The organism is Shewanella sp. DW31 (genome assembly GCF_015767295.1).
Classification (GTDB): Bacteria; Pseudomonadota; Gammaproteobacteria; order Enterobacterales; family Shewanellaceae; genus Shewanella; species Shewanella oncorhynchi.
Genome location: NZ_JADWMP020000018.1, coordinates 57,672 through 115,342, shown reverse-complemented (window position 1 = coordinate 115,342; position 57,671 = coordinate 57,672). Strand labels below are relative to the sequence as shown.

Annotated in this window: 48 protein-coding genes, 1 tRNA gene, 1 pseudogene and 1 riboswitch (1 of these 51 only partly in view); of the genes and pseudogenes, 32 read left to right on the top strand and 18 right to left on the bottom strand. The window is 47.0% G+C overall.

Annotated features, from left to right (window positions below; genetic code table 11):
- On the top strand, positions 1 to 785 hold part of the coding region annotated (locus GWI56_RS15420; protein WP_198573389.1) for an InlB B-repeat-containing protein (this coding region is incomplete at its 5' end). Its footprint begins 2,032 nt before the window's first position; 785 of 2,817 annotated nt are visible.
- A gap of 816 nt (positions 786 to 1,601) precedes the next feature.
- Here GWI56_RS15420 and GWI56_RS15415 read toward each other — a convergent pair.
- On the bottom strand, positions 1,602 to 3,425 hold the full coding sequence (locus GWI56_RS15415; protein WP_198573388.1) for a glycerophosphodiester phosphodiesterase: 1,824 nt from the start codon (positions 3,423 to 3,425) through the stop codon (positions 1,602 to 1,604).
- A 390-nt stretch (positions 3,426 to 3,815) separates the two neighbouring features.
- On the opposite strand from GWI56_RS15415, the gene GWI56_RS15410 reads away from it, so the two are divergent.
- From GWI56_RS15410 to GWI56_RS15395, 4 genes are all read left to right on the top strand, one after another.
- The gene (locus tag GWI56_RS15410; protein WP_198573387.1) at positions 3,816 to 4,322 is read left to right on the top strand and encodes an NYN domain-containing protein; all 507 of its coding nucleotides are present in this window, start codon (positions 3,816 to 3,818) and stop codon (positions 4,320 to 4,322) included.
- Between the two features lie 162 nt (positions 4,323 to 4,484).
- Complete coding sequence (locus tag GWI56_RS15405; protein ID WP_198573386.1) at positions 4,485 to 4,727, top strand: hypothetical protein; 243 nt, start codon at positions 4,485 to 4,487, stop codon at positions 4,725 to 4,727.
- Between the two features lie 453 nt (positions 4,728 to 5,180).
- Positions 5,181 to 5,741, top strand: a complete 561-nt coding sequence (locus GWI56_RS15400; RefSeq protein ID WP_113941237.1) for a MarR family winged helix-turn-helix transcriptional regulator — start codon at positions 5,181 to 5,183, stop codon at positions 5,739 to 5,741.
- Positions 5,734 to 6,486 (top strand): siderophore-interacting protein, encoded by a 753-nt coding sequence (locus GWI56_RS15395; protein ID WP_198573385.1) that lies wholly within the window; start codon positions 5,734 to 5,736, stop codon positions 6,484 to 6,486. The genes GWI56_RS15400 and GWI56_RS15395 overlap by 8 nt, the downstream gene beginning before the upstream one ends.
- Before the next feature lie 97 nt (positions 6,487 to 6,583).
- Here GWI56_RS15395 and hutI read toward each other — a convergent pair whose 3' ends face one another.
- Positions 6,584 to 7,810, bottom strand: coding sequence for an imidazolonepropionase (gene hutI, locus GWI56_RS15390; RefSeq protein ID WP_198573384.1), 1,227 nt, complete (start codon positions 7,808 to 7,810; stop codon positions 6,584 to 6,586).
- A 173-nt stretch (positions 7,811 to 7,983) separates the two neighbouring features.
- On the opposite strand from hutI, the gene hutC reads away from it, so the two are divergent.
- From hutC to selA, 8 genes are all read left to right on the top strand, one after another.
- Positions 7,984 to 8,691, top strand: coding sequence for a histidine utilization repressor (gene hutC / locus GWI56_RS15385; RefSeq protein WP_011791225.1), 708 nt, complete (start codon positions 7,984 to 7,986; stop codon positions 8,689 to 8,691).
- 155 nt (positions 8,692 to 8,846) lie between these two features.
- Positions 8,847 to 10,514 (top strand): urocanate hydratase, encoded by a 1,668-nt coding sequence (gene hutU / locus GWI56_RS15380; protein WP_198573383.1) that lies wholly within the window; start codon positions 8,847 to 8,849, stop codon positions 10,512 to 10,514.
- 52 nt (positions 10,515 to 10,566) lie between these two features.
- A complete protein-coding gene (gene hutH, locus GWI56_RS15375; RefSeq protein WP_198573382.1) occupies positions 10,567 to 12,108 on the top strand; it encodes a histidine ammonia-lyase in 1,542 nt (513 codons plus the stop codon).
- Positions 12,109 to 12,783: 675 nt separating this feature from the next.
- On the top strand, positions 12,784 to 15,798 hold the full coding sequence (gene fdnG, locus GWI56_RS15370) for a formate dehydrogenase-N subunit alpha (protein WP_173496974.1): 3,015 nt from the start codon (positions 12,784 to 12,786) through the stop codon (positions 15,796 to 15,798).
- Positions 15,799 to 15,800: 2 nt separating this feature from the next.
- Positions 15,801 to 16,712, top strand: a complete 912-nt coding sequence (gene fdxH, locus GWI56_RS15365; protein WP_277925191.1) for a formate dehydrogenase subunit beta — start codon at positions 15,801 to 15,803, stop codon at positions 16,710 to 16,712.
- The gene (locus tag GWI56_RS15360) at positions 16,709 to 17,350 is read left to right on the top strand and encodes a formate dehydrogenase subunit gamma (protein ID WP_105250947.1); all 642 of its coding nucleotides are present in this window, start codon (positions 16,709 to 16,711) and stop codon (positions 17,348 to 17,350) included. Before fdxH ends, GWI56_RS15360 begins: the two co-directional genes overlap by 4 nt.
- Positions 17,350 to 18,255: a formate dehydrogenase accessory protein FdhE gene (gene fdhE / locus GWI56_RS15355; protein ID WP_198573381.1), complete on the top strand. Its 906-nt coding sequence runs from the start codon at positions 17,350 to 17,352 to the stop codon at positions 18,253 to 18,255. The genes GWI56_RS15360 and fdhE overlap by 1 nt, the downstream gene beginning before the upstream one ends.
- A gap of 96 nt (positions 18,256 to 18,351) precedes the next feature.
- Entirely contained in the window at positions 18,352 to 19,773 is a 1,422-nt protein-coding gene (gene selA / locus GWI56_RS15350) for an L-seryl-tRNA(Sec) selenium transferase (protein ID WP_198573391.1), read from the top strand.
- Between the two features lie 1,913 nt (positions 19,774 to 21,686).
- Here the strand turns inward: selA and GWI56_RS15340 are convergent.
- Positions 21,687 to 21,781 (bottom strand) — tRNA-Sec (locus tag GWI56_RS15340).
- Positions 21,782 to 21,922: 141 nt separating this feature from the next.
- Between GWI56_RS15340 and fdhD the strand changes: the two genes are divergently transcribed.
- From fdhD to GWI56_RS15315, 5 genes are all read left to right on the top strand, one after another.
- Entirely contained in the window at positions 21,923 to 22,759 is an 837-nt protein-coding gene (gene fdhD / locus GWI56_RS15335; RefSeq protein WP_198573380.1) for a formate dehydrogenase accessory sulfurtransferase FdhD, read from the top strand.
- 110 nt (positions 22,760 to 22,869) lie between these two features.
- Positions 22,870 to 24,084, top strand: a complete 1,215-nt coding sequence (gene yedE, locus GWI56_RS15330) for a selenium metabolism membrane protein YedE/FdhT (RefSeq protein ID WP_198573379.1) — start codon at positions 22,870 to 22,872, stop codon at positions 24,082 to 24,084.
- Entirely contained in the window at positions 24,084 to 24,317 is a 234-nt protein-coding gene (yedF, locus tag GWI56_RS15325) for a sulfurtransferase-like selenium metabolism protein YedF (RefSeq protein ID WP_198573378.1), read from the top strand. The genes yedE and yedF overlap by 1 nt, the downstream gene beginning before the upstream one ends.
- Positions 24,318 to 24,327: 10 nt before the next feature.
- The gene (locus GWI56_RS15320; RefSeq protein ID WP_198573377.1) at positions 24,328 to 25,365 is read left to right on the top strand and encodes a YeeE/YedE family protein; all 1,038 of its coding nucleotides are present in this window, start codon (positions 24,328 to 24,330) and stop codon (positions 25,363 to 25,365) included.
- 20 nt (positions 25,366 to 25,385) lie between these two features.
- Positions 25,386 to 25,610, top strand: coding sequence for a sulfurtransferase TusA family protein (locus tag GWI56_RS15315; RefSeq protein ID WP_107946198.1), 225 nt, complete (start codon positions 25,386 to 25,388; stop codon positions 25,608 to 25,610).
- Between the two features lie 45 nt (positions 25,611 to 25,655).
- On the opposite strand, the gene GWI56_RS15310 is transcribed toward GWI56_RS15315, so the two are convergent.
- Positions 25,656 to 26,984 (bottom strand): M48 family metallopeptidase, encoded by a 1,329-nt coding sequence (locus GWI56_RS15310; RefSeq protein WP_198573376.1) that lies wholly within the window; start codon positions 26,982 to 26,984, stop codon positions 25,656 to 25,658.
- 452 nt (positions 26,985 to 27,436) lie between these two features.
- Between GWI56_RS15310 and GWI56_RS15305 the strand changes: the two genes are divergently transcribed.
- From GWI56_RS15305 to GWI56_RS15290, 4 genes and pseudogenes are all read left to right on the top strand, one after another.
- The gene (locus GWI56_RS15305) at positions 27,437 to 28,075 is read left to right on the top strand and encodes an MliC family protein (RefSeq protein ID WP_198573375.1); all 639 of its coding nucleotides are present in this window, start codon (positions 27,437 to 27,439) and stop codon (positions 28,073 to 28,075) included.
- 18 nt (positions 28,076 to 28,093) lie between these two features.
- Positions 28,094 to 28,516 (top strand): VOC family protein, encoded by a 423-nt coding sequence (locus GWI56_RS15300; protein ID WP_006083714.1) that lies wholly within the window; start codon positions 28,094 to 28,096, stop codon positions 28,514 to 28,516.
- Positions 28,517 to 29,000: 484 nt separating this feature from the next.
- A complete protein-coding gene (locus tag GWI56_RS15295) occupies positions 29,001 to 30,299 on the top strand; it encodes a M23 family metallopeptidase (RefSeq protein WP_198573374.1) in 1,299 nt (432 codons plus the stop codon).
- Positions 30,300 to 30,397: 98 nt separating this feature from the next.
- Positions 30,398 to 30,619: pseudogene (locus GWI56_RS15290) on the top strand (VOC family protein); the annotation flags it as partial.
- Here the strand turns inward: GWI56_RS15290 and GWI56_RS15285 are convergent.
- Both GWI56_RS15285 and GWI56_RS15280 read right to left on the bottom strand, forming a co-directional pair.
- A complete protein-coding gene (locus tag GWI56_RS15285; RefSeq protein WP_198573373.1) occupies positions 30,602 to 31,597 on the bottom strand; it encodes a DUF481 domain-containing protein in 996 nt (331 codons plus the stop codon). The pseudogene GWI56_RS15290 and the gene GWI56_RS15285 overlap by 18 nt on opposite strands.
- 138 nt (positions 31,598 to 31,735) lie before the next feature.
- Positions 31,736 to 32,365, bottom strand: coding sequence for a DUF3157 family protein (locus tag GWI56_RS15280; RefSeq protein WP_198573372.1), 630 nt, complete (start codon positions 32,363 to 32,365; stop codon positions 31,736 to 31,738).
- A gap of 215 nt (positions 32,366 to 32,580) precedes the next feature.
- Here GWI56_RS15280 and GWI56_RS15275 point away from each other — a divergent pair, with 215 nt between their 5' ends.
- Positions 32,581 to 32,973: a DUF1090 domain-containing protein gene (locus tag GWI56_RS15275; protein WP_198573371.1), complete on the top strand. Its 393-nt coding sequence runs from the start codon at positions 32,581 to 32,583 to the stop codon at positions 32,971 to 32,973.
- A 26-nt stretch (positions 32,974 to 32,999) separates the two neighbouring features.
- Here GWI56_RS15275 and GWI56_RS15270 read toward each other — a convergent pair whose 3' ends face one another.
- Complete coding sequence (locus tag GWI56_RS15270) at positions 33,000 to 33,578, bottom strand: TonB-dependent receptor (RefSeq protein ID WP_198573370.1); 579 nt, start codon at positions 33,576 to 33,578, stop codon at positions 33,000 to 33,002.
- A gap of 209 nt (positions 33,579 to 33,787) precedes the next feature.
- Here GWI56_RS15270 and GWI56_RS15265 point away from each other — a divergent pair, with 209 nt between their 5' ends.
- Positions 33,788 to 35,056 (top strand): mechanosensitive ion channel domain-containing protein, encoded by a 1,269-nt coding sequence (locus GWI56_RS15265; protein ID WP_198573369.1) that lies wholly within the window; start codon positions 33,788 to 33,790, stop codon positions 35,054 to 35,056.
- On the opposite strand, the gene GWI56_RS15260 is transcribed toward GWI56_RS15265, so the two are convergent.
- On the bottom strand, positions 35,053 to 35,676 hold the full coding sequence (locus GWI56_RS15260; protein WP_198573368.1) for a LysE family translocator: 624 nt from the start codon (positions 35,674 to 35,676) through the stop codon (positions 35,053 to 35,055). The genes GWI56_RS15265 and GWI56_RS15260 overlap by 4 nt on opposite strands.
- Before the next feature lie 26 nt (positions 35,677 to 35,702).
- Positions 35,703 to 36,266: a lysophospholipid acyltransferase family protein gene (locus tag GWI56_RS15255; RefSeq protein WP_113941259.1), complete on the bottom strand. Its 564-nt coding sequence runs from the start codon at positions 36,264 to 36,266 to the stop codon at positions 35,703 to 35,705.
- Positions 36,267 to 36,399: 133 nt separating this feature from the next.
- On the opposite strand from GWI56_RS15255, the gene GWI56_RS15250 reads away from it, so the two are divergent.
- Positions 36,400 to 36,852, top strand: coding sequence for a DUF4440 domain-containing protein (locus GWI56_RS15250; RefSeq protein WP_105250965.1), 453 nt, complete (start codon positions 36,400 to 36,402; stop codon positions 36,850 to 36,852).
- Positions 36,853 to 36,891: 39 nt separating this feature from the next.
- On the opposite strand, the gene GWI56_RS15245 is transcribed toward GWI56_RS15250, so the two are convergent.
- Both GWI56_RS15245 and GWI56_RS15240 read right to left on the bottom strand, forming a co-directional pair.
- Positions 36,892 to 37,695, bottom strand: a complete 804-nt coding sequence (locus GWI56_RS15245; protein ID WP_131525674.1) for an NRDE family protein — start codon at positions 37,693 to 37,695, stop codon at positions 36,892 to 36,894.
- Between the two features lie 61 nt (positions 37,696 to 37,756).
- A complete protein-coding gene (locus GWI56_RS15240; protein WP_198573390.1) occupies positions 37,757 to 39,403 on the bottom strand; it encodes a metal transporter in 1,647 nt (548 codons plus the stop codon).
- Between the two features lie 532 nt (positions 39,404 to 39,935).
- Between GWI56_RS15240 and GWI56_RS15235 the strand changes: the two genes are divergently transcribed.
- Together GWI56_RS15235 and GWI56_RS15230 are read left to right on the top strand one after the other, a co-directional pair.
- Positions 39,936 to 40,529 carry a YhgN family NAAT transporter gene (locus GWI56_RS15235; protein ID WP_011848195.1) on the top strand — a complete coding sequence of 198 codons (594 nt, stop codon included), beginning with the start codon at positions 39,936 to 39,938 and terminating at the stop codon, positions 40,527 to 40,529.
- Positions 40,530 to 40,855: 326 nt separating this feature from the next.
- Entirely contained in the window at positions 40,856 to 43,447 is a 2,592-nt protein-coding gene (locus GWI56_RS15230; protein ID WP_198573367.1) for an immune inhibitor A domain-containing protein, read from the top strand.
- A gap of 117 nt (positions 43,448 to 43,564) precedes the next feature.
- On the opposite strand, the gene GWI56_RS15225 is transcribed toward GWI56_RS15230, so the two are convergent.
- Positions 43,565 to 44,128 carry a chorismate lyase gene (locus GWI56_RS15225; protein WP_131525672.1) on the bottom strand — a complete coding sequence of 188 codons (564 nt, stop codon included), beginning with the start codon at positions 44,126 to 44,128 and terminating at the stop codon, positions 43,565 to 43,567.
- Positions 44,129 to 44,351: 223 nt separating this feature from the next.
- Here GWI56_RS15225 and GWI56_RS15220 point away from each other — a divergent pair, with 223 nt between their 5' ends.
- Positions 44,352 to 44,780, top strand: a complete 429-nt coding sequence (locus GWI56_RS15220) for a flagellar basal body-associated protein FliL (protein WP_105250969.1) — start codon at positions 44,352 to 44,354, stop codon at positions 44,778 to 44,780.
- Between the two features lie 58 nt (positions 44,781 to 44,838).
- Positions 44,839 to 45,939 (top strand): 23S rRNA (adenine(1618)-N(6))-methyltransferase RlmF, encoded by a 1,101-nt coding sequence (gene rlmF, locus GWI56_RS15215; RefSeq protein ID WP_198573366.1) that lies wholly within the window; start codon positions 44,839 to 44,841, stop codon positions 45,937 to 45,939.
- A gap of 86 nt (positions 45,940 to 46,025) precedes the next feature.
- Here rlmF and GWI56_RS15210 read toward each other — a convergent pair whose 3' ends face one another.
- The 4 genes from GWI56_RS15210 to glp all read right to left on the bottom strand — a co-directional run bounded on the left by GWI56_RS15210 (position 46,026) and on the right by glp (position 49,078).
- Positions 46,026 to 46,271, bottom strand: a complete 246-nt coding sequence (locus GWI56_RS15210; protein ID WP_131525670.1) for a DUF333 domain-containing protein — start codon at positions 46,269 to 46,271, stop codon at positions 46,026 to 46,028.
- Positions 46,272 to 46,288: 17 nt separating this feature from the next.
- Positions 46,289 to 46,951: a Bax inhibitor-1 family protein gene (locus GWI56_RS15205; RefSeq protein ID WP_113941267.1), complete on the bottom strand. Its 663-nt coding sequence runs from the start codon at positions 46,949 to 46,951 to the stop codon at positions 46,289 to 46,291.
- 92 nt (positions 46,952 to 47,043) lie between these two features.
- On the bottom strand, positions 47,044 to 47,814 hold the full coding sequence (gene moeB / locus GWI56_RS15200; RefSeq protein ID WP_198573365.1) for a molybdopterin-synthase adenylyltransferase MoeB: 771 nt from the start codon (positions 47,812 to 47,814) through the stop codon (positions 47,044 to 47,046).
- Between the two features lie 10 nt (positions 47,815 to 47,824).
- Positions 47,825 to 49,078, bottom strand: a complete 1,254-nt coding sequence (gene glp / locus GWI56_RS15195) for a gephyrin-like molybdotransferase Glp (protein ID WP_168826933.1) — start codon at positions 49,076 to 49,078, stop codon at positions 47,825 to 47,827.
- A 349-nt stretch (positions 49,079 to 49,427) separates the two neighbouring features.
- On the opposite strand from glp, the gene ftnA reads away from it, so the two are divergent.
- Positions 49,428 to 49,964, top strand: a complete 537-nt coding sequence (gene ftnA, locus GWI56_RS15190; protein ID WP_105250975.1) for a non-heme ferritin — start codon at positions 49,428 to 49,430, stop codon at positions 49,962 to 49,964.
- A 71-nt stretch (positions 49,965 to 50,035) separates the two neighbouring features.
- On the opposite strand, the gene GWI56_RS15185 is transcribed toward ftnA, so the two are convergent.
- On the bottom strand, positions 50,036 to 53,260 hold the full coding sequence (locus GWI56_RS15185) for an EAL domain-containing protein (protein WP_198573364.1): 3,225 nt from the start codon (positions 53,258 to 53,260) through the stop codon (positions 50,036 to 50,038).
- Between the two features lie 437 nt (positions 53,261 to 53,697).
- Positions 53,698 to 54,351, bottom strand: coding sequence for a 3,4-dihydroxy-2-butanone-4-phosphate synthase (gene ribB, locus GWI56_RS15180; protein ID WP_105250977.1), 654 nt, complete (start codon positions 54,349 to 54,351; stop codon positions 53,698 to 53,700).
- Positions 54,352 to 54,539: 188 nt separating this feature from the next.
- A riboswitch (FMN riboswitch) is annotated at positions 54,540 to 54,771 on the bottom strand.
- Positions 54,772 to 54,951: 180 nt separating this feature from the next.
- Here ribB and GWI56_RS15175 point away from each other — a divergent pair.
- Positions 54,952 to 57,087: a S9 family peptidase gene (locus GWI56_RS15175; RefSeq protein ID WP_198573363.1), complete on the top strand. Its 2,136-nt coding sequence runs from the start codon at positions 54,952 to 54,954 to the stop codon at positions 57,085 to 57,087.
- An 11-nt stretch (positions 57,088 to 57,098) separates the two neighbouring features.
- Positions 57,099 to 57,557 carry a GIY-YIG nuclease family protein gene (locus GWI56_RS15170; RefSeq protein ID WP_198573362.1) on the top strand — a complete coding sequence of 153 codons (459 nt, stop codon included), beginning with the start codon at positions 57,099 to 57,101 and terminating at the stop codon, positions 57,555 to 57,557.
- Positions 57,558 to 57,671 lie beyond the last annotated feature (114 nt).

Here is a 57,671-nt window from a genome sequence, read left to right as displayed (position 1 = left end):
GTTTAACTGCGAAGGATGAATGTGTGCGGTTAATTATTGAAGATGGCGGTCCAAATGATGCTGATGGTAAAGCCAATGGTGTCATTGTTGATCCCGGAGTACTGGCGCAGGTAGTACGGACCGATAAAGTCTATAACACTGCGGGTGGCAGCACCGGCTGGTGGTCTTTGGTCGGTTTGTTGGCATTGGTGCTGCGGCGTCGGGTAGGACTGCTGTTGCTAGTGGCGGGTTCTGCACCTGTGGTCGCAGAGCCCATGGCGCTGGATAAGATGTATCTGCGTGCGACTGTTGGTCAGATGGATACCGACAGCCGTTTTCAGTTACAAGGTCAGCAATTCAGCGCGGAGCAGGAGCAGCGGCTGGCCTGGCAACTGCATGGGGGCTATCAGTTAAATACATACCTGGCGCTGGAAGGCGGTTGGTTGGATGCTGGTGAGTTAACGGTGCGCCTGCCTGGTGTGTTGCAACAGACTGAGTTGCCTGATGTTGCACGACTGGTCAGCGGTTCAGGTTATGGTCCAACATTGGCGGTGCGCTTGTCTTATCCTCTGGCTGGCCCGGTGTCCGTGTTTGGCACTGCTGGTGGCTGGTATTTAATGCAGCGGCAGCAGTTATTTGATACTGCTGCTGAATCACGCTCGCAGCAAAATTGGCAAGCTGCCTACACCGCGGGTCTAAGCTGGACCTTGTCAGAACAATGGTCCGTTCAGCTTAGTTATGGTAGCTATCAGACATCACCACAAGTCAGTAATCTGACCGCTGTCGGTATTCAGTGGCATTTTTGATCTTGTTAACTGCTGGCAAATTACAGTTTTAGTCGCTGGCAGCTTTCTATTGTTGACCCCGCCTTTGTTGCGGGGTTTTTTATGTGTGCGCAGTTATCTGACTGTGTCCGCGCCGAAAATCGAGCTACTCAGCTTAAATCGCATTATTTAGGATCCTCGACTCAACAAAAGTCTTGATGTGGAGGACTTGCTATGCCGCGCCCAAGAAGAACTCAGATGAGTGTCGAACTGCTTATTTAATATCCCCCATTTCTATCATTACTGCAGTCGTGTCATTTGGCGTGCACTCTTTTGTAGATAAGGGGTATGGGGTAATGATGCTTTTTCGGCTAAAAACTATGACCATCGCTGAGCTTGGCAAGTTGTTTCATGGCCATGTTGAAACCTTGCAAGAATTTACCCCAGAATTCAGATAATCATTGCGAACACTTAGAAAAGTGACGACGACACTTTGCGCTTTGTTGCCAGTACCTCAAAGTGGCTGACTTCAAACTTAGTCATTGGCTTTACCTTTTTACACAGTCAACCAAACAATGGGCTAGGTGACTATGGCTAAAAATCACTATTTTTCAGTTAAATAGCACTATTTAGCCATCATCCACTTGAACTATACCTTGTCGGTTTATTCGCGACTTAATGACTGGTCGTTGCTTGAATCTAAACTCCGAGTGAATGATGTTGTTTTAACTTGGGTGGCCGGATTTCTTGCTCTAACGCTGACCACTTTAGCCGCTTCATCTGGGGTGTTAAGCCTCTTTTGGTTGCTCCAACGCAGAGCTAAGCGCTTCGAGGCGAGGCCTAGTAAATAAGCAGAATTTACAGAACATAGCGTAAGCGCAGTGCCGTTTGTTCAACAGGGGATAATGCGAGCCACTGTTCTCGGATTTCCACGGCTTCCTGCGGATAGTCGGTAATGAGCACATCGGCTCCCAGCGCCAACATGCGCAGCATTTGCCGTGGATTATTTACTGTCCATACATGCACTTGCTTACCTCCTTTGTGTGCACGGGCGATAAATTTTTCGTTAGTAATCGATTGATTGACCGCTAAGAATTGTGTATTCGCCTTAATGGGATCGCCAATGGATTGAGTGACGATAAGGCCAGTGTGAATGGAAGGGTCGAGTCGTTGCACTTCTTCAATGGCTCTTGCTTCGAGTGATGTAATGACCACTTGTTGTGTCATTTTCTCTTGTTGCAATAAGGCGACGACGGCCTGCGCTAAGCTGGGATCGGCTTGATTATATTTAAGCTCAATGTTCAAACCGATTTTGTTGCGTGCCTCATTAAGCATCTCTAGTAGTGTTGGTACGGATTCCCCTACAAAGGCGGCGCTGTGCCAACTCCCCGCATCAAGTTGTTGCATTTCACTCGCACTGAGGTTGGCAACTCGTCTGGGATCGCCCGCTATGCGCATCAAATCAGCATCGTGCAATACCATTAAGGTGCCATCGGATGCCGTTTGCACATCGATTTCGGCATAATCCGCCTTTTCTGCAATCGCTAAACGCAAAGCCGCAAGGGTATTTTCTGGTGCCCTAGCAGCGCCAGCACGGTGGGCAGTAATCAGGATTTCATCCCTTTGTGGTTCACTAATGAGGGCATATACCCCTAATCCCAACATGATTAAAAAAGTGCCGACCAACACCCCACTTATTGTATAAAGCGACAGTTCAGACGTTCTTTTTACCGTTTGTCGCCCAAGGCGTTCTAGCCCTGCGGGTTTTTCTCCCAGTTGGCGGTATAACAGCAATATGATAAAGGCTTCCCCAAACATTCCGAGTAAGGACCATGCCGCGCTGAGCATAAAAATCAGTGCAGAGACGAGGGCCAATATGGCTAATTCTGCCGAAAGTGTCAGCGTAACCCTATCGAGTAAAGTATCGGCTCCCCAGGAGATCAGCAGTATTAAGGGATACACCAAAGCACCTATCCTCAACCACCAACCCGCAGCGTGCCACATAATCGGGCGTTCATTGCCTGCGCTTAATTGCCAGCTGCGTTTGAGTGCCGTCAAAGCATCGGTCGTTTCACTGACAATAATCGTCAGTGAAAAGGCCGCTTTGGCCCACAGATATAAGGCAACAAGGACATATATTATCGCTAAGAACGCCATACTCGTTAAGGCGAGGTACCAGTCTATAGGCTTGAAATACAAGTAGTAATTGATGTCGTGTCCCTGTAGAAACACGCTGAAAATCAGATATCCTAACCCGATAAAAGGTACGCTGAGCAGCAGTAAGCAAGCTGCATAAATGCTACCAAGGCGAATAAATACGGGTAAGCGCGCTGTCGCGAAAATCAGCGCCCGCACTGGGCCAATGGGAATATCGTATAAGCCAGATGCTGCGAGAATAGTGACTCCAGCACGTTGGGTAAAAAACACGGTAAAGCTGCTGAATAGAGTAATGACCATAAACAGCAAGCCATAGGGAGACATGGCAAAGGCGATTAAGTCGTAATTGGTAATGGTGACATTGCCCGTTTTGGCAATCAGATGGCGCAGTAGCCAGCCAAAAGACGGGACGACAATACCCGCCGACACTAAGGTGAATAACAGTTCAAATTCAATGAGTTTTCTACCGCAGCGACGAATGGCTTTAAGCGTGTCATGCCAGTAACTGTGTTCAGGATTGAGCATGCAGCTTCCTTAATCGTGCGAGTTTAGGACTGTAATTTAGCAGCGTTTCTGGTTGACGGTTAGTCATTCGTGCAATGTTTTAGGTGTGGGTAGTTCGTTAAAGTCTTCTTCTCAATGATTTTACAGAAGACCTATGGGTACCGGATTACATTCGACAATGATTAACAGTTCTGCTGAGTGGCTACTCAAAGCGTTGAATATCTCTTGGCCAACCAGATTCTAAGGTGGCAACTCTTCAGTGGGGCGTTGCATAGTTGACATGCATGTCAATAGTGTCGATAATGTAGGCAACAACTAACCCTTCTGTCACGCGTGGCATTGCGACCCCTGATGGTTGGGAGATAAAGCCGGCGAAAGCCGGTTTTTTCATATCTAAAGGAATATACTAGTTTGAAAACAAGGGTTTATGTCGATGGATATAACTTGTATTACGGTTGTTTAAGAAATACTAGCTATAAATGGTTAGATTTAAAAAAATTATTCCTTACCTATATTCTCCCCAGTTCCGTTCCGTTTCCATACACAGTAGATCCTATTTCGATTAAGTTTTATACTGCGAAAATTTTAGAGAAAGCTGGGCGAGCCCATGATTCTGTCGCTGATCAAGATGCTTATCATAGAGCATTGCGCATGGCCTATTCTGATAAGAGTGTTGAGATTATCGAAGGATATTATTCGATAGATCAAGTTTCTGCTTATTTGATTGATTCTAATAATCCTAATGTCTGGCCGAGAAATTGCCAGCGTGCGAATATTTGGAAGTTAGAAGAAAAACAGAGTGATGTTAATTTAGCATTGGATTCAGTTGTAGATGCAATACTCGATCCTGAACTTGAACACATTGTTTTTGTAACGAATGATACCGATATCGTCCCCGCATTACGTAAACTAAAGTAAGTAACAACAGCTAAAATTGGTCTGATTATCCCAACTCGAAAATTAGAAAGAAGTCCAAATGCAGATTTAGCCGAGCTTGCTGATTGGACGAGGACTCATATTACTACTGATGAATTGAGTCTTTCACTGTTACCTCGTTCAATTACTGGGTTAAAAAAATCTGTGAATAGGCCTATTTCATGGTTTGGTCAACCAGCCATTGTTAATGATATTTTACATGTTTTAGAAGAAGTCATTCCTAGTCCTGCAAAAAGATGGAAATGGTTAGACGAGGTAAAACCTAGTCCAGAGGGATTACCTGTTTTAAGCGATATCCCAAGTAATTTATTAGACTTTGAAGAAACTGCTTTGGATGTTTTAATACATGCAAGAGCTTATGTTGAATACCGAAAAAAAAGTAACTGATTCACTCTGTACCAGACTGACTCATCACACCGCTAAAACCCGCCATTGGGCTCTACATTTGCTATTAGAACGCATTTTTTTACCCTAAAATGAATCAAATTCCTTAAGAACGGATTCAAGTAACTTTGATGACGCCACATTATCAACATAACGAGTTTGTGATGGCGGCGCAGTTTCCTGTAACTCAAATTGCATAAGGCTAATGGCTAAACTAGATCGTCAATATGCGCGGGAGTTGATGAGATTAAGCACTGGCATCTAAGTCACCGTTTGTGACAGGGATGTCACGGTCGAGCCCTCAAGGATGAGTTTATGGCGCGTCACTGGAAAGCTAGTGCTTAATCATTTTCTGATTATTTGCACATTGCCGCACACTCAGTACAGGGCTACTTAGTTGACACAATCAATCAATCTCGATATTGTTGATACAGTCAGCTATATCGAGAGCCTTCTATGTCGTCATTGTCACTCAGTGAAACTTTGCACAGATTAGTGCATGCCTACAAAAAGCAATTGCGTAGTGATATTGCTGCACAAGAGATTGATTTACCTGTCACTCATATCCGTGCCTTGAAGGGGGTTTGTCGTAATCCTGAATCAACGGCCCAGTCTATCGCCCTGCGTATGCAGCGGGATAAAGCACAAATTACCCGTGTTCTTAATGAGCTACAGCAGAGTGGGTTGATCACTAAAATCGATAACCCTAAGGATGGCCGCAGCCAGTTGCTGCGACCCACGGCTGAGGGGGAAAAGATCATGACTCAGATCAATGCCTCAGAACGTAAAACCGTGGCGCGCATGACGCAGGCGCTCAGTTCAGACGAAGTTGATACTTTTATTAAACTTGCCAATAGGATCAGTAAAAGTGTGGATGATGCTGCTGCCGCCAAAAGTGAAACTGATTGCCTTACTCAAAAAAGACCATCTAGTAAGCCAAAAGATACGGCTGGAAAAGGAGCCATTGAGTTGCGCTTAACGGCAGAAAACGCAATAGGAGAAAATCATAATGAATAAACCTGCACCACGTGAGCTAGAAGTGATCCGCTCGACTTATATCACTCCGCATATGTTACGCATCACCTTAGGCGGTGCGGGATTGGCTGGATTTCCTGTCGATCAAGAGAGTGCCTATATCAAGTTGTTATTCCCACAAGCGGGTGAGCGTCCATTAATGCGAACTTACACTATCCGCCAGCAACGCGATGATGAAATCGATGTGGATTTTGTGCTGCACGATACTGACGGCCCCGCATCGAGTTGGGCGAAAACGGTGCAGGTGGGCGAACTCATTCAAATTGGCGGACCCGGACTTAAAAAACTGATCAACTTTGAGGCGGATTGGTTTTTACTCGCAGGTGATATGACAGCCTTACCCGCAATTAGCGTGAATCTGGAAAAATTGCCAAACAATGCAGTAGGTTACGCTGTGGTAGAAGTGCTAAGTGAAGCAGATATTCAACCTTTAGTGCATCCTGAACGCGTCGAGCTGTATTGGGTGATCAATCCTGAAGCCGATCCCGAAGGTCGCCCTTTGGTCGAGCGAATTGCCCAATTACCTTGGCTTGCTGGCGAGCCAGCCGTGTGGATTGCCTGTGAATTTAACAGCATGCGCGCGCTAAGAAGACACTTTAAGCAAGCGCATTCACTGCCCAAGAGCCATTTTTACACATCGAGCTATTGGAAAATTGGTTGTAATGAGGGCGAGCATAAGCTGGTAAAACAAGAAGATGAACAGTTAGAAAATGGGGCCAGTGTTTAAATCAAGATAAGGTCGCCAAGTTTGATTTAGCGACCTTATCTAACCTTTCGCTTATGCCGTTTTTGCTGCTGATGCACCTATTATTGATGCATTTAGGCTACTGGTGAACTAGCTTGCCATTCTTCACCACATCTTTGCAGGGATTGACGCCATAGCTGTAGGCCAACTGCGCAGGCGTGGCGATATCCCACAGACAAAAATCGGCTTGTTTGCCAACGACTAAACTGCCAACAGTGTCTTCAATTCCTAGTGCTTTGGCGGCATTTAAGGTGAGTCCTGTTAGGGCTTCTTCTGGCGTTAAGCGGAACAAGGTGCAGCCCATATTCAGCATCAACAGGGTTGAGCAAATGGGGGATGAGCCTGGGTTGAAATCGCTGGCGAGCACCATAGGTACGCCGTATTGGCGCAATAAATCGATAGGTGGTTTTTGGGTTTCCCGCAAAAAGTAAAACGCGCCGGGCAGCAGTACGGCGCAGGTGCCGCTTTCACTTAAGGCTTTTACGCCTGCCTCATCTAAATATTCGATATGATCCACAGACTTAGCACCAAGATGTGCGGCCAGTGCGCTGCCGCCCATATTGGTTAACTGCTCGGCATGGAGCTTAATCTCTAAGCCCGCCGCTTTGGCTGCGTTGAGCACCCGTTCGGTTTGCTCAAGGTTAAAGGCGATATTCTCGCAGAACACATCCACTGCATCGGCAAGATTTTCGGCGATCACTGCGGGTAGCATCTTATTGATAATTAAGTCGACATAGCCGTCGCTATTGTCTTTATATTCTGGCGGAATCGCATGGGCGCCAAGGAATGTGGTCTTCACATCTACGTGGTGATGTTTGCCGAGCTCGCGGGCGACACGCAGGATTTTCAATTCAGTTTCAGTATCTAAGCCGTAACCCGATTTGATCTCAACCGTAGTCACTCCTTCTTTGGCTAGCGCGTTTAAGCGCTGGCGGCCGAGTTCAAATAATTCTGCTTCATCCGCTTCGCGGCAGGCCTTAACGGTCGAAATAATGCCGCCACCTGCACGAGCAATTTCTTCGTAACTGGCGCCCTGTAGGCGTAACTCAAATTCATTGGCGCGATTACCGGCAAAGATTAAGTGGGTGTGGGCGTCAATTAATCCTGGGGTGATCCAACCGCCTTTGCCCCTGTAAACGGGAATTGACAAAACATCGAAGGCGGGCAGTTCGCTGCGGGGGCCAAGCCAAGCAATTTTGCCATCTTTTACTGCGATGGCCGCGTTGGTGATCGCACCATAAGGTGCTGATACGGAAGGGTCCATTGTGGCTAAGTTAACGTCTATCCAAACCTGATCCCAAGACATGTATTCCCCTCGCTGTGCTGGCAGATGTTAACCAAGTGATTAACGGTTTATTAAATTTATGTGAGCTGGCTTGTATTTACTTGTATATACAAGCTAGGATTGTAGCCGCAATTTTGAACGTTTGAAAGAGTGAATAGCATCTAGATTCTAGCGCTTTATATTGAGGAAATGTTTTGGCTACACCTAAGTTTGCAGAAATTAAGCAATACATTATCTCCTCTATCGAGTCGGGTGAGTGGGAAGAGCATGCTCGCGTGCCTTCTGAGAATCAGCTTGCCGATTTGTTTACCTGCAGCCGAATGACGGCGCGACGTGCGCTAACCGAGCTGACGGATAGCGGTGTGCTTGAGCGTTCTCAAGGGCTAGGCACCTTCGTCGCTGGGTGTAAATCCCAGTCGTCTATGTTGGCGATCCGCAATATTGCCGATGAGATAAAAGACCGCGGCCACGGCTATAGCGTGCAGCAATGGGTGTTAGAACAAGTCGTGGCGAGTACGAGTATCGCAATTTCCCTTGGGCTTGAGCACGGTGCGACAGTCTTCCATTCGATCTTAGTGCATTGCGAGCAGGGCTTACCGTTGCAAGTTGAAGAGCGTTATGTGAATCCTGAGCTGGTACCCGATTATTTATTGCAGGATTTTACCCAGCAGACACCCCACGAATATTTGTCCCAAGTGGCACCGCTGACCGAGGCGCATCACACGATTGAAGCGATTATCGCCAGTGAAGAATTACAGCAAAGGCTCGAAATCCCCGCCACTGAGCCCTGTCTACAGATTTTACGCCGCACTTGGTCACGCCAAGGCGTCGTGAGTTTCGCAAAATTAGTTCACCCAGGTAGCCGCTTTAAACTCGGCGGCCACTTAACCTTTAGCAAGTAACGCCAGTGGCGTGATTAACAGATGTAAATCAGTGACTTAAATAGCTGCACCCTTATAAGTTAAAAGATAAAAACACAATAAAAACAATAGTGCTAACCCGTATTAGCGACTTAGCGAATACGAGTTAGCACCACAGGTTGAAAGAGGAAAATTCAATGGATAAGCGCCACGACCCAAGCCGCCGTATTATTGCACCGCATGGCACACAATTAAGCTGTAAGAGTTGGCTCACAGAAGCGCCAATGCGTATGTTAATGAACAACTTACATCCCGATGTCGCCGAGCGCCCAGAAGACTTAGTCGTCTATGGTGGTATCGGCCGCGCCGCCCGCGATTGGGACTGTTACGACAAAATTATCGAAGTTTTACAACGCCTCGAAGACGACGAAACCTTATTAGTGCAATCGGGCAAACCTGTGGGCGTATTTCGCACCCATGCGGATGCACCGCGCGTGCTGATTGCTAACTCAAACCTAGTGCCACACTGGGCGAACTGGGAGCATTTCAACGAGTTAGACAAGCTAGGTTTGGCCATGTACGGCCAGATGACGGCGGGTTCTTGGATCTATATCGGCACTCAAGGCATAGTCCAAGGCACTTACGAGACCTTTGTGTCGGTCGCAAAACAGCACTTTGAGGGTATCTCTAAAGGTAAATGGATCCTCACTGGCGGGTTAGGCGGCATGGGCGGCGCACAAACGCTGGCAGGCACTATGGCTGGCTTCTCAGTGTTAGCCTGTGAAGTCGACGAAACCCGCATCGATTTCCGTCTGCGCACTCGCTATGTTGACAAAAAAGCCACTTCGCTCGATGAAGCATTAGCCATGATTGAAGCAGCGAACCAAGCTGGCAAGCCAGTATCAGTGGGCTTATTAGCGAACGCCGCCGATGTGTTTGCTGAATTAGTTAAACGCGGCGTTACCCCAGATGTCGTGACCGACCAAACCTCTGCCCATGATCCATTAAACGGTTATCTGCCGCAGGGGTGGACTATGGCTGAGGCTGCGGCCATGCGTAAAACCGACGAAGCGGGCGTAGTGAAAGCGGCGAAAGCTTCGATGGCAGTGCAAGTACAAGCCATGCTCGACCTGCAAACCGCGGGTGCAGCCACGCTCGATTACGGTAACAACATTCGCCAAATGGCGTTTGAAATGGGCGTTGAAAATGCCTTTGATTTCCCAGGTTTTGTACCTGCTTATATTCGCCCACTGTTCTGTGAAGGCATAGGTCCGTTCCGCTGGGTGGCGTTATCTGGCGATCCCGAAGATATCTACAAAACCGACGCTAAAGTCAAAGAACTGATCCCAGATAATCCACACCTGCACAATTGGTTAGACATGGCGCGCGAGCGTATCGCCTTCCAAGGTCTGCCAGCGCGTATTTGCTGGGTTGGCTTAAAAGATCGCGCTCGCTTGGCGTTAGCTTTCAACGAAATGGTCAAAAGCGGCGAGTTGTCGGCGCCCGTGGTAATTGGCCGTGATCACTTAGATTCTGGCTCTGTGGCCAGCCCGAACCGCGAAACCGAATCTATGCTGGACGGCTCAGATGCGGTATCCGATTGGCCATTATTGAACGCGCTACTCAACACCGCTAGCGGTGCAACTTGGGTGTCGCTGCACCACGGCGGCGGCGTCGGTATGGGCTTTAGCCAACATTCGGGTGTGGTGATTGTGTGTGACGGCACAGATGCGGCGGCAAAACGGGTTGGCCGTGTGCTGTGGAATGACCCTGCGACAGGCGTGATGCGTCATGCCGATGCGGGCTACGAGATTGCGAAAAACTGCGCCAAGGAGCAGGGCCTCGATTTACCTATGCAAGACTAGCCGATGCTAACGACTCAATAACAATAATAACTAAAAGCTTGGAGCTAAAAATATGAAATCTGTGAATCACTTAGTGTTAACGCCGGGCAACTTGAGCCTAGCGCAATTGCGCGAAATCAGCCGTCATAAGTTGACACTGGAACTCGCACCAGAGGCGATTACTGATATCAACACCAGTGCGCAAATCGTGCAAAAAGTGTTGGATGAAGGCCGTACCGTTTATGGCATCAACACGGGCTTTGGCTTGTTGGCCAATACCAAGATAGCGCCCGAAGATCTGCAATTGCTGCAACGTTCTATCGTGTTGTCACATGCCGCTGGCACGGGGCAATACATGCAAGATGCCACAGTGCGCTTGATGATGGTGTTAAAAATCAACTCATTAAGTCGTGGTTTTTCAGGCATTCGTTTAGAAGTGATTAACTTCTTAATTAGTTTAGTGAACGCCGAAGTTTATCCCTGCGTGCCAGAAAAAGGTTCAGTCGGCGCCTCGGGTGACTTAGCGCCACTGGCGCACATGTGTTTGCCTATGCTGGGTGAAGGCGAAATGAGCTATCGAGGCGAGTTAATTTCTGCCGCCGAAGGTTTAGAAATCGCTGGCCTTAAGCCAATCGATTTAGCGGCCAAAGAAGGACTCGCTTTGCTTAACGGCACGCAAGCGTCGACTGCGCTGGCGCTGGAAGGGTTATTCCACGCTGAAGACTTGTTCGCAGCAAGTTCTGTGATCGGTGCTATGAGTGTCGAAGCGGCTATGGGCAGCCGTAGCCCGTTTGATCCTCGCATCCATGCGGCGCGTGGTCAGAAAGGTCAAATCGATTCGGCCATGGTCTTCCGTCATCTACTGGGTGAAGAGTCTGAGATAAGCCTAAGTCACGCTAATTGTGAAAAGGTGCAAGATCCTTACTCACTGCGCTGTCAGCCACAGGTGCTGGGTGCTTGCTTGACCCAAATTCGTCACGCGGCCGATGTGTTAGGCACAGAGGCTAATGGCGTAACCGATAACCCACTGGTGTTCCAAGATACAGGCGATATCATTTCTGGCGGTAACTTCCACGCCGAACCCGTGGCTATGGCGGCGGATAATCTGGCGATTGCGATTGCTGAACTGGGCTCCATTGCCGAGCGTCGTATTGCGTTATTGATCGATTCTAGCCTATCTAAACTGCCGCCATTTTTGGTAAAAAACGGCGGGGTGAACTCGGGCTTTATGATCGCCCAAGTGACGGCGGCGGCATTGGCGTCTGAGAACAAGACCTACGCTCATCCGGCATCAGTTGACAGCTTGCCAACATCGGCAAACCAAGAAGACCATGTTTCTATGGCGACCTTTGCGGCGCGCCGCTTGCGCGATATGAGCGAAAATACCCGTGGTGTACTGGCAATTGAATTGTTAGCGGCGGCGCAGGGTTTAGATTTCCGCGCTCCTTTAGCCCCAAGTGTCGCAGTAGCTAAGGCTAAAGCCGAATTACGTGAAGTCGTCGCTTATTACGATAAAGACAGATACTTCGCGCCAGATATCGAAGCCGCGACAGATTTGTTGTATACAGCGAGCTTTAACACTTATCTGCCAGCAGGAACGCTAGCCAGCTTTTAGGCGTTTGTTTTAGTTTAATGGCTGAACAGGTGTTTACTTTGCGAGAATAGGCTGCACTGAGGCGCTTTTGTTATCGCGCCCAGATTTTGCGCCTCAATGTGCTAAAAATAAGCGTTAAAAGGCAAAATTTAAGGTGCAGGCAGATTGCTTGTGCCTTTTTCTTTGGTTTTTATCTGCTTTTCCTCGATCTTTGTCTTTGCCATTTTGGTGTGTTTAACACCGCAGACTCTGCACTTTTTACCCTAATCTTTACATTGTCAGTTTTTGTGGCTGTCTATCCATCTAGAAACCGTTACCTTTGTGTTTTTATCCGCCATCATTATGCATATTTGAATGCATATAATCATTTTTAATAACCATAACCCTATAGTGTGGGACAATATGGGTATGTCATGTTGGACAAATTGTCTTTTGCGGTTTATTGGTTTTTAATTCCTATTTTTGTGCTTTTATCCTTGATAAGTAGTCTTTGATACTTTGTTTTTAGTGTTTTTTGGAGTTAAGTTCTGTGGTTGTTTATTTGAGATCTTGATCTCATGTCATTATTTGTTATCTATTTCTTCTTTGGGGATAATCTTAAATTAAGTGTGGTCTTTAGTAGGACTCACTCAATCGGTTGCCATTTTTACCACAGCAACCACTAGACTCATAACGACAAGAGTGTGAGAGGACGCAATGAACAGACGCCAGTTTTTTAGACTGTGTGCTGCCGGAGCTGCCACCTCAGCAATTTCAGCGTTGGGATTGATGTCCGAAAAGGCCTATGCGGCCGTTCGAGAATTCAAACTCATTAGCGCGAAAGAAACCCGCAATAACTGCTGCTATTGCTCAGTGGGTTGCGGATTGCTGATGTACAGCAAAGGAAGTAACGGCAAAAACGCCGAACAAAGTATTTTCCATATCGAAGGGGATGCAGACCATCCAGTCAACCGCGGGGCCTTGTGTCCTAAGGGTGCTGGTCTAGTGGATTATGTGAACAGCCCTAATCGTCTTAAATATCCTGAGTACCGTGCGCCAGGCAGTAATGAATGGACTCGTATCAGCTGGACTGAAGCTTACCAACGCATCGCCCGTCTGATGAAGAATGACCGTGATGCTAACTTGATTGAAAAGAATTCTGCTGGGATGACGGTTAACCGTTGGCTTAGCACTGGGATGATGACCTCGTCGGCGATGCCGAATGAAGGCGGCTATATCACCCAGAAATTTGCACGGGCACTGGGCCTAGTTGCAATCGATACTATTGCGCGTAACTGACACTCTCCAACGGTAGCAAGTCTTGCTCCGACATTTGGACGTGGTGCCATGACCAACCACTGGATCGATATTAAAAACTCTAATTTGATCATTATTATGGGCGGTAATGCTGCAGAGGCTCACCCTGTCGGATTCGGCTGGGTTACAGAAGCTATGCAACATAACAACGCTAAACTTTTGGTGGTCGATCCTCGCTTCACCCGTAGCGCCGCTGTAGCCGATTACTATGCGCCGATCCGCTCGGGCACAGATATCGCCTTCCTGCTCGGGGTGATCCGCTATCTTATTGAAACTAAACAAGTGAACTACGACTATGTGAAGGCTTATACCAATGCCAGTTACATAGTGCGCGAAGACTTCTCTTTTAGTGAAGGTCTGTTCAGTGGTTTCGATGAAGAAACAGATAGCTACAATAAAGAGTCTTGGTACTACGAGTTAGACGAACAGGGTTACGCGAAAATCGATCCTAGCTTCGAACATCCACGCTGTGTGTGGAACTTAATGAAGCAACATGTAGAACGCTATGACTTTGAAACAGTAAGCAATATTACCGGTACGCCGATTGCGGACTATGAGATCGTTTGCCAACAAATTGGTAGCACTCATACCCACGATAGAGCCGCGACCTTTATGTATGCCTTAGGTTGGACTCACCACAGTAAAGGGGCGCAGAACATTCGCTCTATGGCTATGGTGCAGTTGCTGCTGGGTAACATTGGGGTGTTGGGCGGTGGTGTTAACGCTCTGCGCGGACACTCGAACGTGCAAGGCGCGACCGATATGGGTTTATTGTGTCAAAGCTTGCCCGGTTACCTCAAGTTACCGAACGAAAAAGACATTAATCTTAAAACCTATCTCCACAACTATACCCCTGTCGCTCTGCGTCCGGGTCAAACCAACTATTGGCAAAATTACCCTAAATTCTTTGTTTCGCAAATGAAGAGTTTTTGGGGCGATAACGCCACGGTTGAAAATGACTTTGGTTATGACTGGTTGCCGAAATGGGACAAGCAGTACGACTTTACTAAACACTTAGATATGGCTTTCCACGGCGAAGTGAATGGCTACATTATCCAAGGTGTTAACGCCATTAACTCTATGCCAAACCGTAATAAGGTACTCAAAGCCTTGAGTAATCTTAAATACATGGTGGTGTTGGATGCCTTGGCAACGGAAACTGCAACCTTCTGGCAAAATGCCGATGGCTTCAATGAAGTCAATCCCGCTGAAATCATGACGGAAGTGTTCCGTTTACCTACGACGTGTTTTGCCGAGGAAGAAGGTTCCATCGTCAACTCTGGCCGTTGGATGCAGTGGCATTGGAAGGGAGCTAACCCGCCGGGTGAAGCCAAGCCAGATGCTGAGATTCTCTCTGGCGTCTTAATGGCAATGCGTGAACTGTACAAACAAGAGGGCGGTAAGCTGCCTGAGCCAGTGCACGCGATGAGCTGGAATTACCACAATCCTCACTCACCGCACGCTGAAGAAATCGCTCGCGAGCTTAACGGTAAGGATCTCGTGACTCAACGTCAGCTCAGTAGTTTTGCTGAACTGAAAGCTGATGGTAGTACCGCCAGCGCCTGTTGGATTTATGCGGGTTCTTGGACCGAAGAAGGCAACTTGATGGCTCGCCGTGACAACCATGATCCTTCCGGTAAAGGTGTTACTCCGGGTTGGGCATTTGCTTGGCCAGCAAACCGTCGTGTGCTGTATAACCGCGCTTCTTGCGATATCAACGGAAAACCTTGGGATCCAAAACGCACTATCGTCGAGTGGGTTGACGGTAAGTGGCACGGTATCGATGTGGGCGACTTCAATATGAAGTTAACACCACAGGAATCCGCTGGCCCCTTCATCATGCAACCCGAAGGTGTGGGTCGTTTCTTCGCCCTTAAATTATTGGCCGAAGGTCCGTTCCCTGAGCACTACGAGCCGATGGAGTCGCCTATTGGGTTGAACCCGTTACACAAGGTCACCAGTAACCCTGCGGTACGTATGTTACCGGGCGTGAAGGAAACCTTAGGTTCCCATAAAGACTTCCCTTATGTGGCAACCACTTACTGTGTAACTGAACACTTTAACTTCTGGTCTACTCATGCCCGTTTGGCAGCGATTTCTATGCCGGAAACCTTCGTCGAAATTGATGAAATGTTGGCAGCAGAAAAAGGTATCGCCAATGGGGATTGGGTCACTGTCAGCTCTAAACGCGGCAGCATTGAAACCAAAGCCTTAGTGACTAAACGGCTACAGCCGTTAAAGGTAAATGGCCAGTTAGTCCATACCGTCGGGTTACCCCGTCACGGCAGCCATAATGCGCTCACTCGTAAGAGTTACTCCTGTAACGTACTCACCACGGAAGTGGGGGATGCAAATACACAGGTGCCTGAGTTCAAAGCATTTTTGGTTAACATCACTAAAGCGGAGGGGATCTGATTATGGCATCACAAGACATTATCCGCCGCTCCGGTACTTCAGCGGTGACGCCTGCGGCAAAGGGGCGTAATTCGTCAGAAAAGGTCGCTAAGCTGTTCGACGCCACTAAGTGTAATGGCTGTAAAGCCTGCCAAGTGGCGTGTTCTGAGTGGAATGATTTACGGGAAGAGGTAGGTACTTTCCAAGGCAGTTACCAAAACCCTATGTCGCTATCGGGCCAATGTTGGACCCTGATGGAGTTCCATGAGGTGATGGAAAGCAACAAGCTGCGTTGGCAATTTACCCACTCGGCCTGTATGCACTGTGCTGACCCTGCCTGTTTAACGGCCTGTTCGACCTCGGGCGCGATTATCCAGCACGCCAATGGTGTGGTGGACTTCGATTCGGACAAATGTATCGGCTGCGGTTATTGCGCCAGTGCTTGTCCTTTCGATGTGCCCAAAATCGATTCTAAGGATAACAAGGCCTACAAGTGCACTATGTGCTCTGACCGTTTGGCTGTGGGATTGGAACCTTCCTGCGTTAAGTCCTGTACCACAGGGGCGCTGCGTTTTGGCACCCGTGAGGACATGTTGTTCTACTCGCAAAAACGGGTCGAAGAACTGAAGGAAAAGGGCTTTGCTAAGGCAGGACTGTATAACCCTGAGGGTGTAGGTGGCACTGGTATGATGATGATATTACACGATATCAATCAGCCCGAAAGCTACAACATGCCTGATAACCCGCAGATCCCACTGTCACTCACTCTGTGGCAGGACTGGGTCAAACCTTTAGGCACTATGGGCATTCTTGCCACTGCCGCCGTCGCTTGTCTGCATAAGATCACCGTCGGTCGCAACATAGTTGAAGAAGACCAACCGGGTTATCAACCGCCAGAGGAAGAGGCTAAGCAGGAAGAGGGGGCCGACAAATGAGCAAGCATGATAAGCAAGAAATGATAGTGCGTCACAAGCTGTTCGATCGCATCTGTCATTGGTTCATTGTGGCGGTTGGCCTAGTGACATTTCTCACCGGCTTTTCCTTCTTCTATCCGTCGTTTCAATGGCTTGGGGCGATAGCGGGCACACCGCAATTGGCGAAGTTTATTCATCCCATTGCGGGCTTGATGATGTGCTTACCTTTGATGTTGATGTTGGTGCGTTACTACAAACACAACAAATGGGAAAAGCACGACCTCGCTTGGATGCTCGCCATTAAGGATGTGATGTTCGAGAACGAGGAGAAAATCCCGCCTATCGGCCATTACAACCCTGGGCAAAAGGTATTGTTTCGCGCCTTCGTGCTGACATCTATCACTTTAACGGTGACGGGAATCATCATGTGGCAGCCTTACTTTGCGCCCTATTTCTCAGCCACTGTGGTGGGTTGGGCCATTCTGTTGCACGCCATTTGTGCGCTCATCATGTTGATTTTTGTGATGGTACATTTTTGGATGGCGACATGGGTGGAAGGGTCGGTTAAGGGCATGCTTTACGGCAAAGTCTCTAAGGCTTGGTGCCGCAAACATCACCCTGTGATGTTGGATGAACATTCGGACGTGGAGAAACATTAATGAGTCATACAGCCGAGATACCTCTGGCCCAAGGCAGCGAATCGCCGCTGGAACTTAAACCGTTAAAAGCGGCAGATCCCCAAGCTGTGTATCACAGAAGGGCGCAACGTTTGCTGTCATTGGCCAAGGACTCGCCGCTGGCTGATTACTTTGAGCTATGTCGCCGTTTGGTCTCTATACAGGCCAGGTTAGCGCAGGAGGCTGACTTCGGTAAGCTTCTCGCTTGGGGGAAAGATGAGGCGATTCCGCTTTCCCTGTTGGGCTCAGAGGCAGATAGCTATTGGCAGGGACTGCTACAGCAACTGTTAAGTGATTTGTTGCCGCAGGTGGATGAATCCATAGCTCGGGTAGTGCGTTTGCTGATGCAGCAATCGCCCGAGCAACTGAGTTCTTGGGGGCGTTCACTACGCCAAGGGCATGTCAGTGAAGTGCCTGCCCGTTTTAGTTTATTCATCTGGGCGGCGATGGGCGTTTATTGGTCGCATTGGGCACCTATGGTCATCAAGCGGATGGATCCGTGCAAGGTGGCGCAGCAGAGTATGTGTCCCGTGTGTGGATGTCATCCAGTGGCGAGTGTGATTGTCGATCAGCCCCGAGCTGGTTTGCGCTACTTGCATTGCAGTCTGTGCGAGAGCGAATGGCATTACATTCGCGCCCATTGCACCAGTTGCGGTCAGGACAAAGAGATGACGATTTGGTCACTAGATGATGCCAAGGCTCAAGTGCGGATCGAAAGCTGCGATGAATGTCATGGCTATACCAAGATGATGTTCGTCGAAAACTCGCCGTCTATGGATGTGGCGGCAGACGATCTCGCAACCTTGATGTTAGACAGTGAGCTAAATGCTAAGGGCTTTGGGGCAACAACACTGAACCCACTGCTACTGGCCCACGAAACCACGTAAGCCACATAGCTTAAACAAATGCGGGAGGGAGTCGGGTTGCTGATCCCTTCCTGCTTTTTATAAACCAATGGCAATAATATAAACAAAATGACACAGATGATGACCCAAGCACCTGAAACACTACAAGTTCTGTACCGAGCTTTGCCTTCAATGGATAGCCTACTTGCAGAGCCTAGTTTTGTGGTATTGCAGCAGTCCTACGGCAAAGCGGCAGTAAAGGCCGCACTGGATACCCAGTTAAAGGCGGCGCGCAGCTTAATCGGCCGCGAGCACTGTTTGCCGACATGGTGTTGCGAGCTTGCGCAATTGCACAGATGTTTGGTTGATCAACTGTCTAACGATTACAGCCACAGCTTAAAACCCGTGTGGAATCTCACTGGCACCATATTGCATACCAACCTTGGCCGAGCGCAACAGTCAGAAGCGGCAATTCGAGCCGTGACTTCTGTTATGCGCTACCCAACACCGCTGGAGTTTGAGCTTGCGGCAGGTGAACGTGGTCACAGGGATAATGCGATCAGTGCTTTAATCCAGCGCTTAACGGGTGCCGAGGCTTGTTGTGTCGTGAATAACAATGCCGCTGCGGTTTTGTTGATGCTTTCTGCGGTGGCTGCGGGGAAAGAAGTCATAGTCTCCCGTGGTGAGTTGGTGGAAATTGGCGGCGCGTTTCGTATCCCTGACATTATGCGCCAAGCGGGCTGCACCTTAGTCGAGGTCGGCAGCACCAATCGGACTCACCTTAAGGATTATGAGCAGGCCATTACTGAAAATACCGCTGCGATAATGAAGGTCCACACCAGTAATTATCATATTAGTGGTTTTACTGCCGCAGTGGAGGAGGCAAGGCTGGGTCAGTTATGCCGTGAGCGTGGCATATCACTCATTTCGGATCTTGGTAGTGGATCACTGACGGATCTGCGCCGCTTTGGCCTAAAACAAGAACCTACGCCCCAAGCCATGTTAGCCGATGGGGTTGATTTAGTCAGTTTTTCCGGTGACAAACTATTGGGTGGCCCTCAGTCTGGTTTAATCGTTGGCAAACAGTCGCTGATTAAGCAGTTACAGAGTCATCCACTAAAGCGCGCCCTGCGTTGCGATAAGCTGATTTTGGCGGCGTTAGAAGCGACATTGATCCACTATCTTAACCCTGAAACCTTAGACATTGAGCTGCCTATTATGGCGAAATTTGCCCGTAGCCAAGAGGCGTTATGGCAGATTGGTCGTCGCTTACAGCAAGCTTTGGTTCCACATTTTGAACCTTGTTATCGCATTGAGTTAGTCGAGTGCCAAACACAGGTCGGCAGTGGCTCGCAGCCAGATACTTTTTTACCCTCAGTGGCATTGTGTTTTACCGTACTCAATGGCGGTAGTTTAAGTTTGTTAGAACAACAATTTAAGCAGGCGGCACGGCCTATCATAGGTCGCATGAGTCAGGACCAACTCAGGTTAGATCTGCGCGGTCTTGATAGTGAAGCTGAACTCCTCGCCGAGTTGAGTACGTTAGGTGTGCAGTTGTGATCATTGTGACTGCGGGTCATGTCGATCATGGCAAGAGTACGCTTATTCGCGCTTTGACTGGGATGAATACCGATCGTCTGCCGGAGGAAAAACGCCGTGGTATGACGATCGATCTTGGCTATGCGTTTATGCCACTTCGAGATGGTTCGCGCCTTGCCTTTATCGATGTGCCCGGCCACGAAAAATTTATCAACAATATGCTGGTGGGCGTGAGTCATGCTCGACACGCCCTGTTGGTGATGGCCTGTGACGATGGCGTAATGCCGCAAACCCGTGAGCATCTGCAAATTCTTGCGCTCTTACCTTTGCACAGTTTGACCTTAGTGCTAACTAAGCGGGATTTAGTTGATAGTGGCACGGCGGCACAGCTTGTCGCCGATGGACTCACTTTGCTGGCCGAGTATGGCATTGAGGCCAGTGGTGTTTTTGAAGTGTCGGCGAATGGAACCGCCGACTTAGCATCCAATGGCGTGGCGGCGCTGAAGACGCATATTCTTGATTTAGGTAAGCAAGAGTCAAAGCGAGCGGAGGATGCCAGCAGCTTTAGGATGACGCTCGATCGCGCCTTTAGTGTGAAAGGTGCGGGTTGTGTCGTGACGGGCACAGTGATCAGCGGCAGCGTATGTGTGGGGGATAGTCTTTTTAGCTCAGGGCAAAAGGCCAAACTCAGAGTGCGAGGCATACATTGTCAGGGACAAGAAGCCCAAAGGGCTGTCACGGGTACACGCGTAGCACTCAATTTAACGGGTGTCGATAACCATAGGGAGCCAGAGCGTGGCGATTGGCTGAGCAGTTTGCCTCAAGCAGAGCTCTGTAGCCGCCCCGTTGTGCACATTCGAGCCTTCGATTTTTTAGGCTGTGAGTCATTAGTGCATTGGCAAAATGTCCACTGTCACCATGGCGCCGATCATACTTTAGGTCGAGTTTCCCTGTTAAATGAAGCTGATGAAGAAGGCTTCTGTCTGGCGGAGTTAGTACTCGAAAAGCCACTACTCCTATGTCAGGACGATCGAATTGTCCTGCGACACATTGGGGGTAAACAGACTTTAGGTGCGGGGCGAGTGTTGGCGCTGAAAGTCCCTAATCGTAAGAAACGTACGCCTGAACGAGTCGCGAGATTACTGCAATTAGCACGCTTGGATAATCCTGCCCATGTGGTGGCTTTACTCGGCCAAACTCAGGCGCTAGAGCTTGATGAAATCGCGTGGCGTTGGCAATTAACTGACGAAGGGCTGGCTATGCTGTTAGCCCAAGCGGGTTTAGTCCGTTTTGGGGCATTTGCTATAGCGACAAGTTTACTTGAGCAAGAAAAACAACAGTTTATTACTTTACTTCACGAGTTCCATCAACAGCATCCTGACCAACTTGGGCTTGGGCGTAATCGCCTGCAGCGCATGAGCCACAGCGCTTTGCCGCCCGAATTAGCCAATAAAGTGCTCGACACGCTTTGCCAAGAAGGTCGCATGGTGCTGCGTGGTGCCTTGTTGCAGCTCGCTGAACACAAAATAGTACTAGACGCTGAGGCTCAGCATTGTTGGCAGGCGCTTGCGCCTTGGCTTGCCGAGCAAACCGCCCCTGTATGGGTCACCGAAATGGGCGAATACCTTGCGCTAGAACCTGCCAAATTAAGGTTGTTGTGTTTCCAGCTGGTGCAGCAGGGGTTTATTACTGCTGTGGTGAAGGACAGATATTTGCTCAGCGAGCAAATCTGTTACTACGCCAGCTTAGTGCGTACTCATATTGCAGAACACGGCAAGCTCGAAACGGCAGAATTTAAAGACATGGTTGGGCTTGGGCGTAAGGTGAGTATTCAACTGCTTGAGTTCTTTGACAGAAGTGGTTTTACCCGTAGGAAGTATCGCAGTAATAGCCGAGAAGTTCGGGATGCCGAGTTGTTTTTTTCCCATGAGAATTGGCGGAAGAACATAGGAGTCGAACCTACCCAGGACTGCTGGCAGCCCTACCCGGATTTGAAATCCGGACGCCTCACCGGAGACGACGTTCTTCCAATAGAAGACTTAGGGATAGTAGAAAATGCGTAAGGATGATTCAAGGCGATTCTTATTTAGTTTATGGGTTTGTGATACAAGTCTTAAATTGTCATCAAACTAATTGTTTTTATTTGGTTTTATAGTTTTAAAGGGGCGCTATGGAATATCATTCACATGAAGTGGTGACAGAAAGAAACGTGATCTTGTTAGAACATGGGCACGCATCTGAGCTGACTGACTACTTAGCTAATGAAGTGCGAGTCGCACTGGTCTATAACGGCATAGCGCATACCGTGATGTTGGCGAGTCCTCAAGATTTAGAAGCCTTCGCTATTGGTTTTACGTTATCTGAACGTATCGTTTCCCATATCAATGATATCAAAGGGGTGGAGCTCGAGTTCACCAGTGAAGGCGTGTTGATCCAAGTGGAAATCAACCAACGATGCTTTATGGAACTCAAGCAACAAAGGCGCAATATGGCGGGGCGCACAGGTTGTGGATTGTGCGGCGTCGCCCAGCTCGAAGAGGCCGTCAAGCCTGTGATGCGGGTGGACTCAGATGCCAGATTCGATATCGAACACTTACAGGTTGCACTTGGGCAAATTCAAGATAATCAACAACATTTTAAGCTGACGGGCGCCACTCATGCGGCCATGGGGCTTAACCATCAAGGACAGATCATCGCCGCCTATGAGGATATAGGCAGGCATATCGCACTAGACAAGCTAATTGGCGCCTTTTCCGCTCAAAATGTGGAACGTCCAGTGGCCGTATTGCTCACCAGTCGCGCGAGTTTTGAGATGGTGCAAAAGGCCGCTAGTGCCAATATCCAAATTCTGTTTGCTATGTCCGCCGTGACTTCACTGGCGTTGGAATTAGCAGAGAAAAGCAATATCACGCTTATCGGTTTTTGCCGTAATGGCAGGGCAACGCTTTACACCCACGGTTATCGCCTGTTGGGGCAGCAGTGTGTCAGCTTAGCTAAAGCCATTTAAGCGTGAGGCCACTTGTGATTGAAGTTGTCGAACGACTTAAATCACTCTGGCACACAGGTTATAAGCGCATTGCGCTTATTTTTTATAGTCTCGTTCATTAGGGTAATGACATGACATGGCAACAATTTAAACAAGAATATTTAGTCCGTTTTTGGGCGCCTATGCCAGCGGTTATCGCTGCAGGTATCCTTTCTACTTACTATTTTGGTTTGACCGGAACCTTCTGGGCCGTTACTGGGGAATTCACTCGTTGGGGTGGTCATTTACTGCAGTTTTTAGGTGCAGAACCAGAAACTTGGGGTTATTTCAAAGTGATAGGTCTGCAGGGCTCTCCTCTAGATCGTATCGACGGCATGATGATTATCGGTATGTTTGGCGGTTGTATTGCTGCTGCGCTTTGGGCCAATAACGTCAAACTGCGTATGCCACAGAGCCGTATCCGTATTGCTCAGGCACTGATCGGCGGCATTATTGCTGGCTTTGGTGCCCGTTTAGCTATGGGTTGTAACCTTGCCGCCTTCTTCACGGGTATTCCGCAGTTCTCTTTACATGCTTGGTTCTTTGCTTTGGCGACGGCGGCAGGTTCTTACTTTGGTGCAAGATTTACCTTACTGCCGATGTTCCGTATTCCGATAAAACTGAAAAAGGTAAATAAAGCGACTTCAATCAAGCAGGACGAAAACCAAGCTAGACGTCGTTTCCGTATCGGTATGCTGGTGTTTGTAGGCATCGTCGGTTGGGGGTTATTGACTATGTTCAATGCGCCAAAACTCGGCATTGCTATGCTCTGTGGTGTTGGTTTTGGTTTATTAATCGAACGGGCGCAAATCTGCTTTACCTCAGCGTTCCGCGATATGTGGATCACTGGTCGTACTCACATGGCGAAGGCGATTATCTTAGGCATGGCGGTCAGTGCGATAGGCATTTACAGCTATGTGCAACTGGGTGTGCCACCTAAGATCATGTGGGCTGGCCCTAATGCGGTGATCGGCGGCTTACTGTTTGGTTTTGGTATTGTACTGGCTGGTGGTTGTGAAACGGGTTGGATGTATCGTGCAGTCGAAGGCCAAGTGCATTTCTGGTGGGTGGGCTTAGGTAACGTGTTGGGTTCAACCTTACTGGCGTATTACTGGGATGATATCGCTCAGCCATTAGCAACGAACTGGGACAAAGTTAATTTACTGACCAGCTTTGGCGATAAAGGCGGATTATTGCTGACCTATGTGCTGCTGGGGCTCTCCTTTGGCGCTATGTTGCTGTGGGAAAAACGTTTCTTTGCTCGTAAGGCGAAGCGTGATGAACAATTGCTAGCGGAGGTGGCGTAATGGCTCAATATATTCCAGATTATCAACTCGATATGGTGGGTGAACCTTGCCCTTATCCCGCAGTGGCTACCCTTGAGGCTATGCCTAAGTTAAAGCTCGGTGAAATTCTCGAGGTGATTAGTGACTGCCCGCAGTCTATTAACAACATTCCCCTCGACGCTAAAAATCATGGTTATAAAGTGCTGGAAATTGAGCAGAATGGTCCGACTATTCGTTATCTGATCCAGCGTTGAGGATAGGACTATGTTGACTATTCTCAGTGGCTTAGGTATTGGCTTAGCCATGGGATTTGTGATGCAAAGGGGTAGATTTTGTATGGCGGGCGGGATCCGCGATACCTATCTGCAACGGGACTTTACCATGGTGATCGCTATTTTGATTGCCATCAGCATCCAAAGTCTAGGGCTGTTCCTGTTTTACGAATGGGGTTGGGTTAAATTGCCAGAAGGGCATTTCCCTTGGTTGGCAACCTTAGTCGGTGGTGTATTGTTTGGTGTGGGTATGGCAGCAGCGGGAAGCTGTTCCACTGGCGCCTATTACCGCGCTGCCGAAGGGTTGGCTGCCAGTGTGATGGCCGTTCTCGGTTTTATTGCTGCCAGTAAATTAGTGCGTCTCGATGAGTTGAAAGGTCTACTTAAACCTTTTAAACAGCATCAACTTGAGGACCAAACGCTCTATCAAACTCTGGGCGTTTCCCCTTGGGTGATCGTGCTTGTCCTCGTATTACTCACATTGTGGTTGGCATTGGGTTATCTCAAACGCCGCAAACGTCCGGTTGCACTGATGGCACCCCGTAAAACGGGTTTAGCTCATTGGTTGTTTGAAGCGCGCTGGCATCCCTTTGTAAGTGCTTTGCTGATTGGTTTACTGGCGCTACTTGCATGGCCTGCAAGTCTTGAAAGTGGTCGTGTAGGCAGTGTTGGGATCAGTGGCCCGAGTGCGCAGTTATGGGATCTTGTCACCACAGGTAACACTAAGTTCTTTAGTTGGCCTGGATATTTTCTCTTGGGATTATTTGTAGGCGCTTTTATCGCTGCCCGGGGCAGTGCTGAGCAGCGCTGGCGCTACCCTGGTCATAAAGTGGCGTTATTTGGGTTTATTGGTGGCCTGTTGATGGGCGTGGGGAGCGGGCTTGCCGGAGGTTGCATGCTTGGTAATGCGCTCGTTGGCACGGCTTACTTGTCGTGGCAAGGCTGGCTATTTATCCCTGCTATTTTATTTGGCAGTTGGTGCTTTAACTATTTTGCGCTACTGAGGCCAATGCGTCTTGCGCAGATTTAACGTTTATAAAGGAGCTGTATATGGAACAGTATCTCGACACAACGGGTAAACTATGCCCTTTTCCTTTAATTGAGTTACAACGCTTAATTGCGAGTCTTGAGACTGGCGATAAAGTGGTACTGGATTACGATTGTGGCCAAGCAACTGAGAATATTCCCCGCTGGGCGGCTGAAGCCGGGCATGAGGTGACCCACTTTGCCCAGAAGGGCGATGCTGCTTGGACTATGACGATTCAAAAGGGCTAACTCGTCCTCAACTAAAAAGCGCTGCATTTGCAGCGCTTTTTGATCTTAGCCTTGGCAATCTACTGGCAGATATTCATCCGGAATACCGTTGCTGCTGCAAACCCAAGTGATATTATTTTGCTCATCAACTTGAGGCGATAGATAGACTTCATAGCCTTGATAATCCCCGAGTGCTTCGCTTCCTATAAAACCGACTATGCCATCTGTGTACAGATTAAATGTCGCAATCTGCTCGTCCGTGAGTCCAAGCACATCCAATTCGGTTGGCCAAGCTTTGTTGGTTTGATAGTAACCGACTAAGATGTCAGTGATCGGTGCCAGTGCTTGATGTTGCTGGTCGATACTGGCAATAGCCAGTGCCGCATCGGGTACATTCAATGCTGCTGGTGTGGCTTCGGTCGTGGTTAGCGCCTCATAACTCGTGGCGGCACCCATTTTCTCTTGATAGTCCTTATACGCTGGCAACGCGACTGCTGCAGCAATACCAATAATCGCAGCGAAGATTATCAATCCACCGCCTGCTGTGCCTAAACGTGGCATAAAGAAGCTGAGTACATAGGCCCATGCACTGCGTGATGGCGGTGCATATTCCACTCCTTGTGCTTTGGCTTGGACTCTCGCCATGCGCTTGGTCAACCAAGGATAGCTGCCATTAAGCTCGTGCAGCGACATCCAAAAACCACTCGACTCACTGGCTTGGCGGATATATTGATCCACATTCATACGTTTCCATTGCTCGACACCAGCGGCTAACACAGCAACGGCATTTGTGGCTGAACGTAAGCTGTTGCAGCAACGTAATCCGTGGAGATCGCAGGTATATTCACAGGCGCGAGAATAAGCCGCACCCACTAAAGGTAACCAAGTGGCGAAGACTAAGAAGGGCGCTTTACCTATATGATTGCGGCGAATATGGCCTAACTCGTGGCCGATATAGAAGTTGAGCGCATCTTTATCTGACTCAAGCGCATCCACAATCGATGAAAATAGCACTATATAGTTGCGACCGAGGAAGCGTGTCGCCAGTGCGTTTAACATGCCATCAGCTGCCAATAAGTAAGCGCGTGGTGGCTCGCGCATTTCTAAACGTTCGCAACACGCTAAATATTGTTTATGTAATTCAGGAAATTGCTCTGCATTGATTTCGACAGCCGTGCCTTTTAAGTAGCTGATAAAGGCGGAGTGGCTAAAGAGATAAATAATGAAAAACATCAACACATAGAGCAGCGCCATGCCAAAAGTGCCTATGATCAATGCCGCCCAGACGATCCCAGAAATAATAGCTAACAGAGTGAACAGCGATTTTTCCTTCGAATAGACAATATCTGTCATTTGAATGGGATTCTCGTTCCCTGCGGTAATAACTTGTTCCATGTTGATCCTTTTCCTTGTGAAGAGACAAACGGCGTGAAAATAGTCAATTTTACTCGAAAATTCAACCACTATCGCGTGCAAAGCAAAAAATTAACCGTTTTGACATTCAGTTTAATCAGCTATGCGCAAATTGGAGTAGGTCGATTTCATCAGGATTTTGTGGTTTTTTAGCGCTAGAGAGTCCGATTATGCAGGCGGACACAGATTGGTAAGTGGCTCTTAGTCTCTGGGAATTTTCCTCGCAGCGCACTAGAATTAGGTGTTTTCGCAGCATATCGGCTGAGGGTTAAGTCTTAAGTTAGAACCGAGATAAAAGTAAATCACATCACTATGAGTGCACTTTAAGGCATGGTTCTTCAAGGCAGAGTGCTTTGAGTCAGGCTTGGTTAAGCCTATATAGGGTTAGCTATGGCAAGCGTTGAAACAAACCACAGAAATACAAAGGAATTGAGATGGCTAAGTTAACAAATAAGATGATAAGTAATCGATTGGGTTTCAAATGGTACTGTGCCGCAGGCGTGATGGTTAGCGCGTTAAGTGCGGGAGTAATGGCAGCTAATGCACCTTCTTTTGACTGCACGAAAGTGAATGCTGGCAGTATTGAAGACATGGTCTGTAAGGATGCGGGGCTGAACCAACTTGATAATCAGTTAGCTAAGGTCTATAGCCAAGCGCTTGAAAAAGCGAAGAATGAACAACCTCCTACTTTAAAGGCGATACAACGTGGTTGGGTGAAAGGCCGTAATGAATGCTGGAAGAGCGACGATAAGCACGCGTGTATTGAATCTAGCTATCAAACCCGCATTGCCGAACTGCAGGCACAATATCGTTTAGTCGACATGACCGGCCCAGTGTTTTATGCCTGTGACGGCAATCCTGCTAACGAAGTAGTGGTGACTTATTTTAAAACCGAACCTGCCACCCTGATTGCTGAACATGGTGATAGTACTTCATTAATGTTTGTGCAACCCAGCGGCAGCGGCGCTAAGTATCAAGGCCGCAATGAAAGCCTATGGGAACATCAAGGCGAAGCTAAAGTGGTTTGGGGCTACGAAGCACCAGAAATGACCTGTAAACTGGTGACTAAATAGGATTGATTTAAGGTCGCCATGAAACAAGCTCTCGTGCATATCGCCTTGGTCGTAAGAGATTACGACGAGGCGATTGATTTTTATGTGAATAAATTAAAATTCGAATTAGTCGAAGACACTTATCAAGCCGAGCAAGATAAGCGCTGGGTCGTTGTTGCCCCACCGGGTTCTAAGGGCGCTTCTATCTTGTTAGCGCGGGCGTCTAAACCTGAGCAGTTCGATTTTATCGGTAATCAGGCGGGTGGTCGGGTGTTTTTATTTTTAAATACCGATGACTTTTGGCGTGATTATCGCCGTATGGTCGCCGATGGCGTGGAGTTTGCGCGCGAGCCGCAAGAACAAGACTATGGCACAGTCGCTGTGTTTAAAGATCTCTACGGTAACTTATGGGATTTACTGCAATTGAACCCGAATCATGTCATGGCTAAGCGAATGAGTTAAGATTCAGTATTTCGTATGAATTACCGCGCAAGCTATTTAATGGGGTCAAACACTGGGAATACTCTTTGTGTTTGACCTCTGTTAAGTTCGTCGAAAATTCTCAGTTATTGATCATTTTTATTGGGCATTCACTGTAAATTTCAATCTATTCTTATGGAACGGATAGATTTTATAATGGATTGGTCAATGCCATTATGTTTTTATTCAAAATTCAATGCCTATCGAATAAATTACTCTTTTGTTCTTATAATTACCTATTCACTTTTTTCGTACTTTAGTATTTAACTCACATTTAAATTAATGAGCGTCAGCTTTTGTTGACAGTTTTATTCGTCACTTATTTGCATAGGCGATTATTGTCACTTAGCTTCTTTAATGTTCTCTAGCTATAAAAATTTAGTCGTGAATAACATTACGTCTAAAGCAAGCTGGCATTTAAAAATAATATTTAATCTGAGTGACTTACTAAAGGAATCTGATAAGTATGAATTTTTTTAAAATACGTTGCACGGCATTATGGATAGGCCGCGCGTTAAGTATCTCCGCGATAATAGCGTTACCATCGTTCGCATCTGATATGCCAACCAGTCAGTATCATATTGATGCAGAAGAAATGAAAATGGTAGATATGCCTAGTGTGTTACTGCCATTTAATAATCTGATGTTTTTATATGGCGTAGATGCATCGCAGTTTGATTTAGCTGACTTTATTTACGTCAATGTTCCTGATTTAATCGATAAAGAAGAGGCGATTACGCATTGGGCTGGATATTATAGTATTAACCCCAAAGTCATACTGACTTTGATGGAAATGCAATCTCAGTTAATTTCGTCTCCGACAGCTGAAGCGCTTAACCGACCTTTGGGAACATTATCGGATAAACAGGGTTTTGAGGAACAACTCCAAGATGTATTGGCTCAGCTATCACAACGTTTTTATGCCTATGAAGAGTCTCAATTAAAAGGCCTATACCCGCCAAGTACCGACGCAGTTAACGCATCGAGTTTCGCATTATTGGCTTTGTTAAACGGTCGTAGGATAGAGCAACAGCAACATGCCGTTATGACGGGTGAGCACGCTTTGGGATTGGACCCATTCATTGAGCAGTTTAGATTATTATTTGGCAATACTGACCGTGAGTTGTTAATGAGTTCAGTTGCTAAAAATCCGCTTGTAGCTGATTCAACTCAGTCGATGCAACAAGTCGTCCCATTGGCGAATATTACCGTGAGTAGTCTGCCACCCAGTAACATGCTGCAAATGCCTTGGCGACAGGGATATTCATGGCAATCCAATGGTGCTCATTCGCATACTGGGTCTGGCTATCCGCTATCATCAATCGATGTATCCTACGATTGGCCACCATGGGGGAGTCCGACTTATTCGGTTGCTTCCGCACATGCTGGGACTGTCAATGTGTTGTCTCGCTGCCAAGTACGGGTGACAAATGCTAACGGTTGGGCGACTAACTATTATCATATGGATCAAATTACAGTGCGTAATGGTCAATATGTAAACCAGAATACCGTGATGGGCATTTATGCAAATAATAAAAATGCAGCCTTGTGTGAAGGTGGGAGTTCAACTGGGCCCCATTTGCATTTTTCTTTATTAAAGGATGGGCGCCATGTGTCGTTGCAAGGTGTGTATTTGGGGCAATATATAATCAACATTGGTAGTTACAACTATGACAATAACTGTAGTCGTTTCAATCTGTTTGATGTAAGTAACAATCGTACAATGTGCGCTTGGGCGCCGCTGTATAATGCTGGAAGTCTCTAATCAATGATAGAAAGCCCCTCAATCGAGGGGCTGATATAATGCGAGGAAAACCGTTGCTCGCTAAGCTAGCTGAATCCTCAAATTGTTTGGATATCCCCCTGTTTAAATTCTTGAATACCGGTGGTTTTTGGCGGGATTGTCAACGTATGGTCGCCGATGGCGTGGAGTTTGCGCGCGAGCCGCAAGAACAAGACTATGGCACAGTCGCTGTGTTTAAAGATCTCTACGGTAACTTATGGGATTTACTGCAATTGAATGATGAACATCCTATGGCTCACAGGTTAGCGTATCGGGAGCCAGGATTAGAAGTTAACCCCTAATCCTAAGGTGTAGCTGGTATCTCTCGTATTGCCTATCACTGTTTTAGTGTCGTTGAAGTCATATTTAAATGACAAATAAATCCGCTGAGTTAGCAGATATTTAAGTCCTACTGTCGAGTTTGAGATGTAATCAATCGAAGGCATATCTGGGAAGGCAATTTGCAGATCGGCATAGGACTCTAAAATGCCACCAAACCAATATTGTTTATAGTTAAGTGAGGCCGCCCAAGCATTTAGTTCTAGTTTAAAGGACTGTTGTTCAAGCCAAAAATGGTTGTAGGTTACGACGAAGTCTAATTTATCGCGCCCAGCACCCCAAAAGCGATAACCAGGACCTAGCCCCGCATAATAACTATGGCTATCGATGCCGAGTTTATCTTCTTCATAAAAATCTTCCTGACGTAACAGCCAATGCTCATTGAGCAGATAGTCTAATGAATAATGTCCTTCGAGGGTGTTGCGCTTAGTCACGTCATCTTCGGTTTCGTAGCGCACTTCGGTCTTGATATTATGTCGCCATTGCAAGGTTTCCGCTGTGATATCGCCTTTGATATGTAGCTTCTGACTATTTTTCTTGTTTTTGGTGACATCGAGTGTGGTTTCTACACTACCGTTAAAATTCCAATCTGAGTTTGCATAGTGCTGCGAGAATCTCAACTCACTCACGGGAGTGAGCTGGTTATTAATTAATACCATGCCATGTTCATTAGAGGCTTGAATTCTTATGTCCTGTATGGAACGACTGACACTCCAAGGTCTAGGAACTGTGACTTCGAGGCTGAGAATGGCACTGCGTTGAATGGTAATTTTAGGGGCATAACTGGTGTTGATGATGAGATTTTGATCGTTAAACTCTTTAATTTCACCGCTAATTTTATCGCCATTGAGCAAAAAAACTGTGTCGGCATAACACAAGGGGCTGACACTGCAGAGCGTAGCAACAAGGTACAATGCTGGATTGGGTATCAGATTATGCATCTTGCTCGTGGGCTCAAAATAAAGGGAGAGTAAGTGTTGTCATTCTACTCGAACACAGGCTCTACAAAGCAATAACATTTGATAAAAGTGTTGATAAGGGATTGAAAACGGGTTTGCAATCCCTTACTTCTTTGCCAGTTAGCGTGAGTTAATTTCGGTTATTTTGAGGTTAATGAGCTGCTTCTGCCATTGGGATTTATCTATGCCTTCGACCCAAATGACGCTGCTTTTACGCTGTTCGCCTTTGCGTAGATAGGTCTCAGGCATGCGGAAAATGGCTTCCCACACTTCGAGTTTTTCGGTTTTGAGCAAAGTACCATTATCGGTGAAGAAGCTAGCTTCAACTTCAACTAAGGTAACGTGTTCATTGCTGGTGCTGGCGAGATCGAAGCTGAGTCCAAGTTTATCGCCTTTCCATTGACCTTCAGCAAAGCTGACTTTGATCCCATCTTTTGCCGTTGAGCCTAATAGCTCAGGTTGGGTAATCGCAGTGGCGGTCAATGTGGTGACTGGCGCAGCAACAGTTTGAGTGGTCACTGCGGCACTTGGGACACTGGCAACATTGCTCGATGCACTTGCTACGGCTGTAGCGGCTAAGGCATTGGGCGCGGCTTTGGTTTCAGTGATCACGTATTCCCAGGTAAAGTCGTCTTTGAGCCTGATTTGGGCGCCATTTTCTAGGGTGATATTGGCTACGTCGGCCGCCATAACCGATGATGTTAGCAATAACAATGAGCTAAGTGCGCTAAGGCGTAATGAAGTGTGCATTAATTTTCTGGCTCCGATATCCGTCTGAGTCAATATTCTGCCCTAACATAAACAATTTGCCGCATGTTAGTCACTGTCTAAGTCGTGTTTTGATGAATAAAGTGGATTAATGGCGAGATTTTAACACTAGTACAGATTGAGCTAGCTGACTGTGGCACTATTAGATAGGTGTACATGAGCGGTATGCTCAATGAATAAAGTAACAGGAGATTAAGATGCAGATGAAACATGGAATTTATGGCTTAGTGATTGGATTGGCATTTAGCACTGTCACTTTGGCTGCTGAAGCACCGAAAGTGGGTTGCGCGGCGAAATTAGATGCTATTAGTGCCGAACTTGCCCAAGCAAAAGCGGCAGGTAATAAGTATAAAGTCGCGGGACTTGAAAAGGCCTATGACGAAGTTTCAACCCATTGCGACGATGATAGCTTATACGCCGAGCGAGTCGCTAAAGTTGAGGCCTTAGAGGAAAAACTCACTGAGCGCCAAAATGAATTGGCCAAAGCCATAGAAGAAGGTCGTTCTATGGATAAAATCAACAAGAAACGCAATAAAGTTGCCGAAGTCGAGGCTGAACTTGCTAAGGCGCGAGCCGAGCTAACGCAATAAATAGCTCAAGCCCAATCGCTAGGAGCTTAGCCCGCGTAACCTATGCTTAAAATAGTGGATTCTGTGCTGGAGTTATAACCGGCACTCAGTATGAAGTGCTCAGTGATTCGATATCTTAGCCCAGCTTCTGCGCCCCAACGGGTTGTTTTATCTTCTTCCCATGTGGGTTTGCCATCGACAATTTTGGGTGAAATGTTATTCGTGTAAGACACTGTGCTGATATAGCCACTGCCGCCGGCATAAAAGCTTAAATCTGCCGTTAAGCTGTAGCTTAAGCCTAAGCGGAAGAGGCTTTCTTGGCGATAGGACTGCGCGGGTTCTGGCACGATAATATCGGTTTCACGACTGCGGGCATAGCCTAGGTAATAACTCCATTGTTGGTAATTATTATCGAAATGATAGGGGGCGATTGTAATGCCATAGAGATTATCTGTGGCGGGAATATAATCGAGCATAAGGGCGATATAAGGTGCATTGGCAGTTTCGTCTGATTTATCTAGCCTAACTAATTGCTTAGAAGTGCTATATTCGGCCGCTTGAAGCGGTTGGCATAGGCTCAGGAGTCCAATGCTCAGACAGGCTAGCGTATATGAATGACGACACATGGGATGGTTTCCTTAGGGATAGGGGAAATATTGTTCATTTTCCTGTGTGCGGGGTCAATTCAAAATGCTAAAATCTCTTTTAAAATAAGTGTTTGTAAATATTTTGTGTTTTGATTTGAGTGTTTTCTAGGGTGGCATTTAACCGAGGTCAACTCGGCAGTTACCTTTGTATGGGTTTGTTGCGCTAGCACCTACGTTGGAGTGAAATTGTGGATCAGGAAATAAGGCTCGAAATTTCGGCATGGTTAGCGGGCTTTGGGATTGATAGCCAACCCTCTGATGGAATATCGACCACAGTTATGGTCATTGCTTGCTTACTGTTAGCGAGCATCGCTTATTTTATTGTCCGACGTGTGGTGATTCGTGCGGTGAATATGGTGATCCTGCGCTCTAAGGCGACGTGGGACGATGTATTCATGCGTTATAAGGTGCTTGAAAAGCTGGCCATGCTTGTGCCCGCTATCGTACTTAATCTATTGGTGCCCATCGCGCTGACTGAGCATCCACTGCTAAGCGGGCTAGTCGACCGATTACTAAGTATTTGGTTAGTGGTGCTGATTATCCGCGCTATGTATGCAGGTATGGATGCGGTTGATGAAATTTCAGATGTGAATCTGGTGAGTCGGCGCTTGCCTGTTAAGAGTTTCGTACAGTTAACTAAGCTATTTTTATTCTTTGTTGGGATTATCGTTTCTATCTCAATCTTGGCCGATCAATCACCTGTGTACTTCCTCAGCGGCTTAGGTGTGGCAACAGGTTTTGTGATGTTAGTGTTCCGCGACACTATCTTAGGTTTTGTGGCGGGCATTCAGTTAGCGGCTAACCGTATGGTGAGTAAAGGCGACTGGATCCAGATGGACAAATACGGCGCCGACGGTGCGGTAGAAGAAGTCTCGCTGACCACAGTGAAAGTGCGTAACTGGGACAAAACCATCACTATGATCCCTGCTTATGCCTTAGTGTCGGATGCGTTTCGCAATTGGCGGGGTATGTCTGAGTCGGGCGGTCGCAGGATCAAACGCGCGATTAATATCGATATCAACAGCATAAAGTTTTTGACCGAGGAAGAGCGCGAACGTCTTAGTAAGATCAATTGCTTAAAAGAATATTTTCCCGCAAAAATAAACGAAATTCGTGAGTCGAATGCCAGAGTGTCGGATCTCGATATGAAAGTGAACGGCCGCCATTTGACTAACGTCGGCACTTTCCGCGCTTATCTGCAGGAATACCTACAGCGTCACGATAAAGTCCACAAGGATATGACCTTAATGGTACGCCAACTAGCGCCGACCACTGAAGGGTTACCGATCGAGATTTATATCTTCACTAACGACACTCGTTGGGCGTTTTATGAGGCGATACAAGCGGATATTTTCGATCATGTGTTTGCTGTATTACCTGAGTTTGGCCTGCAGGCGTTCCAAGCGCCAACGGGTAACGATATTCGCAGTTTAAAATCGGTGAAGGTCGAGGGTTAGTCTCGACTGATCAGAATCGCGGCTAAGGTGATAAATATACCGCCGCTGGTTCTGTCAAACCAATGCAGCTTGTTGCTCGCCTTTAGGCTGGGCGCAAGTACATTGGCCATGCAGGCATAAATCATCACAAAGCTAAAATCCACCACGGCCCAAGTGACTGCAAGAATGGTCAGTTGCGGTAATTGCGGCGCGGCAAGATTGAGAAATTGCGGAAACAAGGCGGCAAAAAACAGTAAATCCTTCGGATTACTGATCCCCACTAGAAACGCCTGCTTATAAAGCTGCGCAGGCGTACCTTTGCCCTCTGACGGGCTAACTTCAAGGGCTTGACCTTGGTTTTTCGTCAATAACAGCTTAATACCTAAAAATACTAAATAGGCCGCGCCGCACCATTTGAGCAGGGTAAAACCGTATTCTGAGGCGCTAATAATCGCCCCCAGTCCTGCCGCTGACGCCATCATTAAGATTAAAGCGGCGCTAACACTGCCAAGGCCTGTGGCTATGCTACGCATCTTGCCGAAGTGGATCCCATGGGACATAGATAACATAGCGATAGGGCCGGGTGAAATCCCAATCAATACAATGGCAAAGAGATAGAGTAACCAAGTTTCGGGTTGCATATTTGCTGCTCTAAATGGAATAAATGTTAATGTTTAGCACTCGCTATAAAATCAGGGATCACCTTAGGATGACGGCCTTTAATGGTGCGATAGAAGCTCAAAATCTCTTGCATGTCGGTCACGATATCGTCACTGGGTTGCAGTGGCGTGCGGATAACGACAGTGCGGCGGCTAAAGTCTAAGCCTACGGGAGTAATGGGTACTTGGGCCTTGCTGGCGATATGATAAAAGCCGCACTTCCAGCGCGTCACTGGGCCGCGGGTGCCTTCTGGCGCTAGCGCTAACTTGTAATCGGATTTTGACTCAAACAGCTGCACGGCGGCATCGACTAAGTTGTTGTTCTTGCGCCGATCCACCGGACTGCCGCCAATGGCGCGGAAAAACCAGCCCCAAGGCGGGATAAAGAGTTGGTGTTTGCCGAGAAAGTGAATGCGGATACCTAGGGCACCACGGGCTAAAATGCCGACAATGAAGTCCCAGTTACTAGTGTGCGGCGCAACTATGATGATGTATTTAGCACAGTCGGGCAGTTGGCCTTCTATCTGCCAGCCTGAAGTTTTAAGTAGCCAACGGCAAAGTGGTGTAAACATAGTTCGGTGCCCAGAGTCGAAAAATTAATAATATCATCAGCTTTTTTAGATTTTAAACTGGCTTAAACAAGATAGTCTGTACTTAATTCGTTATAGTACAGTTTAACCTGATTGATTGTGGGGGAACGATACTATGTTGAAAAATGGACTATTAAACAAGGTTATCTGGCAGCGTGTTTTTGCGGCACTGTTACTCTTGCTGACTTGTCATGTTAATGCTGTGCCGACGGATGAAATTACGCAGATGCTCAAAGGCCAAGAAGACGCCTGGAATCGCGGTGATCTCGATGCTTATATGCAAGGCTATTGGAAGAGTGATCAACTGCGTTTTGTCTCTAATGGTAAGTTTCGTTTTGGCTGGGAAGAAACTCTCGCTGCCTATAAGAAAAATTATCCAAATAAAGAAGCGCTTGGTGAACTGAAGTTCACTATCAAAGAAATCAAAATGCTCAGTAATTACGCCGCTATGGTTGTTGGGCGCTGGGATTTACGGCGGATAAAAGATGCCCCAACGGGTGTGTTTACTCTGTTGATTGAAAAAATCGACGATCGTTGGGTGATCACCATGGACCACAGTTCAGATTAAACCGTGTCCTTTGCACTCAGTGTTGCACTGCAGTTCAAATTAGATTTGCGATAATAAACAGTCTGGTTTGGTGGGCGGCTCGGCAGGCAGAGTTAAATGGAAATCCTGCTGTCCAAGCTGTCTACCTTTGCCATCGTATCTCACTTCGGTGAAATGCATACCGCCCTCAGCATCTTCAAGCAGAATGCTGGTGGATCGGGTGCCATAGTCGGGGTGACGAATATAAATCGCAGCTAAACGCCGTTCCCACTCGATCCCGACTCCCGTATTAGGCAGCTCATTATCTTGCGGCTGGGAATCGTCTTTCATTAGTTGTAACAGTACTTGCACTTCTATACTGCTGGACTGGCTGATTGCCGCTTCTAACGCCTGCTGTCCCTTCGCCATTTTCGGCCAAATATCATCGAGTGCACCATTGCTAATGGCATGAAATCCATCGGCAAGTTTTACTGTGTCTTTATTGATACTGTTAAAACAATATAAGTCAGTACCTTGGCCGAAGATGAGATTGAACGGCTGATAATTGTCGCTATGTTCAACGAGCCAATTAGGGCACACGAGCGACCCTGAGTTGAGCGTCATAGTAATTAGCTCGCCACGACTACGCATGGCTTCAGGGTTCTTTTGCGGAACGCGCAGATTGGTTACGCCAGCGATTTGTCCTTGTTTATTGATACCAAACCAAGTGCCACCGGCCTGCAGATCTTTACCCGCGAGTATGTTTTCTTCCGGCGGCCAAAAATGCGCTGGCGCAGTTGGTCTATGATGAAACTCATCGCGGTTGGCACAGATGATTAAGGGATACTTAGGATGGGCATTAATGGCGACAAAGAGTATGCACATAGCAGGCTAAATTAATCCAAAGGTAGATTAACTTAGCCTGTCTGCTCACAAATGAACAGCGTTAGTGGTGCGAGTGCTTATCCGTTTTTGCGTGTTCATGTGCATGTTTATCGGCACTAGGCGTCACAACAGGTTTCTGCTCGTCAGTGTGCGAAGCGCTAGATTCGTGAGTATGTGTATTCTCGTGGGAATGGCTATGCGCATGAGCTGCCGGTTTGCTAAGCATTAAGCGGCGTAAAAATTTACGTGGACCTAAGCGCAGTAAGCTGGCAGCAAACAACCCTGAGAGGATCAGTAGTGCAATTAAGTTCACGACTTCAGGCAAGGTAAATAAGGAGAACCATAGTGGCAAGCGTAATGCTGCGGCTAAACTCAGCGCAATAATACTCAGTAATATCGCCCTTTGCGTCCATGTCATTAACTTAAGCTGAGCTATGTTGAGCACAGGTGCTGCAATCAGCGGCATCATAATCGCGATAGGACTCCAGCCACTATAGGCCAGTGCAAGAGCGAGGACGGCGGCGCCTAAGTTGCAGAAACGCATTGGTAAAAATACAAGCAATAGCACAACAACCTGTAGCAATGGATTGCTTAAGGGCATTGAAGGGTGGCCAATTAAATTCACTAATACTAGGCTGAGTAAAATCCAAGGTGCGCTGCGATCGACTAAATGAGCAAAGCCGAAACGCAGTGAATTGCTGGGTAATTTAGTGTGTGGATCGGTAATGATGACGTTAGCATGGCTTAAATACGCACTCAGAATAAACACTACAAGCAATTGGAATAACGCTAACCAAGGACCAAGAAGTAGAGCTGTGATCACTAAGGCTTCAGGCCCTGCTAAGCGTTGGAACCAGCGACGGGCTAAACTGCTATCCTGCGGCGTCAAACCTAATTTAAAGCGCAACGCAGCCGCACCATAGCTCAGCAGCAACACGGGTGCGAGCTTTAATAGCCAAGTCATTAATTGCTCTGTGCTGTGATCATGGTGGGCATGTTCGTGGCCGTGGCCGCCTGAATCCATTAATAGCAACATCACGAGTAAGCCGATGCCGAGCAAACTACCTATGCCAGCTTGGTATTCATATTTGCCTTGCGTATCACTTTCATGCTGACCATGGGGTTGATGTAGTACTACATGCAGAATTGTGCCTGTAATAAAGGCTTGTAAGTAGACAGTGTCATCGATATTTAAATAAGGAAGTAGTTGCTCACCGGCGAAATAGCCTATGCCTGTAAATAGCATCTGGGCTGCAAAGATCATGAGTGTCCAACGTGTTCCGAGATGGGGTTTTAGTATCCACCATACTGCAAAACCGACGGGTAATTGGTGGAGTATGACACCAAGAGCTAGCAGAATGGAGTTATCGTCTTGCTGCGCCAAAACCATAGCGGTGCCATCGGTGATGGTATGCAGTAATAAGCCACCAATACCCAAGAAAAGCGTAAAATTATGGGTGACTTCTGAATAACGGTGAAATAGGCGTTCGCTGGCGGTAGGCCCCCAGATGCCGAGGAGTACAAAGACGATCGCAAGCATGCCACCATGCTCGAGTAATTCTGGCAAGATGTGGATCAGCACTAATCCGCCTAATGAGACGAATATAAAACCATCGAGCCCCTTTTGTAAGCCACTACTCGATGAGAAGTAGCGATAAAACAGAGGGCCAATTAAGAGTGCGATACAGCTAGCAAGAAGATAGAGCATGGATTCCACGGAAAATTTGCTGAAAAAACGCCATAGTATACCAGCTGTAAAGCAAAGTGAGCAGTGACTTGCAGGCAATTTACTCAACTGACATTTTATACTGTGTTTTGAAGGGGAGAATTTTATTCACTTTGGCCATTCTGCGGAGAAATTTTCAGATCTAACTCGAGAAAAGGTACTATACCCAAGCTACCTGAAGATACGAGTTTCAGAGCGCCTAGGGTGCTTCAATTCAAGGCGCATCAATGACAGAATGTCGGCCACCTTTTGAATTGTTGCAACACGGAAGTGGAGCTCCCTAGGCGCTCCGTTCCGGCGGGTTGTAACGTACTTTATGCCGTGTTGGTTATTTTTAACTTAGCCCACTAGGTCCGCAAATAACCGCAATCGCCATGGATGGCGTGAATGCCATTTATGCAGGAGCAATTAAGGGCCTTGCCTAAAGTGCGTTACATTCCCGCTGAATCCTGCATCTTCAGGTTGTTTGGGTATATAATATCGGCTTATGTTGGCTTGGGTGTTGATACGTTAAATGGATATATTTTCTGCTGCGGTAATGTTGTTTCTGATCATGGACCCTTTGGGTAATTTGCCGATTTTCGCGTCGATTCTGCGGCATATCGATCCCAAGAAACGTCGTAAGGTACTGATCCGCGAGTTACTCTTCGCCTTAGTGATCATGCTGTCTTTCCTTTATGCGGGTGAGGCTATTTTAAGTTTCTTAAATCTTCGTTCTGAATCTGTGAGTATTGCAGGCGGTATTATTCTGTTTTTGATCGCGATTAAGATGATTTTCCCCCAACCCGGTGGTGTCGTTGGATTAGCCGCGGGAGAAGAGCCTTTTATCGTGCCTATGGCTATTCCCTTGATGGCTGGCCCATCGATTCTTGCAGCCTTGATTTTACTGGCGCATACCGATAGCTCACGTATGGGCGATTGGACCATAGCGTTAGTGTCAGCTTGGGGGGCGAGTGCGGTGATCTTAATGTTTTATAAACTTTTCACCCGTGTGCTGGGGGAAAAGGGGCTCACAGCGGTCGAGCGTTTGATGGGTATGGTGCTGGTCATGATCTCAGTGCAAATGTTCCTCGACGGTATTTCAAACTATCTGAAAACCGCTGGCTAACTTTATCTAGTTTGATCAAAACGAAACCGTATTAACGTTGTTAATGCGGTTTTTTTATGGCTGAGATTTAGCTTGGAATTGAGTCAGCACAGAGGTTTGCTGAATATTTGCTGACAAAAGTGCAAATCTTACCTGCGAACAGGTGTATCAAGTTGTTACTGAGGTGCAGTACTGCTAATGTCGAAAACTCTGTCTCTATCACTTGAAGACGGATAAACCCTGAGTAGGTTACTAATTAAAGGTAATTTGTCTTAATGCAAAGAGACACTAGTCTCAATAAATTGAATAGCGTAAACGGCGTTGGCTGTTATAGAAGGATGTTAAAAATGCGAAGTACAAAAGGCGTAACAGCGTTTGGACTGATGTTGGCATTGATTAGCGGCGCGAGTATTGCGGCTCCGAATCATACGCCTGCAGATGCGGGTGTGATTAATAAAGATCGAATTTTATATTGGTTGATTAAGCGTGGCGAAGTGGCCGCCGATGCCAGTGATAGCGTAAAGCAGGAGGCGATAGAAGCTTATATTCATCGCGCCACTTTGGCACAACCTAAAGCGCCGCGCATCGAAGTTGAAGCTGAACATGCGCGTCTACAAAGAGCTAAGTCATCGCAAATGATGCGCTCATCCGCACAGCGTTTACAGGCCGATGCGGATGTAAAGAAAACCGTAAAAGTGCTCACGGTATTAGTGGATTTTGCTGATCTAAAACATGATAACAATGGCTTAAAAGCGGGGGATACAGACATGTATTACCCGAGTTATCCTGCGTCCCACTACAAGGAATTACTCTTTTCGCCTACGGGCTTCAAAGGTCCACAGGGGCAGACGTTAGATTCGGGGTATCAATATTATCAAGCGGTTTCTGGGCAAACCTTCTCCTTTACTGGGGATGTGAAGGGCTGGTATACCGCCTCGCAAAATGCCGAATACTATGGTGTTAATGATCCAGATACCCGTAGTGATTCACAGGTCGCTGAATTGGTAAAAGAAGCCGTATCTCAAGCTGTTGCAAATATGTCTGCAGCTGAGTTGGCGAGTTATGATGTTGAAGACCAAAATGATTTGAACAATAACGGTAATTACGATGAGCCCGATGGCATTATCGACCATGTGATGATTTTCCACTCTAGCGTAGGCGAAGAGGTCGGCGGCGGAAAACTAGGATCGAGTGCGATATGGTCGCATCGATATTATGTCGACCAAGCAACCAATGGTTATGCGCTTCCTGGTACGAACAAAAAAGTATTCGGTTATACAATCCAGCCTATCGATGCGGCAACGGGCGTGTGTACCCACGAGTTTGGCCATGATTTAGGTCTGCCTGATGAGTACGATACCTCTGAAAATGATAAGAAAGACGGCTCGCCTGTGGGGCTATGGTCTTTAATGTCTGGTGGTAGTTGGGCTGGTGCTATTCCTGGCGCTCAGCCGAGTGGTTTTAGTCCTTATGCTCGATCTTATCTACAGAAAAGATACAAAGGTAAGTGGTTGAATGAACGTGAAATCACCTTAGATAGCATTCCCAAATCAGGCATGGAAGTGACGTTGAATGAGGCGGTTAATCATCAGGCGGTTAATCAGATCTCTATTCCGCTCCCTCTTGTGTTAATTCCTTTTAAAACACCTTATCAGGGCAGTTATCAGTACTATTCTGGCCAAGGAAATATGCTGAATAACAGCATGAATTTTAATGTTAATTTACCTGCCGTAACAACAGATAAACTGATTCTGAGTATGAAGGCTAGTTGGAGTATTGAGCCTAACTATGACTACATGCAGGTGAAAGTGGATGGTGTGGCCATTGCGGGTAATTACACTAAGTCGAACAATGCAATGAATAGTGCTCGTCATATCATCACTGGTGAATCGTCTGCGCTTGCTCTGGCGGAAGGTCGTGATGCTTGGGTAACATTAGAATATGATTTATCAGCATATTCTGGAAAATCTGTTGCTGTCGAAATCAACTATGTCACCGATGATTATACCTCTGAGTCAGGGATCGCTATTGATAACATCAGCGTTAAACAAAATACCACTGAGTTATATAGTGATAACGCTGAAGTTGCGGATAAAATGACGTTTTACGGCTATAGCCGGATTAAGGATTTTCGTCCGGATCCCAAATCTCAGTCTCGTTATATTATCCAGCTGCGTAGCCATAATGGTGTCGATGCGGGTTTGAAAGCAAAAAGCTTTGATCCCGGAGTTTTACTCTGGTTAGAAAATTTTAGCTACAGTGACAATAACGTTTCAGACCACGCTGGCCATGGCTTGATTGGCGTGATTGATGCTGACCAGAATATGATTGGCACTCGCTCTACCGACGTACAAATTCGTGATGCGGCCTTTAGTACAGTAAATCAAACCTTCTATTTGGAGGACAATCATCGCGATGCTGTCAGCCTGTTCGATGACAGCTTAGATTACAGCGCGCCACTACAGCCACAGTCAGGTATGGTGTTGCAGCAGCTAGGGTTGACAATGCAGGTACTATCTCAAGCCAGCAATAATGGTACTGCGGTTATTCGTCTTGCGAATGCGAACTCTGATGCTATAGCGCCGTTAACTGTCAGTTTTACTAATACTGTCAACCAATTAGCAGTAAGCTTCACCAGTAATATTGATGGCGGTATGGGAGTATTAACCTACGCTTGGGATTTTGGTGATGGCACGACAAGCACTGTCACGGCGCCAACCCATACCTATGCGAAGGCGGGCACTTATACTGTGAAGCTTACAGTGACAGATGCGCAAAATACTAAGGCGATTAGCAGTTCGACGGTAACGGTTGTTGCACCTGTTACGCCTCCAGTAACTCCGCCGGCCAGTGAGAGTTCAGGTGGCGGCAGCTTAGGTTGGTTAAGCCTTGCTTTCCTTGGCTTATTGACTTGGCGCCGCCAGTTAAATGTGCACTAAGTTAAATGTCCACTAAGTTGATTGTTTGAAACCCGAACAAAAATGCCTCTGATCTAGAGGCATTTTTTATCTGTCTTGAGGCTAAATTCTGACTAAGCTTTGGATGAAGTCTAAAGTTTACAACTGACGGATAGCTTGCTCGGCCGCTGGAAGAAAGATTTCGCTGACGATCATTTCATGCTCACCGTGATGGAAATAGCGGCGGCGTCCCCAGAGTGCATGTTCGACACTTTGATCTAAACTTTCAGCTAAGTGGGCAAGACGACTACAGGTTTCGAAACTGGCAACTTCGATTCTACCGGGGATGAAGTTATCTTGGCTAAACAGTAATTCACCTAAGGGGCGAGTACCCAAACTAAGGAAATCCATTTTGCGCTCGGCCATTAATTTTTCAGGGATCAAGGTTCTGGCAAATACCCAAGGTATCGAGTCGAGGCAAAGCAAGACTTCACGGATCCATACAGCACCTTGCTGGGGATATTCGCCCTCTAATGGAGCATGCAGTCCTTCGCCTAGTATCTTTACTTCAAATTGAGCGCAGCAAGTTTTGAGTTTTTGCGTTAGGCTGCCAGTGGCAAGCAACCATTCTTTCAAGGGCGATTTGGGGAGTTTGTCGGCTAGATCGGCTGAAAACCACTGAATAGATTCACCATAGGGAAAGCTTAAGCTAGTCACATTCATTAAATACTCGTTACAATATAAACAAACGTCGGCAGTCTAGCATGTCGCGACGCGAGCATATATACCCAAGCTACTTCCAGATACGGACACTGCATCTTCAGGTTGTTTGGGTATATACCCAAGCTACTTCCAGATACGGATACTGCATCTTCAGGTTGTTTGGCTATATAGATTGGGAAGTTTCTTCCATTACCATTATTGTTTTAGGGAGCCGTAAGTCGCTATGAAAAAATTACTCTCAGTCTGTCTTATCCTGTTTACAAGTGTTTTCAGTGTTTATGCGGCCGATGAAAAAGAAGCAGCACCTGCTGCAGCAACCCCACCTACGGGTGAGTATGCCTACTATGGTTTCGAACCCGAAATTGTCACTAACTACATTTCGAATCGCAAGAAATTGGGTTTTGTGAAGATTAGCGTTGAGTTAATGGTAAAGAGTCCGGATGATCTAGTGACAATTGAGCTCCATAATCCATTATTGCGAGCCGCAATTGTTGAAGTGTTAGGCAATCAATCGGAAGAGAAGATTAAGTCACTCACGGGTCGTGAAGAGATTCGTCGAGAGTGCTTTGAAATGGTCAACAACTTGATCACCAAAGAAGCTGGCAAACCCTTGATCGTAAACTTATTGTTTACCTCTTATCTGTACGATTAATTTACTGCCCCATTCCATGGGCTGACTCAGGTCGGCCCATTGCGTTACAAGAGCTATTATGTCAAAACCTGCCGTGAAACCCGTCCAATTAGTAACTGCGAAACGCCTAACGAGTACAGCCAACATTGGTCATGCAAAAACTAAAGCACCAAAGCAGGCTAGAACTGAGGTGAAAGGCAAAGCCAAGTCGGTCAAAAACAGGCCTAGTGCTGAGATTAAAAAAGCTTTGCATCCTCGAAATGTACACTTGAACGGCTATGATTTTCCGGCGCTGATGAGTTCATTCCCTAAGCTAAAAGCCTTTGTTCGACCCACGCCTTATGGGGCTTTATCGGTCGATTTTGCCGATCCGTTAGCAGTTAAAATCCTTAATGCGGCGCTATTGAAACATCATTATGGGATTGAATCTTGGGATATTCCTGATGGAGCGTTATGTCCTCCTATTCCCGGTCGAGTCGATTATTTACATTATTTAGCAGACCTTCTAGCCGAAGGCGATGATGTATTTGCTTTGGATAAAACTAGGGTATTAGATATCGGCACTGGCGCGAACGGTATTTATCCCATATTGGGTTGCCAAGTATACGGTTGGCAATTTGTCGCCTCGGATATTAATGCCCATTCACTCAGTAATGTGCAGAGTATTATTGAGCAAAACCCAGTGCTGCAAGGGCAGATAAGTTTACGATTACAGCCAAATGACAAGGCGGTCTTCAAGGGAATCATTCAAGCCGGAGAATGTTTTGCGTTAACCCTGTGCAATCCGCCATTTCATGCCTCTATGGCTGAGGCGAGCGAAGGTACAAAGCGTAAGGTGAATAATCTGCAGCTCAATCGGGGTGGCTTGGTAAAGGCTTCCCCTAAGCTGAATTTCGGCGGTCAAGCGGCTGAGCTTTGGTGCCAAGGCGGTGAACGACAGTTTCTAGTGACTATGATCCGTGAGAGCCAAATGTTTGCAGATCAATGCTTATGGTTTACCAGTCTAGTGTCGAAGAAGGAAAACCTGAAACCTTGTTATCAAGCCTTAGCGCAGTTGAAAGTCGATACTGTGAAAACGATTGAGATGCAGCAGGGCAATAAAATTACGCGGGTTTTAGCGTGGAGTTTCCAGTCAGCAGTTAAGCGCAAAATCTGGCACGGTGAACACTTAGCCCGTTAAGACTTTTGAGTATGACCCAATTAAGTACTGCTAACAAAACAGGCGCTAATGGCGCCTGTTTTTATTAAAGGTAAAAATAGCCACTGTTACTGCGGCTTTTCTTCCTTATGATCGCGACGGAATAACGCCCACTCTTCAATGGCTTCACCGCTGGGTAAGGTGCAGATCCCATGTTCACCTTCGGCGGTTTTCTCAATTGTTAATTTGCCACCAATGGAGACACAATACTCAGAGGCGGGATTGGCTATTTTTACTTGTTCAGTATCACTGCATCCGACTAATACCACACTCGCCAGAAGTGGAGCAGTAACAAGCAGGAATTTGATTTTCATAGACACTCCTTGGTGAGTTATTTTCGCCCTAAAATCCGCAGGATCCGTAGGAACAAGTTGATGATATCCATATACAAAGCGGCGGCGCTATCGATAGCATTATCTATGGTTTTAGGAATTTGATTCGCTCGTCCCCAGTCATAACCAATATAACCGCAGAAAATCAGCACGACTATCCAATCTAAAATGCCGTGGTGAGTATTAAAGATAAACACTTCAATCAGTTCTACGACGATAACGAGCAATAAAGCAATCGTGAGTGCGCCGGAAATTTTTTGGAAAAAGGCGGGGAAGAGTGTGCCTAAACACATCATGGCTATGGTCACTAGCCCTGTGATACGAATGGCTTCGGTCACCAATTCGGGATCGTATTGACTAACCACCATATTGATAATTAAGCCGAAAGGTACGACTACAAAGTTGTAGCCAATAAAACTGACAACGGGATTAGTCGATTTTTGGAATAGATAAATCCCAAAGAAACAGGAGGCGAAATAGCCGATAAAGAAAATCCAAGGATTAACATTGGCAATCGCCTCTGGGTCGATATTGGTGACCATCCAATAGTTAACGGCAAAACCCCAAATCAGCGTGAGGCCGATAACGAGGTTGTAAATACCTGCGCCAACTATGGGGTCGTCTGTGGTCATGCGGTCAAATACACTGTTTTCCGAATCCATATGTTTTCCTTGTGATTTCCTTATTTTAACGGGCCATTAAGCGGTGGCAATTAAGCTAGTGTAAATAAAGCCGTTTTTCAAGTGAGAACAACCTAAGCCTCTTCAGTGCCACAAACACTGCAGCGGGCTTGTTTCGGTAACTTCATCTCGCGAAACTCCATCGTCATCGCATCGATCATCAAAATGCGTCCCGCTAAGGTTTTACCCATGCCAGTGATCACTTTGATGGCTTCAACCGCCTGCAAACAACCTATCATGCCGACGACAGGGGCTAGGATACCCGATTCAACGCAGCTCAGTTGTTGCTCGCCAAATAGGGCGCTAAAGCAATGATAACAAGGCGTTTCGCTGTGATAATCGAACACAGTGACCATGCCTTCCATCCGAATTGCCGCGGCAGACACTAAGGGCACTTTATGCTTAAAACAGCTGAGATTAAGTTGCTCGCGCACACTGACATTATCGGTGCAGTCGAGCACTAGGCCGTGATCGGCGACTAGGGCGTCAATCTCATGATCATCTAATACTGCATTGATAATGTTGATCTTAATAAAGGAATTGAGCTGCATGAGGCTCTGTTTAGCCGATTCGACTTTAGGCTGGCCGACATTGGCATCTTGATGCAGCACTTGGCGCTGCAAGTTGGATAATTCAACTGTATCAAAATCGACCAGTGTCAGCTCACCAATACCCGCAACCGTGAGGTACTGGCTGGCGGCACAGCCCAAACCGCCAGCGCCTATCATCAGCACTTTGGCTTGTTTTAAGCGTTCTTGACCGTCGATATCCATAGCCTTGATGGATATTTGGCGGCTGTATCTTAAGAGTTCGCTGTCGCTGAGAATATCTTTTTGCACATTCATTGATATTTTCCTAGCAAAGCACGCTGTTAAATGGCTCGACAGTCACTTGGGTACCAGCGGGAGTATCACCTTGGAATTGCTCCAATAAAACGAAACAGTTTGCTAAGCTCATCGAAGTCAACATGCCAGAACCTTGGCTACCAGTAATGGCAACTTCAAGTTTACCTTGTGCATTACGGCTTAAAACGCCCCGTTGATATTCGACGCGGCCCGGTTGTTTACGCACAGGCGTGGTGAGCGTAGCGTCTAACATCAAAGGTGCAACTGGGGTTAACCCCTGCATCTTGTTCAGTATTGGCCAAACGAGTTTGTAAAACGTCACCATAGAAGACACGGGATTCCCCGGTAAACCACAGAATATCGCTTTGCCTATTCGGCCCATGGCAAAGGGCTTGCCTGGTTTGATGGCGAGTTTCCAGAAGGTAATTTTACCTTCCTCATCAAGAATTTGTTTAGTGAAATCCGCTTCACCGACCGACACGCCACCCGAGGTTAATACCATGTCGGCTTGGCTGGCGGCATGGCGAAATGCCTGACGTATGGCTTCAGGATCATCGGCAATCACGCCTAAATCGAGCCATTCCACGTTAGCGCGGCTGAGTAAACCTTGGATCGAGTAACGGTTTGAATCGTAAATTTGTCCTAGGGCTAATTCGCTGCCAACGGGACGCAGTTCATCGCCAGTGGAGAAAAAGGCCACTTTAAGCTGACGATAAACTCGCACTTGGCTAACACCAATAGTGGCCAACACCCCGAGTTCGGCAGCACCAATTTGAATGCCAGCACTGAGCACTTTAGTGCCTTGGGTGAGTTCTTCACCGCGGCAACGCACATTGGCGCCTTGCGCCCTAGGATGGCGGATATGAATAATCTCACCTTCAACCTCGGCTTCTTCCTGCATTTGCACTGTGTCATAACCTGTAGGCACAGGCGCGCCCGTCATGATCCGCACGCAGGTATTAGGTTTGGCTTCACCTTTAAAACCATGGCCAGCGAAGGAACTGCCGATAAGGCGCAATGCGGTCTGATTGGTTTGCGTATTTAAGTCGACAAAACGGAAGGCGTAGCCGTCCATAGAGGAGTTGTTAAAGGGCGGCAGGTCGATGCAGGAAGCTAAATCTTCTGCTAGGACGCGGCCAAGGGCATGGGGAAGCAATACGACTTCGGTGTCTGACACTGGGCTAACTTGCTCGAGCAAAAGGGGAATAGCTTGATCTGGATGCATTAAGCTAGGTTGCGAACAAGGATCGGCTGTTACGGACATTAGGGTCTGCCTTATATGCAATGGGTCGTAATGACGCTGAATGAATTTCCACCTGATTATGACTGGCTATTATGCCACGCTGATCTGGGATGGCTATGATTTGCATGTGAGTTTCTGTGATAGGTCAGTCAGTTTTTTCTGCCACTTTGGGCGATAACCTCGCTAGAAGTTACACAATTTACTGCACTAATTCGAGGGTTGAACGCGAGTCGATGAACAAATGAAAATCATTTTTATCAATGAATCATTAACTTAGCAAGAAATCCAAAGGTAAATTTTGTTGCTTTTGTCGACCCCCTTGATGACAATGTCCCCCATGATTCAGTTCGAATGCAAAAGAGGATTTACTATGCTGTCTGCAACTATGATCGAAAAGTTGAATGAACAAATTAATATGGAGTTCTTCTCCTCAAATTTATACCTGCAAATGAGTGCGTGGTGTGAAGATCAGGGATTTGAAGGCGCAGCTAAGTTTATGCGTGAGCACGCGGATGAAGAAATGGGCCATATGCGTCGTCTTTTCACGTATGTGAGTGAAACTGGTGGCTTACCTTTGTTAGGTGCGATTGCGGCGCCACAGTCACAGTTTGATTCTTTACTGGCGTTGTTTGAATTAACCTATGAGCATGAGCAGCTGATTACCCGTCAGATCAATGCCTTGGCCCATGCCGCATTTTCGAATCAAGATTACTCAACCTTTAACTTCTTACAATGGTATGTCGCTGAGCAGCACGAAGAAGAAAAGCTGTTTAAGTCGATTGTCGATAAGATACGTTTAGTGGGCGAAGATGGTAAGGCACTGTTCTTTATAGATAAAGATTTAGCTAAGCTAGCCTCTAAGGGGGGCGAAAGCATAATGAACGGTCAAGGCCAACCACAGGCTTAACCCGTTTTATTTGCCACAAAAAAGCAGCCTAGGCTGCTTTTTTGCTCTTTATCGTTTTATTTTTTATAAGCTTAGATATTCACGCATTTATTTTGATAGCCATCATTCAACAGTGCTGTGTGCTTGATGCGTAGCAAGGGAGTGATCTCGTTAAAGGGGAGCGGTTTGGAGATCAAATACCCTTGAGCGAAGTGACAACCTAAATCTCGTAGGAAGTGCCACTGTGCTTCGGTTTCTATGCCTTCAGCAACTAACTCCATTTCTAGGCTTTGCCCCATCATGACAATCGCTTTGACTAAGTTGGCGTTCGAGTTATTTTCGAGGGCATTTTCCACAAAGCTGCGGTCGATTTTAATCACTGAAATCGGGAATTTTTTCAGATAACTCAGGGAAGAATAACCCGTACCAAAGTCATCGATATAGATTTGCGAGCCTAAATGACGAATAGACTCGAGCGTGCTCAAGCAATGGCTGGCATCGCCCATCAGCATGCTTTCAGTGATCTCAATATGCACATTTCGTGGGTTAACGTGGTGGCGGTTGAAGCACTCTTGCAACACTTGGTCGAACCCCATACCGCGTGTATTGATACATTGGCGGCTGGAAACATTAATCGCGACATTGATATTTAAGCCACTTTTCTGCCATTGCCTCAGGTCATGCATGGCTTGGTTGAGCACCCATTCGCCCATAGGCTCTATCAATCCGGTTTCTTCGGCTAACGGGATAAATTGATCCGGCGGGATCAACCCAAGCTCGGGATCTTGCCAGCGGATAAGGGCTTCGACGCTGCAGACACTTCCGGTTTGCATATCCACGATAGGTTGATAATGCAGGGCAAATTCATTTTGTGCCACGGCACGGCGTAGACGTTGTTCTAACTCCATCCGGGCGAACATGGCTTGATTCATACCCGCGGTGAAGTATTTAAAATTGTTCCGTCCCGCATCTTTGGCTTGATACATGGCGGTTTCGGTATTGCGGGTGAGTGAGCCGGTATCTAACCCATCTTCGGGATAGACGCCAATACCAAAGCTGGCCGAAATCTGGATCTCGCGGTCATTTAAGTTAAATGGCATACCTAAGGTTTCAATGATTCGGGTTGCCATGTGTTCGATGGCGAGTTCGTTGGTCAGCCGTGGCAAGATAAGCACAAACTCGTCGCCACCGATACGTGCGATAAAATCGGTTTTCCCCGCAATGCCTTCTAAGCGCTTTGCGACATCTTTAAGTAATAAGTCGCCAGTGGCATGACCTTGTACATCATTGATATATTTGAATTGATCCAAATCAATCAGCAAGATAGCCAGCTTGCGAGAGTCATGCTGCGCCACATGGATTTCGTGCTGTAGTCGTTCATTGAACAGCTTACGATTAGGCAGCCCAGTTAACCCATCGAAGTTGGCCTGATACCAAAGATCCTGCTCATATTGCTTACGCTTACTGATATCCATAAATAAACCAATATGTTGGATTATTTTACCTTGCTCATTTCGCACCACAGTGATCGCTAGATACTCGGGATACACTTGGCCATCTTTGCGTTTATTCCAAACTTCACCCTCCCATTTCCCTTCTTTTTGTAGTGACTCCCACATGGCGGTATAAAAGTGCTTAGGATGACGGCTAGAGCTGAGTAGGGAGGGGCTGCGGCCTTTCACTTCTTCCAATGAATAGCCCGTAATGTGGCAAAAAGCGGGGTTGACCAGTTCAATATGGTTGTCGGCATCTGTCACCACTATGCCTTCGGCTGAATAGTCAAACACTGCTGCTGCGCGGCTTAGGGCATGGTTCGCTTTTTGCCGTTCGCTAATCATACGGTTCATGGCACGGGCCATGCGGGCGAGTTCATCTGTGCCTGAGACTTGGATATTAATATTGAGCTGTGGATCTGCTGCCATTTGCTGCATGTCATTGGCAATCTTAGTGATCTTATCCATAAAATTGCGGATGATCTTTTGTCCAAGCCAAAGTGTGATGCTCGCGGTGAACAAAGCCGAGAACAAGTATAAGCCGAGTAAGATTAAGGTGTGGTTTTGTTGATATTCGCTCTGCTGCGCCATGTTCTTGGTGATATTTTGCGCCAGCAAATGTAGTTGATTGATACGCTGAGTGGTGAGACCCCACCACTCCTGGCTATCAATAGGATGTGGCGGCATTAATAGTTGGCTCATCGCTTGGCTTAATTTGTCCTCGCTGGCAGGGACTTGCGCGATGGCTTTGATCTCCGTCATCGGCAAACCTTGCTGCTGCAGTTGCTGCAACTTGACCATGCTGAATTGGTATTGATTTATGCTGTCCTCAATGGTTTTCAGCGCTGCCTTAAATTCGGGTAGAGAACGAGTCTCGTGACTGAGTTCATCCAAATTAAGCTGAATCGTCGCAAGTGCTGCATTAAATTTTTGCAGTGAAATCTCATCGCCCTTAAGCAAATAGTCCTGAAAACTGCCCATTAAGCCACCGTAACCTAAGTAGGCATTAATATTTTGTGCCAGAGCGCTAATGCGAGTTTGTTGTTCAATTTGCTTGCTGATTTGCAGAATGCGTTGATTTTCTGGCGAATCTTGTAGGTTTTGTAGTAAGGACCTTCTATCGGAAATTGATGCATTACTTGCGTGCATCACGGCTCGCTCATATTCATACATGAAGGAGATTATGGTGCGGTAATCATTAATATTGAGTGATTTGCTGAGCAGTAATTGATTGATGGCACTTCGTTCTTTTACGGCCAACTCCTGCACCATTAGTAGGTTCAATAGATCGGTATAGGCACGGGACTGGCTGATTTCGTTGGTTTGTAACTGTAATAACTGAATGAGCTGCAAAAGCTGAGTGTGGAATTGATTATAGAGTTCCGTAAACTGACTCAGTGTTTCGTCTGTGTGGTTTTGGTGAACGTTAGCGAGTTTGTTGCCTGTGAGTTTGAGCGCATCCAACAATGCGTTCATTTTGTTTGCTTCAATACTTTTAGGGTCGAGCGCCTCCAGAAGATGTTCTAAAGGCTCACTGTTCAGTAATGCATCGAGTGCTTTTGATCTAGTCGCTTGTTGCTGTAATAGCACTTCATCGGTTGGTCGCTGATTTGTACTTAGACCATATTCGTTTTGCAACTGATAGAGTAGCTCAGTGATTTGTACCGTCGTTTGTACCGCAAGATGATTGTGCTTGGCCGAGTGTGATTCCTTTATTAAGTCATGCATGCGCGTCAGAATGAAAAAGCTCATCATTAATAATGGGACTAACGAAAACAGAATGAGCTTTTGCTTCAAACTGAGATGGTGTAGCGCTGACGGCATTAAAGATCACTCCACTCGTTCGCCTAGGCAGAAAAAGAAAATTCAACGTAATAACGTTGAATCCGAGTTACAACAAATAGGACTAGGCACAGGGTGAGGATATTTAACATAGGCGGCCAGCCACCGCGACCTTTAGTTTATGGATATCTAATCTAGGTCACGAAATTAAGCAAATTGTTATATATCATGCTAAGAGACTATTTTTATTAACCTATTTTGCACCTATCAAACAAGCATTTGCTTTGTCTGTGATGTGAAGCAGTATTTCATCATTCGAAAGAATGACTTGTTTAACTTTACCTTTTATCGGTTTTTTAGTGCATTAGGTGGAACGCGATTGTTAACGGTAAATCTACTTAAATAAAAAGGACGTTTGCCGCAGCTAAACGTCCTTCTATTTAAATCAATGCCCTAGATTCAGGCGATTGGCATGTTATCTAGCCGACATTGGCCAGCAATGATTTGCGATAAACGACAATATCTTCAATCGTTAACACGGGTATATTGTGCTGAGCACCGAAGGCAATAATTTCGGGCAAACGCGCCATAGTGCCATCGGTGTTAGTGACTTCACACAATACGCCAGCGGCTTTTAAACCCGCGAGTTGCATTAAATCAATCGTGCCTTCAGTGTGACCACGGCGGGTCAATACCCCACCCGGTTGAGCGCGAAGTGGATACACATGGCCAGGACGAGCGAGATCACTTGGCTTAGCGCCATCGGCAATCGCCGCTTTAATGGTGGTCACGCGATCGGCGGCAGAAACCCCTGTAGTCACACCGACTTTAGCTTCAATACTCACAGTAAACGCAGTGCCGTATTGGCTCGAGTTGTTTTCCACCATAGGGGGCAACTCGAGGGCTTTGACTTTTGCATCGGGTAAACACAGGCAAACAATACCGCTACATTCACGGATGAGCATGGCCATTTGAGCGTTAGTCAGCGTCTCGGCAGCGAAAATTAAATCGCCTTCGTTTTCTCTATCTTCGTCATCGACAACTAACACACCTTGGCCTTGACGCAGGGCATTAAGACCCGCTTCAACGCGTTCGATAGCAGTACCAAAAGGAGCAAGTAAAGACTGATTCATGGTTAATATCCTTAAATAAACGACATTGGAATATCCAGAATCAGGGCGTGTAGAAATACAACGTAATCAAACCCAATGGCTCGATTTTGCTGTAGCAATATCACTTCACTTGGGGTGAAGTTATTGCAAAACATGAGGCTAACACTGAGATACATCAGCGCGTTGCTCTGAGATACCACAATGTTGTCTTACATTCTCTTCCATCCGGACTCAGCACTGTCGCCATTAAAGCAAACAGTCCATTACCGTCGGCTCTGGAATAGTCAGTTTTGCACTAGGCAAAATCTAAGGCACCAGATCTGCTGACCCCGAAAGTGATTTCGGGCGCTCGCGGGCTTTGGGTGTCGCTCAGCAAAATAATCACTTAGTCGTTACCCATTTACCGCCGGTGGGGAGTTTCACCCCGCCCTGAGAATTTGCTTTTGAGCCATTTGCGCTCAAAAACGCGGTTATGTTGCTCTTATTTACCGCGAATGGCAACTTCTCGCGTTCAATGTTTGCGCTAGTGCACACCTGACCACTATCATACTGAACACATAAGCTAATTGACTTGCCGTCGCATTCTTCGACGGTCGTTATGGACGTCACAAGGACGTATAAATGCGCTCTCTGCTACTCACTTTAGGTATTGTTATGCTGTTATCCGCTTGTTCGACCTCCAAAGGGCAAGTACCTGCCCCAGTTGCTGAAAAAATTCCCCATGTGATGACTTTACATGGCGTAACGCGTACCGATGATTACTATTGGCTGCGTGATGATGAGCGCAAAGATCCTAAAGTGTTGGCCTATCTCAACGCTGAGAATCGCTATACCGCGGCTTATTTCAAACCATTAAAGCCGTTGCAAGATGGTCTTTATAAAGAGTTAACCGAGCGTTTAGTCGCCGATGAGTCGAGCGTGCCGTACCAATGGCATCTGCACAGCTACTATCACAGATACCAAGAGGGTAGCGAATATCCGCTGATCAGCCGTAAGGGCGCCGATGGTGTTGAGCAAGTGATGCTCAATGTTAACGAGCGAGCTAAGGGCCATGAGTTTTATGGTTTAGGCGGCGCCAGTGTCAGCCCAGATGAAACCATGTTGGCCTTTGGCGAAGATGTCCTAAGCCGCCGTGTATATCACATCTATTTTAAAGACTTGGCTTCGGGCGACATGATCACCGACGTGCTTGAAAATACCGAAGGTCGCGTAGTGTGGGCGAACGACAACAAGCATGTGTTCTATATCGCCAAAGATCTAAAAACCTTGCTGGGCTATCAAGTGTATCGCCACGAGCTGGGCACTAAGCAATCGAGCGATGTCTTAGTGTATGAAGAACAAGACGATTCATTTTATATCTCACTTGGCAAAACCTTAGATGAGTCGCAAATTGTGTTGTTCCAAGAAAGCACCACGACGAGTGAAGTGTCTATTCTCGATGCCAGCGAGCCTTTAGGTTTATTCAAGCCAGTATTAGCGCGGGAAGAAGGCCACGAATACAGTGTGTCTAAGCTGGGTGATACTTATTACATTCTCACCAACTGGCAGGCGACTAACTTCCGTTTGATGAAAGTCGCCATTAAAGATGCAGCGGATAAATCTAAGTGGCAAGAAGTGGTTGCGCATAATCCCAATGCCCGTATCGAAGACGAGTTAGTGCTCAAGGATTATCTGATTATTCAGACCCGTGAAAATGGCCTAACGCGGATTAAAGTGATGCCGCTCAATGGTCAAAAGCCCTTCGAGTTGAGCTTTGATGAGCCTGCTTATGTGATGGGTTTAGAGATTAATTCCCAGCAAGACAGCAATAAGTTACGCATTTTCTACTCCAGCCTAACGACGCCAGAAGCCGTATACGAATATTCGCTGGTGAATCCCGATAGACGTGATTTATTAAAACAAGATCAAGTCTTAGGCGGCTTCGATGCCAGCCAGTATCGTGCCGAACGGATATTTGTGACGGCCCGCGACGGTGCAAAAGTGCCCGTCTCTTTGGTATATCGCAAAGATAAATTCAAGAAAGATGGCACTAACCCTCTGTATCAATACGGTTATGGATCTTACGGTTACACAGTAGAACCCGATTTTTCTTCATCCGTTATCAGTTTGCTCGACCGCGGTTTTGTGTATGCCATCGCCCATGTGCGCGGCTCAGAAATGCTAGGTCGCCCTTGGTATGACAATGGTAAGCTGTTGAATAAGCAGAATACCTTCAATGATTTTATTGACGTAACAACGGCATTAACGGCGCAAGGTTATGGCGACAAAAACAAGGTAGTTGCCTCTGGCGGCAGCGCGGGTGGTTTGCTAATGGGCGCGATTGCTAACCAAGCGCCGGACAAGTATTTCGCCCTTGCAGCCCATGTACCTTTTGTTGATGTGGTGACGACAATGCTGGACGAGTCGATTCCGTTGACGACCAATGAGTACGACGAGTGGGGCAATCCGAACGAGAAAACTTACTTTGATTACATGTTGAGTTACTCGCCCTACGACAATGTCACCGAGCAAGAATACCCACACATGTTAGTGACGACTGGTTTGCATGATTCCCAAGTGCAGTATTTTGAACCCGCCAAGTGGGTCGCTAAACTGCGCGATGTACAGAATAAGTGGTACAAGATGGATGATAAGGTGTTGTTATTCAATGTGGATATGGAAGCTGGCCACGGCGGTAAGAGTGGTCGTTATCGCCAGTACCAAGACACTGCCCAAGAATATGCGTTCTTCTTGAGTCTATTAGGTATGGCGAAGTAGGTTATTCGCAAGTGACTGAATCAGCCGTCAGCCTAGGCAATACTGACAGAGGCGCTTTACAGCAACATGAGTCACTGGTGGCAGACACACTTGCCCCAGTGGCTAGCGCTGTCGCTACCAAAGATGCAGTGACAGAAGCTTCGCTGAATCTCGTACCATTAAATCCTGCACCACCGAAGCCTACACCCATAAAGTCAGCACCCCTCTGGTATTTGTATCTAGTCCGCTGCGCCAACGGGCATTTATACACAGGCGTCACCACCGACGTAGCGCGACGCTTTAGCGAGCATCAGTCGGGTGGCATTAAATCCGCTAAGTATCTGCGCGGTAAAGGTCCATTAACGCTGATGTATCAAGAGCCGGTTGGCAGTCACGGCGATGCACTGCGCCGTGAAATAGCAGTTAAAAAGTTAAGCCGTAGTCAAAAGTTGGTGTTGATTGAGTCAGGGCGTGGATTACTAGAGCGTTAACACTGCATCATACTTGTTCTGTGACGAGGAATGAGAGTAAGCACTGTCATTCCAGTGACTCGCCGTAAATATGTCCCTATAGGCTCGACGACGGCATCCATGCCGTCAACGGTC

Excerpts from the sequence above, each read along its gene's own strand:
- GWI56_RS15415 (WP_198573388.1), bottom strand. The coding sequence starts at position 3,425 with ATGCTCAATCCTGAACACAGTTACTGGCATGACACGCTTAAAGCCATT.
- GWI56_RS15400 (WP_113941237.1), top strand. The coding sequence starts at position 5,181 with ATGTCGTCATTGTCACTCAGTGAAACTTTGCACAGATTAGTGCATGCC.
- GWI56_RS15395 (WP_198573385.1), top strand. The coding sequence starts at position 5,734 with ATGAATAAACCTGCACCACGTGAGCTAGAAGTGATCCGCTCGACTTAT.
- hutI (WP_198573384.1), bottom strand. The coding sequence starts at position 7,810 with ATGTCTTGGGATCAGGTTTGGATAGACGTTAACTTAGCCACAATGGAC.
- hutU (WP_198573383.1), top strand. The coding sequence starts at position 8,847 with ATGGATAAGCGCCACGACCCAAGCCGCCGTATTATTGCACCGCATGGC.
- hutH (WP_198573382.1), top strand. The coding sequence starts at position 10,567 with ATGAAATCTGTGAATCACTTAGTGTTAACGCCGGGCAACTTGAGCCTA.
- fdxH (WP_277925191.1), top strand. The coding sequence starts at position 15,801 with ATGGCATCACAAGACATTATCCGCCGCTCCGGTACTTCAGCGGTGACG.
- GWI56_RS15360 (WP_105250947.1), top strand. The coding sequence starts at position 16,709 with ATGAGCAAGCATGATAAGCAAGAAATGATAGTGCGTCACAAGCTGTTC.
- fdhE (WP_198573381.1), top strand. The coding sequence starts at position 17,350 with ATGAGTCATACAGCCGAGATACCTCTGGCCCAAGGCAGCGAATCGCCG.
- selA (WP_198573391.1), top strand. The coding sequence starts at position 18,352 with ATGATGACCCAAGCACCTGAAACACTACAAGTTCTGTACCGAGCTTTG.
- fdhD (WP_198573380.1), top strand. The coding sequence starts at position 21,923 with ATGGAATATCATTCACATGAAGTGGTGACAGAAAGAAACGTGATCTTG.
- yedE (WP_198573379.1), top strand. The coding sequence starts at position 22,870 with ATGACATGGCAACAATTTAAACAAGAATATTTAGTCCGTTTTTGGGCG.
- yedF (WP_198573378.1), top strand. The coding sequence starts at position 24,084 with ATGGCTCAATATATTCCAGATTATCAACTCGATATGGTGGGTGAACCT.
- GWI56_RS15320 (WP_198573377.1), top strand. The coding sequence starts at position 24,328 with ATGTTGACTATTCTCAGTGGCTTAGGTATTGGCTTAGCCATGGGATTT.
- GWI56_RS15315 (WP_107946198.1), top strand. The coding sequence starts at position 25,386 with ATGGAACAGTATCTCGACACAACGGGTAAACTATGCCCTTTTCCTTTA.
- GWI56_RS15310 (WP_198573376.1), bottom strand. The coding sequence starts at position 26,984 with ATGGAACAAGTTATTACCGCAGGGAACGAGAATCCCATTCAAATGACA.
- GWI56_RS15305 (WP_198573375.1), top strand. The coding sequence starts at position 27,437 with ATGGCTAAGTTAACAAATAAGATGATAAGTAATCGATTGGGTTTCAAA.
- GWI56_RS15300 (WP_006083714.1), top strand. The coding sequence starts at position 28,094 with ATGAAACAAGCTCTCGTGCATATCGCCTTGGTCGTAAGAGATTACGAC.
- GWI56_RS15295 (WP_198573374.1), top strand. The coding sequence starts at position 29,001 with ATGAATTTTTTTAAAATACGTTGCACGGCATTATGGATAGGCCGCGCG.
- GWI56_RS15285 (WP_198573373.1), bottom strand. The coding sequence starts at position 31,597 with ATGCATAATCTGATACCCAATCCAGCATTGTACCTTGTTGCTACGCTC.
- GWI56_RS15280 (WP_198573372.1), bottom strand. The coding sequence starts at position 32,365 with ATGCACACTTCATTACGCCTTAGCGCACTTAGCTCATTGTTATTGCTA.
- GWI56_RS15275 (WP_198573371.1), top strand. The coding sequence starts at position 32,581 with ATGCAGATGAAACATGGAATTTATGGCTTAGTGATTGGATTGGCATTT.
- GWI56_RS15270 (WP_198573370.1), bottom strand. The coding sequence starts at position 33,578 with ATGTGTCGTCATTCATATACGCTAGCCTGTCTGAGCATTGGACTCCTG.
- GWI56_RS15260 (WP_198573368.1), bottom strand. The coding sequence starts at position 35,676 with ATGCAACCCGAAACTTGGTTACTCTATCTCTTTGCCATTGTATTGATT.
- GWI56_RS15255 (WP_113941259.1), bottom strand. The coding sequence starts at position 36,266 with ATGTTTACACCACTTTGCCGTTGGCTACTTAAAACTTCAGGCTGGCAG.
- GWI56_RS15250 (WP_105250965.1), top strand. The coding sequence starts at position 36,400 with ATGTTGAAAAATGGACTATTAAACAAGGTTATCTGGCAGCGTGTTTTT.
- GWI56_RS15245 (WP_131525674.1), bottom strand. The coding sequence starts at position 37,695 with ATGTGCATACTCTTTGTCGCCATTAATGCCCATCCTAAGTATCCCTTA.
- GWI56_RS15240 (WP_198573390.1), bottom strand. The coding sequence starts at position 39,403 with ATGCTCTATCTTCTTGCTAGCTGTATCGCACTCTTAATTGGCCCTCTG.
- GWI56_RS15235 (WP_011848195.1), top strand. The coding sequence starts at position 39,936 with ATGGATATATTTTCTGCTGCGGTAATGTTGTTTCTGATCATGGACCCT.
- GWI56_RS15230 (WP_198573367.1), top strand. The coding sequence starts at position 40,856 with ATGCGAAGTACAAAAGGCGTAACAGCGTTTGGACTGATGTTGGCATTG.
- GWI56_RS15225 (WP_131525672.1), bottom strand. The coding sequence starts at position 44,128 with ATGAATGTGACTAGCTTAAGCTTTCCCTATGGTGAATCTATTCAGTGG.
- GWI56_RS15220 (WP_105250969.1), top strand. The coding sequence starts at position 44,352 with ATGAAAAAATTACTCTCAGTCTGTCTTATCCTGTTTACAAGTGTTTTC.
- rlmF (WP_198573366.1), top strand. The coding sequence starts at position 44,839 with ATGTCAAAACCTGCCGTGAAACCCGTCCAATTAGTAACTGCGAAACGC.
- GWI56_RS15210 (WP_131525670.1), bottom strand. The coding sequence starts at position 46,271 with ATGAAAATCAAATTCCTGCTTGTTACTGCTCCACTTCTGGCGAGTGTG.
- GWI56_RS15205 (WP_113941267.1), bottom strand. The coding sequence starts at position 46,951 with ATGGATTCGGAAAACAGTGTATTTGACCGCATGACCACAGACGACCCC.
- moeB (WP_198573365.1), bottom strand. The coding sequence starts at position 47,814 with ATGAATGTGCAAAAAGATATTCTCAGCGACAGCGAACTCTTAAGATAC.
- glp (WP_168826933.1), bottom strand. The coding sequence starts at position 49,078 with ATGTCCGTAACAGCCGATCCTTGTTCGCAACCTAGCTTAATGCATCCA.
- ftnA (WP_105250975.1), top strand. The coding sequence starts at position 49,428 with ATGCTGTCTGCAACTATGATCGAAAAGTTGAATGAACAAATTAATATG.
- GWI56_RS15185 (WP_198573364.1), bottom strand. The coding sequence starts at position 53,260 with ATGCCGTCAGCGCTACACCATCTCAGTTTGAAGCAAAAGCTCATTCTG.
- ribB (WP_105250977.1), bottom strand. The coding sequence starts at position 54,351 with ATGAATCAGTCTTTACTTGCTCCTTTTGGTACTGCTATCGAACGCGTT.
- GWI56_RS15175 (WP_198573363.1), top strand. The coding sequence starts at position 54,952 with ATGCGCTCTCTGCTACTCACTTTAGGTATTGTTATGCTGTTATCCGCT.